The sequence below is a fragment of the Pelagibacterium sp. genome (genome assembly GCF_035555455.1).
Taxonomy (GTDB): domain Bacteria; phylum Pseudomonadota; class Alphaproteobacteria; order Rhizobiales; family Devosiaceae; genus Pelagibacterium.
Genome location: NZ_DATMGM010000061.1, coordinates 1 through 54,997, shown reverse-complemented (window position 1 = coordinate 54,997; position 54,997 = coordinate 1). Strand labels below are relative to the sequence as shown.

Here is a 54,997-nt window from a genome sequence, read left to right as displayed (position 1 = left end):
ATTCCGCATGGGGCGGCTGGCTGCCCAGGCCGAGGAAGGAAAACCCGGCGATGGCGCCGATGGTGCCGCCCAGCCCGAGACTGGCGACGATGGCCAGCTGGATCGCGGCGGGGGGGATGATGTGCTGGATGAGAATGCGGTGGAACGGCACGCCAGCGAGACGGGCGGCGGTGATATAGGGCTGACCGGCGGCGTTGAGCACATAGGAACGGGCCAGTCTTGCGTAATAGGCCCAATCGGCAATGATCAGCGCCAGGATGAGATTGTGAAAGCCGGGGCCGAGAATGCCGACAATGGCAAAGGCCAGCACCATGCCCGGAATGGTCATGAGCACATCGACAAGACGCATCAGTACCGTATCGACCACCCCGCCGCTGACCCCGGCGATAACGCCGACGACCAGCCCGATCCCATAGATGGAGACGAGCACCAGCATGGCGGCACCGAGGGAGCGATGCCCGGCATCGAGCAGGCGCGAGAGCACATCGCGTCCGGTGGCATCGGTCCCCAGCCAGTGCTCGGCACTGGGGCCAAGAAGGGTGCTGGCGTAATCGGGCCAGTTGGGCTCATGGGGCAGGATGGACGGGCCGAGGGCCGAGAGCACCGCGAGGATCAGGCACAGGATCAGCCCGATGCGGCCGCCGCGATGGGTCCATAGCCGCGCCAACAGCCCGCGCGGGAGCTTGCCGCGAGCGGGCAAAGCCCGGGGGCGATGGAGATTGAGGGCTGCTTCGATCCCGCTCATGGATGGGCCTCGCGCAGGCGCGGGTCGATCGCCATGGAGACCAGGTCGACCAGCATGGACGCCGTGACATAGCAGAGCGCCCCGAGCAACACGAAGGCCTGGATCACGGGGAAGTCGCGGGCCTGAATGGAGAGCAGCATCAACCGGCCTAGACCGGGCCAGGTGAAGATTTCCTCGATGATGGGGGTGCCGCCGATCATCGCGCCGAGGCTGACACCGATGGCGGTGATGTAGGGCAGGAGGGAATTGGGCAGGGCGTGGCGCCACAGGGTGCGCCAGCGGGTGGCCCCGCGCGAGCGCGCCACCAGTACAGGGCCCGAGTGGATGTGTTCGAGCAGCGAAGCGCGGAGCAATTGCGTCCAGCCGCCGGCCCGGTCGATGGCAAGGGTAAGCGCAGGCAACAGGACCAGCCAGCCAAGGCCACGCGGCAGCACCTTTCCGATCCCGAGCCCCAGCACAACATATTGCAACACCAGCAGCGCGAAGATGAAGGTGGGGACCGAGGCGGTGATCTGGGTATAGGCTCGAATGATCCTATCGGGCCAGCGGTCGCGGAAATGGACGGCGATCAGGGCCAGTATGAGAGAAAAAAATACAGAGAACGCAAGCGCCGTACCCAGGAGGAGAGCCGTAGCGGGCAGGCGGCTTGCGATCTCTGTCAAAACCGGTTGCCCGGTCCTGTAGGATACGGACAGATCGCCCTGAACGACGCGTCCCAGCCATTCGATATATTGAACGGGCAGGGGGCGATCCAGGGCGAGTTCTGCCCGCAGTACGTCGATCTGCAGCTCGTTGGGTTCGTCGATGCCCTGGGCTGCGAGAATGCGCAGCACGGGATCGCCGGGGGCCAATGGGAGTATGAGCCACACGATCAGCGTGGCGGCAAGCGCTGCCGCCATGGCCTGTCCCACCCGCGAGAACACCCTGCGGACCAGCGGGCGCAGGCGCTGCCGGTCCGGGGAAATCAGGGTGCCTTCGGATTTGAGAGGGGCAGGGATCGGGATGTCCTTTCTCAGTCGGGCTGGGTCTGCCAGTCGAGGTTGAAGAAATAAAAGCCGGGGCGGTAGCTGGCGTAGCGATCATTGCTGACGACCCCCAGCCGACTGTCGACGAGGATGAGAAAGCCCACATCCTCTTCGATCATGATGGTCTGGATCCGTTCGAGCAGCTGGTGGCGTTCAGCCTCGCCGGTGGTGGTGCTGAGCCGATTGGCCAACTCGGTGATTTCAGGGTTGTCATAGCCACCATAGTTGCGGTCGCCATCGGGGGTGAAATGGCGGCGCAGGAAGAGCTCGGGGACGCCATTGCCGCCGCTGCTCTGGTTGTGGACGCCGGCATTCCAGCCCGGTTCGCCATAGGCAGCATAGGTATCGGGCACGCCGCGCGGTTCGACCACAAAGCCATGGGGATGCAATTGCGCCTGAAGGCCGGTCGTAAGCGCGACCAGATCGGAGACGCCGGGATTGTAGAGAATCGACAGCCGCAGCGGCTGGCCGTCGCGGTAGCGGACGCCGTCCGGCCCCATCAGCCAGCCCGCTTCATCAAGGAGCTGTGCGGCGCGTTCGGTGTCGGTCGCCAGATTGTCCACGGCGAAGCGATAGAGCGAGGCGTAAAAGCTGGTGGCGGGCTGGAAGAGGCCGGAAAAGATATCCTTTGCGATGCTGTCGTAATCGATGGCCAGCGCGAAGGCGCGGCGCACGCGCGGATCGTCAAACGGCGGCTCGCGCAGGTTGAGGAAGGTTGAATAGCTGTTGGCGCTGGGCGTGTCGGCGCTGAAATGGAGGCCGGGGGTGGCCTCGATCACCGGCACCACCGCGATCGGCATGAACAGCGCGATGTCGATCTCGTCATTCTGGACGGCGAGAAGGCGGGCGTTGGTGTCGGAAATGAAGTGAACCGAAACCTCTTCAAGCGCGGGCATGCCCTGCCAATACTGATCGAACCGCGACAGGGTCAGGGTGTCGGCATCGAGGGTGTCGATCCGGTAGGGACCGGTATAGATGCCCGCCGCGGCGAGGGCCCCATCGTCGGAGCCGGAGGCGTCGACCGCAGCCACGTCATAGATGAGGAACACGGTTTCATCGGCGAGCAGCGCCGGCAGCGCGGGAAAAGGCGCGTCGGTCTCAAAGGTGAGCTCGTATTCGCCGGTGACGGTAAAGCGGGCGTCATCGGGGAATGAACCGCGCGCCCCCGCCGAATGATCGAGCTGGTGGGCGATGGCGGCGTGAACCGCCTCGGCATCGAGGCGGTTGCCGTTGTGGAAACGTATGCCCTCGCGCAGGGTCAGCACCCAGCGGGTTTCACCGTCAAGGCGCAGATCGGACAGCAGCCAGGGGTAAAAGCCCCCATCCTCGCGGAACTGCATGAGCATTTCACCGACGCCGAATTCCTGCATCCAGAAGCCGTCGCTGATCGGATCGAGGGATTCGACAGCAAAGGACGTCGCCATGCGCAGGTCCTGGCTGCTGGCCGCCGGGGCGGTCAGCAGCAGGGCGGCAGCGGCAATCGCGGGAAGCAAATGCCTGGCGGTCATTGCGCCGACCCGGACGGAGCGGTCTGCCAGGAGACGTGGTAGAGCGCGAAGCCTGGGGGGTAGTCCTGGTAGCGGTCGTTGACCACGACAGCGCCCTTGGAGATGACGAAGGAGAACACGTATGGGTCCTCGTCGTGCAGAATCTCCTGAATCTCGCGCAGGGCCGCATTGCGGCGTTCAGTATCGACAGTGATGGCCAGTTCGGCGATCAGGGCGTCGATCCGGTCATTGGCATAGCCGGCGTAATTGCGCCCGCCGGAGCTGGCGACATAGCGATTGAGGAACCCTTCGGTGATGCCCCAGCTGACGGTGCCTTCGCTGGAGATCGCGATGTCCCAGTCGACGGTGCCCTCGCCCATGCCGGCATAGATATCGTCCACGGACTGGACGGTGACGGCGATTCCAAGGGCATTGAACTGGGCTTGCAGGTCGTTGCTCAGCGGTACCAGGTCGGGCTGCTGGGGATAGATCAGGACGGTGAGGTCGAGGGGGGTGCCATCCTTGCTGCGGCGACCGTTGCTGCCAAGGGTCCAGCCCGCTTCGTCGAGCAGCCGGGCGGCTTCAGTTTGGTCGGTGGCGTAGTTCTCGACGGCCCAGGCGAAATCGGCATTGTAAAGGCCGGTGGCGGTGGCGCGCAGGCCTTTGAAGACGGTTTCGGCGATGTGCTCGTAATCGATCGCGTGCAGCACGGCCCGGCGGGCGAGAGCATCGTCAAACGGGGCATGGGCGGTGTTGAAAAAGCCCATGAACCCGCCGGTGCCCGGGGTGCCTGCCACAAAGTGCAGGCCGGGGGTGGCTTCGATCACCGGGAAAGCAGCGGTGGGCGGGTAGAGCGCGATATCGGCTTCGTCGTTCTGCACCGCCAGGATGCGGGCATTGGGATCGGTGACGAAGGCGACCGACAGACCGGGGAGGGCCGGGACACCCTGCCAGTAGTCATCGAACCGTTCGGCGACCATTTCGTTGGCATCGAGAAGGGTGACGGCATACGGGCCGGTATAGATGCCCGCGCCGACAAGGCTGGACCAGTCATCGCCGACCGCTTCGACCGCTTCGGCGTCAAAGATCAGAAAGACGCTTTCATTGGCCAGCGTTCCCGGGAGCGAGGGCCAGGGCTGGTCGGTGGTGACCGTGATCTCGAACTCGCCGGTCATGGAGAACTCGGCGCTTTCGGGAACGGAGCCCCGGGCGGAGGGGGAGTTTTCCAACTGCAGATCGATGGCGGCAAGCACCGCTTCGGCATTGACGGGCCTGCCGTTCTGGAAGGTGATGTTCTCGCGCAGCGTCAGCACCCAGGTCTGATCGTCCGCCGCTTCGAGATCGGACAACAGCCAGGGATGGTGCTGGCCGTCATTTTCGAACTTCATGAGCAGTTCGGCGACGCCGAATTCCTGCATCCAGAACCCTTCGGAGTAGGGGTCCATGCTTTCGATGGCAAACGAGGTCACGATGCGCAGGGGAGGATGATCCTCGGCGAGGGCCGGGGATGCGGCGATGGTGAGGGTCATGGCGAGGGCGATGAGCGGCCCGTGGTTCAGCATGATGCAGGCTCCAGAATGGGTTCGGCTGCGCGGACGGCGCGCGCCGTGTGGATTAAAAGGTCGGGAAGGGACTGGCCGTCGCGCAGGACAGAGAAAACAAAGCGCTGGACGTCGGCGCGTGTATCGAGCCGATACCATTCGCCCCGTGGATAGACGGCCACCATCGGCCCCTGATTACAGGGGAACATGCAGCCGGTGCGAGTGGTCAGGCACTGGCGCGACAGGCCCGCCGCGGCGATCGTATCCTTGAGCTCGATGAGCAGCGAGGCGGAGTCGCGATATTGGCAGCGCGGCCCGGTGCACACCAGCAGGTGATGGGTGAAGTCGGGCGGGTCCTGCCAGCCGGGCTTGCCCAGTTTGGTGTTTCCTGCGTCGACGGTGATGGCGTCGGGCAAACCCTCAAGGCTGGCGGTGACGGCGCGATCGAGAATGTCGGAGATGTCGCACATATCCTTGCCCAGCCGGAGCGTGAACCGATCCGGCGTCTGTGCGGCCAGCCAATTGCCCAGCGCGCCGGGCAGCCAGGTGACCAGGCCTTCCGGAAAGGGCAGGCCGAGCGGCTGGATGAGGATCGAGCGATGGCCGTCAGCGGCGACCGCGTCGAGAATGTCGGGCAAGGCCGCGCCCGGCCCTTCGAGCCGGATCAGCCGCACGGGAACAGGTGCGTTGGCGGCCAGGGCCGCCTCCATGCGCCGCAAGCGGCCCCCGCTCAGATTGTATTGGGAAAGAACAAAAACAATTGTGTCAGGTCGCACGCAAACCACCCCCCAACAGGGGCGGGCAAGCATGGACGGGCCACAAACAATGGTAGCGCTTCACGTAACTGCTCCCCGCCAGGACACCTCGCCCAGCGTTTCAGGTTCGACAGTAACGGCAGGTCTCCTGGCTCCCGGCTCTGACGCATTCCGCCGCCTTCCCGGACCGGATCGGCCAGTGGCGTTGTGACGAAATGCTTGCCGGTTACAGTTGCGAGGGCAGCCTTGGGTTTGGCCCCGATTGGGTCATCCGCACCAAGTTCCCTTTTAATCCGCACGCATATGCGGAACCGTAACGCGAACATCATCCCTATTTTCTGTCCCCTGACAAGGGACATTCCTCCTTGACCTTTCCGGGCCGTGGACGGCGTGTTCCGGGAAGGTCCTCCTCAAAGGCCGGGGTTTGCTGCGCTTTTTGGCTGTGCTTTTCCCTGCCGGGATCAAATCTGGCAAAGGGCGGACAAGGGCGCCTGCACGTTTCCGGCGCATTCTTGCATAAAACCTGCTTTTCAATTCCAGTATTGGAAATATGGCGGGCGTTAAGGCTCGTCGGCCTCAAGAAGTTCGACCCCGAGGGCGGCCTTGAGGGTGGCGGGGCTGTGGGCCAGATCGGCGATGGTGTATTCGCCAAGCACGTCCATGAAGGCGGCGAGGGCGCGTTCGAGAGCGCGAGTATAGGCGCAGCGGTCGCGAAACGGGCAGGTTTCGCGGTCCTCTGCCATGCATTCGGACAGGGCAAAACCATCCTCGGTGATGGCGAGCACATCGACCAGGCGGATCTGGTTGGCGGGGCGGGCCAGCCGCATGCCCCCGCGCCGTCCGCGCACGGTTTCCAAAAACCCGTTGCGGGTGATGGGAATGATGATCTTGAACAGGAACATGTCGGAAATCCCGAAGGCCTTGGCTACCTGCGGCACCCGGCTGAGTTCAGGATGATTGAGGGCGCAATAGATCAGCGTGCGCACCGCATAATTGGTCTGTTTGGAAAGACGCACGTTTCCCGATCCTAAAGCAGCGGGAAAAGCGCCGCTGCTCCCGACTGGGCCAGAACCGTGAGGCCGACACCGGCGACAATGCCACCGACGACGCGGGCGTTGGCATAAAGCCGGTCACCGGCCCACAGCATATAGACAGCCATCATCGCCCCGGTGGCGACCACGGACTGGATGATGGCAAAGCCGATCAAATAGCCGTTCAGCGACGCATGGGCGGTGCCGATGATTGCATCGGCATAGACGCCGCCGTGGAAAATTCCGGCGAGTGCGAAGGCGGCGATGTCGAGCACCCGCAGGTGGCGATGGCCGAAGGCGAGGGCCGCGCCCAGAATCAGCAGGGCCAGATGGGCAAGCCAGCCCGCAAACGGCAGCGTGATGCCATTGGCGGCCAGAGCGCAGCCCACAATGGTGCCGCCCACGAACCAGACAGGCAGAAATTTCGAGGCCTGCCCCACAGCGGTCAAAACCCCGACGGCAACCACGAAGGCGAAATGGTCGAAATTGATCACCGGATGGGCGAGGCCGGACAGGAATCCCTGGCCGAAATCGGCGGGAAGTGCGCCGCCCAGAGCGTGGTGCGCCCGTGCAGGTGTCGTCAGCGCCAGTGCCAAAGCGACCCCGCAGAGTGCCCGTACCAACCGAACCATGGGCCCCTCCGAAAGCTCCATTTCCTTGCGCTCGACTGTTTCAGACTGAACACAGATTGCAATATCGCCAAACCCGGTCTGTGCCGAAAGCGCGTCGGTTTCATGCAGGACTGGAGACAAAGTTCTGCATGCACTGGTAAGAGACAAGGGACCCGAGAGGACGGAGAGCCGCACCCCCGATGATTTTGAGACTGCTGTCAGCGCTGGGAGCCGGGGCGATCGGGCTGGGTTTGAGCCCGGTTCAGGCGCATCCGTCCTATGCCATGTTCGACCTGACGGTCGAGATGGTGATGACTGTGGTGGTCGAGCGGTTCGATTTTACCATCCCCCATTCCTGGCTGCATGTGACCGTTATCGAGCCAGATGGCGAGGCGCGGCAGATCGCGCTGGAAATGGAAGGGGTGCCGGAGCTGTACCGGCAGGGGATCAGAGGCGATTTCGTCGCGCCGGGAGAAACCCTCACCATCCGGGCCAATCCCATGCGCGGCAACAGGCCCGGAGGGCTGTGGCGGGGCTCTGTCGATGCCGAGGGCAACCGATATGGCGAGGCGGAAGGGCTCGACCCGCCGGCGCAGTAAGATTTTGAGAGCCTGACCAGCCCTTGCGGCCGGTCAGGCAGTGCGGGGCGGCTATTCCGCTGCGGTGCGGGTGGCTTCGCCGGTATCCTGGGTGCCGAGCACGAGGCGGGTGCCGCTGGCGGGAAGATGCGCCATGTCGAAATCGAGCGCTTTTTCCGTCTTGCTGAACGAAAGCAGCCGGGCCGAATTGAGAATGAAGGCCAGTTCGGACCCCACGTGGATCATCACGGCGGCGACCGGGCCGACATAGCCCAGCATCACCGCGGCGATGCCCAGAATGTCGATGAGCACGGTGCCCGCAAAGTTGAAATAAATGATGCCCCGGGCGCGGCGGGCAATGGCGACGGTCTGCGCGAACCGCTCAAGATCATTGCCGAGCAGGACGATATCGGCGCTTTCGCGCGCCACTTCGGTGCCCGATCCCATGGCAACGCCGACATCGGCGGCGGCCAGAGCCAGCGTATCGTTGACGCCATCGCCAACCATGGCGACCGTGCTCTTGCCGCCGACCAGCTCGCGGATATGGGCGAGCTTGTGTTCGGGCAGCAATTGCGGGCGGATATCGTCGATGCCGAGCCGGGTGCCGACGGCCTTGGCCACCGAGGCGCTGTCGCCGGTGAGCAGGATGGTGCGAATGCCCATCTTCTTGAACGCGGCCATGGCGCGATGCGCTTCGGGGCGTTCGCGGTCGGCGATGCCGATGGCACCCAGCGCGCGGCCATCCAGAGCCACATGAACCCAGGTGATGGCGTCATCGCGGTCCGCCGCGTCGCCCGGGAGCGGGACGCCGTTATGGTCCATCCAGGCCGGGTTGCCGACAAGGATCGCGCCATCCTTGCCGGACGCCGAGATGCCCATGCCCGGCACATAGCTGAACTGGTCGGGCTCGGCGATGGCGATGCCCTTTTCGGCGGCGCGGGCCATGATGGCCTTGCCCAGGGGGTGCTCGGACCGGATTTCAGCGGTCGCAGCCACCGACAGCAACTGGCTTTCGGTGATCCCGTCCGCCGGTTCGATGGCCACCACGTCGGGCTTGCCGAAGGTGAGGGTGCCGGTCTTGTCGAGGACGATGGTATCGACCTTGCTCAGGGTTTCGAGGTGGATGCCGCCCTTGACGATGGCTCCCAACCGCGCCGAGCGCCCTATGGCGCCAAGGATGGCCAGCGGCGTGCCGGCGGCGACGCCACAGGCGCCGGCGACGATGATGACGGCGATGGTCGAGGACACGTTGCCGCCGGAGATGAAATATTCGATCACCGCAAAGAACAGGGCGACATAAACGATATAGGCAGCCAGCTTGTCGGCGTAGCGCTGGACCGGGGCGCGGGAGCGCTCGGCCTGCTCGATCGCGGCGATGATGCGGCCATAGCTGGTGTCGCGCCCGATGCGCTCGGAGCGGATTTCCAGCGCGCCCGACTGGTTGATCGAGCCCGCATAGACCCGCGTACCGGCCAGCTTTTCCACCGGCATGGATTCGCCGGTGATACGGGTTTCATCGACAAAGGAATTGCCGGAAACGACGGTGCCATCGACGGCGACCAGCGCGCCGGGCTCGACCAGCACCGTGTCCCCGACCACCAGATCGGCAGAGGCGATGGTGCTGACGGCACCGGACCGGCGCACGGAAACTTCGCGCGGCAGCAATTCGAGGAGATTGTGGATGGCCCGGCGACCGCGCTCCACGGTCATGCCTTCGAGCACCTCGGCGATGAGGACGAAGAAGGTGATGACGAGGGCGACGAAGAAATAGCCGGTATAGGTGGCGGCCAGAATGGCGATGACCATCGACAGTTCCATGGTCATCTGGCGGCGGCGGATCGATTCCCAGGCTTCGACGAACAGCGGCCAGCCGCCGAACAGCAACCCGACCAGCGCATACCAGGAGAACGGCAGGAAGATGTCCGAGCCGATCATCAGCAGGGGCGGATTGGCATCGGGCATGCGGAACTGAACCGCGATGGCGCAAAGACCCGCGACAGCGATCCGCGCGATCACCAGAGGGGTGAGTTCGTGATCGTGGTGATGATGGTGGCCGTGATGATCGTCGTGGTCATGATCATGATCGTGGTGGTGATGGTGATGATCATGATGGTGATCATGGTGATGGTGCCCGTGGCCGTGATGGTGACCGTGGTGGTGATGGTGGTGGTCGGTCATGGCAAAGGCTCCTCGTTCTGGTCGTGCGCTCTCCCCTTTCTGCCCTGGCGGCACGGCCTTTGCGCGGAATGTGCAGATTTCCAGCAAGGATGTGCAGGCGCCGTCCGGGCAGAGGGGTATTGGATGCGCGAACCTGACACACTAGTCGTCCTGAAACTGATCGCCTGCATGATCGATCTGGCAAAACTGCACAAATCGATCATCGGGCCTGCGGGCATAAGACGTGGTGTCGCGCCAACAGCGTGCTACGAGGAGATGCCTGCATGCATGACAATCCGGTTGAAGAGCTGGTGCTCGGGACGGGCAATGATCTGACCATCGTGCTGGTGCACGGGCGAACACAGGCGCCGCAGGACATGAAGCTGCATGCGGAACGGCTGGGGCTGGACAATGTCCGGTTCCTGTTCCCGTGCGCTACCGGGAACTCCTGGTATCCGGGCCTGTTCATGGCCCCGATTGCCGACAATGAACCGGCGCTGTCGGCGGCCCTTGCCCATTACGAAGCGATCGTTTCGGGACTGATCGACGAGGGGATGCCTGCCGAACGCATCGTCGTGGGCGGATTTTCGCAAGGGGCGTGCCTTACGTCCGAGTTTCTGGCCCGCCATCCGCGCCGCTATGGCGCGGCGATCTTGTGGACGGGAGGGCTGATCGGGCCCGCGGGCTCGGTATGGCCGCTGCGCCCGGTGCTCTCGCAGATGCCCGTTTATATCACCACGGCGGACAATGATCCGTGGGTGCCCGCGGACCGGGTGACCGAGACTTATGACTGGCTGCGTCAGAGCGGCGCCAAACCGCAGATCGAGATTTTCGAGGACCGCGAGCACGGGGTTCTCGACGTCGAAATCGCTGCCGTACGGGCGATGATCGACGCGGTGCGCGCGCCGGTGGCGGTTGCGGGAGCGCGATGAGCGTTTCGTGCAGAACAGGATAATCAGACTTTCGTATAGTTGGAATTTGTAAAAATAGCGATTTTTTGTGAAAACTTGTCGTTTTATAACGGGTTAGCACATAATTTCCCCAGCGATGATTCGGGAAATATTTCACATTGTGGGATATTGTCGCCGAAATTGATGGTGGTAATGTGCAGGATATGCAGCCGGGTCTGTGGTGCGATAGCGGGGAGAGCTATGGCGAAGGCCCGGCAGAAGGGCTGCATTTGGCCAATGGCCGTCCGCAAGCGGACGGGAGGAAAATCAGTCCTGCGCTGGCGCGTTGATACAGCCAGCTTATAGTTCAGGGGAGGGGAGAGGAATGCGTGTACACGCCCCGTTTCGCGTGGAGGAAACGCACGGCGTGCTGGTCCAGAAGCCCAACAGGGCATCGGCCAGCAGCGACAGCTATAATTGGAGCTCACTTTACGCCTCTTCGCAGAGCGAGTTTCCGTTCGAGGCGTTTTTCTCGGCGGTCGACGATCAGCTGCTGGTGCTGCACCGCAGCGGTCCGGTTGCTGTCGAGCGGCTGGAGGGCGACAAGACCAAGCGCAGGGTCGTCCCGGCCGGAGGCATCCACCTCGTGCCGGGCGGGATGAGCTTCGGGTTCCGGCTGTTTGAGCAGCTCGACACACTGCATGTGTATATCCGGCGCACCGTGATCGAGGAAATCGCCGCCGAAATGGCGGTGGGCGATCCGACCAATATCGATATCGATGGCAATTTCGTCGAATCCGACGTGCAGATGAAGAACCTGCTCAGTGCGGTGATGTTTGCCCTCGAAGACGGGGATTACGCCACGGCGCTCTATGTCGATTGCCTGTCGCGGGCGGTGGCCTCGCGGCTGGTGCGCAACTATTCCAACGCACGCCTGCGGCAGGCATCGCCCTTTTCCTCAAGCACTATCGGGGGTGTCATCGTCAAGGAAGCGATTGCCTATATGCAGGACAATCTCGACCGCTCGATCGGGCTCGACGACATCGCCGCCGTGATCAATCGCAGCCCCAGCCATTTTGCCCGCCAGTTCCGCAACGAAATGGGTGTGCCGCCGTATCAGTATCTGGTCAATTTGCGGCTGGACAAGGCGCAGACCCTGCTGCGCGAGACCCGCATTTCGGTGGCCGAGGTGGCGTTTGAATGCGGCTTCACCCACCAGGAACACCTCACGCGCCTGTTCCGGCGCCGGTTTCACACCACCCCTGCGGCCTACCGCAAATCCTGTCAGAATTAGGCTCAGCTTCGGCTGAAAAAAAGCGGGTTCCCGGATGGCGCGCACTGCGTGTCCGGGCCCGCTTTTGCCGTCTGACTGAGAGCGGAGCCGTCGCCATTTCCTCAAAGATCGTTTTGTGCAGCTTCCCCTGCGAGAACGTGCAGGAGAGGGGTATGCTCAGCCACTAGCTTTGAAACCAGCAAGGCGCGGGTGAGACGCGTCCGGAGGACTTGATGTATCCCTTTGTCTATCAACCGCTTTCCCAGCGTGTTGTTTTCGGTAGCGGCACGATCGGTCAGGTGGGGGATGAACTCTCGCGGATGAATCTTGGCCGGGCGCTGGTGCTGACCACTGCGCAGCAGGAGCAGAGCGGGCGCGAGCTGGTCGAGGCGCTTGGCGCGCGGGCCGTGGGCCTGTTTGCCGGTGCCGTCATGCACACGCCCGTGGATGTGACCGAAGCAGCGCTGCACCAGGTCGAGGCGCTGGGGGCCGACTGTGTCGTCTCCCTCGGTGGTGGTTCGACGGTGGGGCTGGGCAAGGCTATCGCGCTGCGCACCGATCTGCCCCAGATCGTCATTCCCACCAGTTATGCCGGGTCGGAGGCGACCCCGATCCTCGGGCAGACGGAAAACGGCATCAAGACCACCCAGCGCTCCCTGAAGGTGCTGCCGGAGGTAATCATCTATGACGTGGACCTCACGGTCTCGCTGCCGCCGAAAATGACGGTGACGTCCGGGCTCAATGCCATCGCCCATGCGGTCGAAGGGCTCTATACCCAGGATCGCAATCCCATCATCTCGATCATTGCGCGCGAAGGCATCGCAGCGCTGGCACGCGCATTACCGGCCATCATCAAGCGGGAAGATGATCTGGAAGCGCGAGCCGATGCGCTGTATGGGGCCTGGGCCTGTGGCACGGTGCTGGGCGCTGTGGGTATGGCGCTGCACCACAAGGTTTGTCACGTTCTGGGCGGAAGTTTTGATCTGCCCCACGCTGAAACCCACGCGGTCATCCTGCCCCATGCCGTCGCCTATAATGAGCGCGCCGTGGCCGAGGAGCTGGCCCCGGTCGCCGACATTTTTGCATCGCCAACCGCCGCCGCGGGGCTTTGGGAGTTCAGCAAGACGACCGGAGCGCCGCTGACACTGGCGGAACTGGGCATGGCGGAGGCCGATCTCGACCGCGCCGTCGAGATCATGCTCGCCAACCCCTATTGGAACCCGCAGCCGCTGGTTGGCGAGCAGTTGCGCGGCATGCTCGATGACGCGTTTTTCGGTCGCGCGCCGGGCACCAGCCTTCAAGGACAACCATCATGATGCCGGAGCCAGTCCGATGCTTCTCGAACTGAAGTCAGTCTCAAAGCGGTTCGGCGCGGTGGTCGCGGCGGATGGCGTCGATCTGGTGGTGAGCCAGGGCGAGGCGCTGGGCATTATCGGCGCCAACGGGGCCGGCAAAAGCTCGCTGTTCAATCTGATCACCGGCGTGCTGCGGCCCGATGCAGGCATCGTTGAGTTTCGCGGCAACGAGATCACCCGGTCGAGCGTCCGCGAGCGGTGCCGGGGCGGGATCGGGCGATCGTTCCAGATCCCCCAGCCCTTCGAGACTCTGACGGTGTTTGAAAACCTCATGGTGTCGGCGGAGTTCGGCGTTGCCGACAAGGCCGTGGGCGTCGAAGAGACCTTCGCCATTCTGGAAATGACCGATCTGGCCGACAAGGCCAATGTGGTTTCGGGCAAGCTGACCCTTTTGGATCGCAAGCGCCTTGAACTGGCGCGGGCGCTGGCCACCAACCCCGATCTGTTGCTGCTGGATGAAATCGCTGGCGGGCTGACCGAGGCGGAATGCCTGAAACTGGTCGAACTGATCCGGACGCTGCACCAGAGGGGCATCACCATCATCTGGATCGAGCATATCGTGCACGCGCTGCTCTCGGTCGTCTCGCGACTGATCGTTCTGGAGCGGGGCAAACTGATCGCCGAGGGAGAGCCGCAGGCGGTGATGGCCGATCCTGCGGTGCGGCGGTCCTATCTGGGCATTGAGGAGGCGGCGTCATGAGCGCTCTGCTCGAAACACACAACCTTGAAGTATTTTATGGTGACTTCCAGGCGCTGTTCGGCGTCGACGTGGTCATCAACGAAGGCGAGACAGTGGCGATCATCGGCTCGAACGGGGCCGGGAAATCGTCGTTTCTCAACGCCCTGTGCGGCCTCAACCCCTCGCAGCCCGACCAGATTCGGCTCGAAGGGGTCGCTGTGGGCGGCACCCCGGCATTCGACATGGTCCGCAAGGGGGTGGCGCTGGTGCCCGAAGGGCGCAGGCTGTTTCCCTCGCTTTCGGTCGAGGAAAACCTGCTGGTCGGCATTCACGGGATGAGCGAGGATCGCGGCTGGACGCTCGATGCCATCTACGATCTGTTTCCCATCCTCAAGGAACGGCGCAACCAGCCCTCGACCACCCTGTCGGGCGGCCAGCAGCAGATGGTGGCCATCGGCCGGGCGCTGATGAGCAACCCGAAAATCCTGTTGTGTGACGAGATCAGCCTCGGGCTGGCTCCGGGAGTCGTCAAGGACGTCTATGTCGCCGTGACCGAAATCAAGCGGCGCGGAACCACCGTGCTGATCGTGGAACAGGACCTCAACGCCGCGCTCGACGCTGCGGACCGGGTTTACTGTTTCATGGAAGGACGGGTCAGTCTCGAAGGCCGTCCGTCCGAGCTCACACGTGAGCAGATTCAAGAAGCATATTTTGGGATTTGAGCGGCCATGTCGTTAACCAATACGATCATCCAGGGCGTGCTTCTGGGCGGACTATACGCGCTGTACGCAGCCGGACTTTCCCTGATTTTCGGGGTCATGCGGCTGGTCAACCTCGCGCATGGCGATTTCATCGTTCTGGCAGCCTATGTCATTCTGGCGCTGGCTTCGGCCTTCGTCATTCCGCCGTTTTTTGCGATGCTGATTGCCCTGCCGTTTCTGTTCGCGCTGGGCTGGGCCATCCAAAGGGTGATCCTCAACCGCACGGTGGAGGAAAACCTTCTGGTGCCGCTGCTGGTGACCTTCGGGTTGCAAATCATCATTCAGAACGGGTTGTTGCAGGGGTTTACCGCCGATAGCCGCCGGCTGAGCCTCGGGGGTATCGAGACTGCTTCGATCTCGCTGGGCGGGATCAGTTTCGGGGTGATGCCGCTGCTCACCTTCGTTGCCGCCATCGCGGTGATCGGGGGGATGTCGGCGCTGTTCTACATGACGGCGATGGGGCGCATGCTGCGGGCGACATCGGACAACCGGACCTATGCGCAGATCGTCGGCATCAATCCGCACAAGGTGTTCGCCATTGCCATGGGGCTGGCCTTCATCGTGATCGCGGTCGCTGCCTTTTTCATGGGCGCGCGTTCCAACTTCGATCCATCCCAAGGCCCGGCACGCTTGCTGTTCGCCTTTGAGGCGGTGGTGATCGGCGGGCTGGGCAGCCTGTGGGGCACGCTGGCCGGAGGTATCATTCTGGGGGTGTCGCAGGCGGTCGGCGCGGCGATCCATCCGCAGTACCAGATCCTTGCCGGTCACATCGTCTTCTTGTTGATCATCCTGTTCAGGCCGCGTGGCCTGTTCCCCAAGCAATAGGGTGCGTGAACACGCCATGAGCTCACAGTCAAACACCTTGGCAACCAATACCAATGCAGCAGGCACCTCCGGAGTGGAGGCGGCCGCGCCAGCAAAGCGGCGGTATCGCGTGGTCGTCGATACCCCGGCCTCAAAGATTGCCATGGCGGTGATGGGGCTGGTGGTGCTGCTGCTGTTCGCAGCGCCGGCCTTTGTCGAGCGGGCTGTCTTGCAGGACCTGATCCTGATTCTGCTTTTGATCGGGCTGGCGCAGTGCTGGAACCTTCTGGCGGGCTATGCGGGCCTGATCTCGGTCGGACAGCAGGCCTTTGTCGGCATGGGGGCCTATGGGCTGTTCTATGTCGTCATCATGATGGGGGCCGATCCGCTGCTGTCGGTGCTGATTTCAGCGGTGTTTGTGGCGCTGTTGTCGATTCCCGTGGGCCTCGTGGTGTTCCGGCTGCAAGGGGCCTATTTCGCTGTGGTGACCTGGGTGGTGGCCGAGGTATTCCGACTGGTGGCAGCCATCTGGCCCGCGCTGGGCGGCGGCACCGGCACGGCGCTGCCCCGCAATGCAACCACGAACATGATCGGGCTCGATTTCGCGGCGGAAATGTTCGGCGTGCGCTCGGCTGCAGCACGCGAGATCGTCATCTATTGGGGCGCGCTGGCCGCGGTGGTGATGATCGTCATCGTTGCATATCTCATCTTGCGTTCGCGCCTCGGTCTTGCGCTGAGCGCCATCAAGGACGGCGAGGTCGCGGCGGAAAGTGTCGGCATCGATATCAACCGCATCAAGTTCATCGTTTATGTTTTCGCGGCGTTCGGTGCAGGTTTGATCGGCGCCCTGTATTTCCTGCAACAGGCCCGCATCTCGCCCGATGCCGCGTTTTCGGTGATCGACTGGACGGCCTATGTGATCTTCATCGTCGTTATCGGCGGGCTGGGCACAATCGAGGGGCCGATCATCGGCGCGATTGTTTTTGTGCTGCTCAGATCGGCGTTTTCCGCCTTTGGGCCGTGGTACCTGATGTTTCTGGGACTATTGGCGATCGGCATGATGCTGTTCGCCCCCAAGGGGCTGTGGGGCATGTTCTCATCGGCCACCAACATCCAGCTCTTCCCGACCCGCAAGCGGCTGGTCGCTGTCGACGAGGACTGACGGAAAGACAGTTGGCGTCATTATAAATCCGTTGTTTTTCAATAACTTAATGACTAATTCCGTCTCGATTGTTTCGTGCAGAACTTCGAGACGGAATATGCAGGTTTACCGGGGTCTCAGTCGCTAGGTTTTTCATGGAGACAAAAAGACCGCCCGTCTTTTTCGATCCAAACGAAAACGGGCCTTCCAATCGTTGGCGGAAGGTTTGGGAAGCGACAATTGCAGCGACGGCCCACAGCCGTCTGGCAGAGAAAAAGGTATAACATGCGCGACGAACATAAGCTCGTTAAGGGCATCCACCACGTCACATCCTGCGTGGGCGGTGCTCAGGAGGACATCGACTTTCTCACCCAGGTCGTGGGCCAGCGGATGATCAAGCAGACAGTGCTGTTTGACGGTAGCGTGCCGATCTATCACCTCTACTACGCCAATGCGGACGCCGAAATCGGCACCGTGATGACGACGTTCCCCTACCGCCAGGACGGCCGCAAAGGCCGCCGCGGCACCGGGCAGGTTGCGGTCACCGCATACAGCGTCGCCGAAGACAGCATGGATTTCTGGGCGCAGCACCTGGAGCGCCACGGCGTCAAGAATTCGGGCGTCAAGCGCCTGTTCGGCAAGGATCGCATCTACTTCGAAGATCCCGTTGGGCTTGGCTACGAAGTGGTCGGCGACAACCGCGACAATCGTCGGGGCTGGACGACGGATCAGATCTCCGAGGCCAATTCGGTCAAGGGTTTCAACAACGTCGTGATGTCGGTTCGCGAAATCCCGTCCATGGAATCCTATCTGGTCGACGCCCTCGGGTTTGAAAAGACCGGCCAGGAAGGCATCTACCACCAGTATGAGATCAATGGCGGCGGACCGGGCAAGACCGTGATCCTGCGTGAAGACGCCGATACGCCCCAGGGTAGCTGGACCTTCGGTGAAGGCACCGTGCACCACGTCGCGTTCCAGGTCGAAAACGACGATACGCAGAAGCAGCTCAAGGATTGGCTCGAAGGCCTGGGTTATACCGACTCGTCCGAGCAGAAGGACCGCAACTACTTCCATTCGGTCTATTGCCGTTCGCCCGGAGGTATCCTCACCGAATTCGCCACCTGCGACATCGGATTTGCGACCGACGAGCCGATGGAAACCCTCGGCGAAAAGCTGATGCTGCCGCCGTGGTTCGAAGACCGTCGCGCAGAGATCGTTGCGCCGCTTGAGCCGATCACGGTTCCTGCAAGCAATCGCGGCTAATAAAACCATCCTCCCCTGATGGTTGGGCAGTGGTCTTTTTGACTGCTGCCCTTTTTGCGTTTGGAGGGGCGCATATGCCTGTAACAGCGAGAGAAAACGCTATGGTTAGGAATTCTTAAACGCTTGATGGACACACTGGCGCCAAATTCTGACACGGGCGGGAGAGGCCGGCTATGGCGAAGGCGCAGGTTCAGTCGGTGGCATTGCCGCGGATCGTCGATCTCGATGCGCTCGACGACATTCGCGATACCCTGCTCGGCGCGCTCAATGCCGGTCCGGTCGAGGTGGATGCGCGTGACGTGGAGCGGGTTTCTACCAATGCCCTGTTCATGCTGCTCAGCGCCGCCGAGACAGCCCGCATTGCCCGGTTCGACTTTGCAATTTCCAGGGCGAGCACGGTTGTGACCGCCGCAATCGACAGGCTCGGGCTGGCCCCGGCCTTCGCACAAATTCTCAAGGATTAGACTGTTCATGCGCGTCCTGACCGTCGATGATTCACGAACCATCCTGGCCATGTTGCATCACACTCTCACCAATGCAGGCTTTGAGGTTCTGCAGGCCGAGAATGGCCAAGTCGGGCTCGATGTGCTGGGCCGCGAGGACGTGGACGTGGTGATCACCGATATCAACATGCCGGTGATGGACGGCATCGAGTTCATCCGCAGGGTGCGCGCGACGGGGCGGCACCAGAGCCTGCCTATTCTCATTCTCACCACCGAGACCAGCCAGGACAAGCGCGATCAGGGCCGGGCGGCGGGGGGGACGGGCTGGATCGTCAAGCCCTTCGATCCCGAAAAGCTTATTTCCGTCATCAACAAGGTCGTCCACTGACGATTTCGGCATACGCGCAATACGGGAGCGGCGGCTGGCACAATGAGTGACCTGGACGAATTCAAGGCCACATATTTCGACGAATGTTCCGAATTGCTGCTCGAACTGGAGGAGCAGTTCGCGGCCATCCAGGACGGAGACCGGGATGGCGACCGGCTCAACGCAGTGTTTCGGGCCATCCATTCGATCAAGGGCGGCGGGGGCGCCTTCGGGTTCGACGCGCTGGTCCGGTTTGCCCACAGTTTTGAAACGCTGCTCGACTATGTCCGCGACGGCAAGGTGGAACTGAGCGAGGATGTGGTGGTCCTGTGCATCCGGGCCATCGATATCGTTGCCGATTTCGTCGAAGCGGCGCGCCAGGAACAGCCGCTTGCTCCCGATTATGGCGCAGAGGAAAAGGCGCAGTTCGATGCCCTGTGCCGCGGCGAGGCATTGGCGGGCGCAGGTGCGCCCGATGCCGATGACGGGCTGATGGACGAGTTTGATCTCGATTTCACACCGGTGATGGTCAATCTTGAGGCGGATCAGTACGAGCACCCGACGACGGGTGCGAGTGAGCAGACCGTGTGGACCATCCGGTTTGCGCCGTTTGCAACGCTTTATGAACGGGCCAACGACCCGCTGCTGCTGCTGCGTGAACTGGCGCTTCTGGGCACCATGACGGTGACGGCAGAGCTGGCACCGATCCCGGCGCTGGCCGAATTCGAGCCGTTCGGGGTCTATTGCGCATGGATCATCGAATTGGCGTCGGAAACCGTCACCGAGGATGCGATCCGCGAAGTGTTCGAATTTGTCGACGGCGATTGCGCGATCACCATTGAGCGGAGCGCGGCGGTAGCGAGCACCCTGGAGCCGGATGAATTTCCCAGCTTTGCCTTGCTGGCCGAGGAAGCGCAGGCCGAGCGTACCTTTATCGCCAGTGGCGAACCCGACGAGATCATCGCTGAACCGGCGCTGGTTGCGCCAGTGGCCAGTAAGGATGTGACAGGGCCTTCTGCTGTCGCGCCCGCCGAAAGCGGCGGGGGGCGTGCGGTGGGCATGCAGTCGATCCGGGTCGATCTCGACAAGGTGGACCGCGTGGTCAACATGGTCGGCGAGTTGGTGATCACCCAGTCGATGCTCACCCAGCAGATGGATGATGCGATCCGCGACCGCTATCAGGAACTGGTGCGCGGCATCGAGGTTCTGGCGCAGACCACACGGGGATTGCAGGATGCGGTGATGGCGATCCGGGCGCAGCCGGTCAAATCGGTGTTTTCCCGCATGCCGCGCCTCGTGCGCGAACTGGCCACCCGGACCGGTAAGAAAATCCGGCTCGAAACGGTCGGGGAAAATACCGAGATCGACAAGACGGTAATCGAACAGCTGTCCGATCCGCTCACCCATATGGTGCGCAATTCCGCCGATCACGGCATCGAGGATGTGGCGGCGCGCATCGCCAGCGGCAAGCCCGAAACCGGCACCATCCGACTGTCGGCGGAGCAGGCGGGCGGCAATATCATCATCGTCGTTGAAGATGACGGGCAGGGGATCAATCGCGAACGGGTGCTGCAACTGGCGCGCGATCGCGGGGTGGTCGGGCCCGACCAGCAGCTGACCGACGAGCAGATCGACAATCTGATCTTTGCGCCGGGGTTTTCGACCGTCTCGGAAGTCTCGGATATTTCCGGGCGCGGCGTGGGCATGGACGTCGTGCTCTCCAACATCAAGAAGATCGGCGGTTCGGTGCATGTGCGCAGCCGGGCCGGTCGCGGCACGCGGATGACCCTGCGGCTGCCGCTGACGCTGGCGGTGCTCGATGTGATGCTGGTGAAGGTCGCGGGCGCGCCCTATGTGATTCCGCTGTCGTCCATCGTCGAAACCATCCAGAATTCGCGCGCCGATTTCGGGCATATGCCCTCGGGCGGCAAGGTGCTGCAGGTGCGCGGGGACTATGTGCAGGTGGTTGATCTGGCCCAGCGCTTCGCGATGGTGCCTGCGGAAACCGAGGACAACCGCTTCGTGGTGCTGTGCGAGGCGGAAGGGGACAGCAAGATCGCGCTGGTGGTCGATGACATCATCGGGCAGCAGCAGGTGGTGATCAAATCGCTTGAAGAGAATTTCGAGCGGATCGAGGGCATCGCCGGGGGGACCATCCTGGGCGACGGTAACGTTGCGTTGATTGTTGATGTGCAAAGCTTGCAGCCGGGAAATGCCCATCGCAATGCGGCATGAGCGCCGAAGTGCGGGCGCTTGCGCCGGGCTGATTTCGAGTGAGGTCACGAAATGGAAGCGTTTGGTATTCGCGACGACTATGCTGACGGGGCGGCAGGCAGCAGCCAGAACACGCTCCAGCTGATCGCGTTTTCAATCGACGAGCAGATTTACGGGGTGGAGATCACCACCGTGCGGGAAATCCGCGCCTGGAACGGGGCAACGCCGTTGCCCAACACCCGCGAATATGTGCGCGGGGTGATCAATCTGCGCGGCACCATCGTGCCGATCTTCGATCTGCGGGCGCGGTTCGGGGATGGCCAGACCAATCCCACCAAGAACCACGTTGTGGTGGTGATGAGCGTGGGGGAAAAGTGGATCGGCATCCTCGTCGATGCGGTCTCCGATATCCTCACCGTTTCGCGCGACGATATTCACGCGGTGCCCGAGGGCAATTCCAACGATACCGAGTTGCTCAACGGCATCGTCACCCATGACAGCCGCATGGTCGGGCTGATCGATTTGCAAGCGGTGGTCTCAGGGGCAAAAACCGACGCCTGAACGCGTTCGACACCCGCTTTCCGGCCCGCCCGCATCCGCTGGCGGGCTTTTGCGTCGGTAGCGGATGGACATCAGAAAAATTCGATTTCGCCCGAGCGGGCGCGGGCGGCAACGCCGGAAAGCTGATCGTCGCGCAGTTCATCGAGGGTGAGCGAAGACCATATTTCGTCGGCGGACCCGCTGGCGGCTTCGGGGTGGTCGGCCATCATCCGGGCGGCGCGGGCCATGTCGGCGCAGCGCTGCTCGATGCGGTCCTGCATTTGCAGCGCCATGACGATCTGGCGGATGGCGGTCGAGCGGGCCGAGTCGCAGTCGAGAGACTGGTCGCCCAGCGTTTGCAGGCTGGCGGTGATCCCTTCGACCATTTGTGCCGTCTGGCGTGCGGTTTCTTCCAGCTCTCTGGCCAGTTTGTGCAGGCCCATGCACGTTTCCCCCAACTCGATCCAGAGCAGCCACATGTTCTGGAACCGCTTCGGGGCCGATCTTAAGGGAAAAGGTATCAAAAGTTGTTTGCGCGCGCGCAGGTGCGGAGCACTTCTGCTGGAACGGTTAGCGAATGGCTAACGAATAGGGCGGTACGTCTGGATGTTGAACCAAGGCCGCAGGGCCAGCCCGCCAACGCGCCGAACCGGCTGGGCGCGGGATTTGCAGGAAATGGCCCATGCCCAGACAGGCAACAGCAATGGCTGAGCGATTCGCGGCTGGGGTGGTCACGCCGGTCCATCAGGGCGATTGCCTGGTGTCCGGGCGGCAGGACCTGATGTTTTCGACAGTGTTGGGCTCGTGCATTTCGGCGTGTATCCGCGATCGGCAGGCCCGGATCGGGGGCATGAACCATTTTCTTCTGGCCGGGCCGACCAGGTCAGCCGGAGGCCGGTTCGGACAGACGGCGCGCTATGGGGCCTTTGCCATGGAACAGCTGATCAACATGGTGCTGACCCAAGGCACGGGGCGCAGGGAAAATCTTGAATTCAAGGTGTTCGGCGGGGGCAACATCCATCCGGGAATGGATGATATCGGGCTTAAGAACATCGCGTTCGTGCTCGAATTCCTCAGCGACGAAGGGTACCCGGTATTCAGCCAGGACCTGGGCGGCACGTTCGCCCGCCGGCTGATGTTCCAACCCTATTCCGGACGAGCTTTCATCAAGCGCCTCGACAGCACCGGCAATGCCCGCCTGATGCGCGAAGAACTGGCGATCGCCAGCCGGCAGGTCAAGCCACCGGCGGCGGAAATCGAATTGTTCTAAGAGGAATCGGAGCGGCGCGTTTGTTACCTGGACCTTACCGTTGAGGGCCGGCGCTCACCAAGCGTTAACCATAGCCTCTTAGGGTGGGGCGACGCGAAATCCGTTTCAGGCAGTTCATTGTCCCGCATCCGCCTTGTTTCCGTATTGCTCGCATTGTGGTCGGCAACGGTTGCCGTCTGCATCTGGCTGGCTGCGAGCTTTTCGGCAGAAGGGTGGTGGCCGCTTGCGGTGGGGGGCGTGTGGATCGCAGCCATCGGGACCAGCATGGTGGTGGCGGGGCTGGGCGAGCGGGCCCAGCGCAAGGCGCTGTCGGCACTGGGAGAGGCGGTGGGGTGCGGGCCGATCGGCAAGAGCGGCGAAATCGAGCATATGCGGGCGATCACCGCCAATTTGTGCACCCGGCTCGGACGCACCATGAGTTTTGTGACGGCCTTCGAGGCGCTGGAGCGGCCCGCTTTGCTGGTCGATGGCGCGGGGGACATCGTCAAGATGAGCGCGGGGCTGACCCGGTTGGCGCCCGAATGTGCGGAGACCGATACGGCGGTGGCGCTGCTGGGCGTCGATGTGATCGGCGCGAGAGGACTTGCCGCTGGCGAGGCGCGCCAGGCAATTGTGCTGGGGGATCAGCGCCATCAGGCGGTGGTGTCCACGGTGGGCGAGGATCGTTGGCTGATCGAACTTGTCCGGCCCGGGGTCACGGTGCCGGAGCGGGTGCTGAGCGGGATTGCCGAGGCGCTGGCCGGGGGAGATACCGCCTATCGGATCGGGGCAGAGGATGTTGGCGACACGCCCGAGCTCGACGCGATCAATCTGGGCTTTGCCGGGCTCGATGCAGCGACCGCGCGGCTCGATGCCCTCGCCGATGGGCAGGCGTTGGACGCGGACGGGGGCAATGACCGGATTTCGGCCCGGGTCGATGCGCTGGCGCGGCAGTTGAGCGCGCTCGATCTGGAGCGGCAGGTGGTGAGCGAGCGGCACCGGCGCAGCCGGGAACGGCTCGAACAGGTGGGGGCGCTGGTCGAAAAGTGCCGGGGCGTCGCCCATTCGCTGACCGCGACGGCGGCGGCGGCGCGCAGCCGGATTGAAGCCGCGCAGGGCGGGATTGAAACGGGCCAGGCCCTGATTGGACGCACGGTTGGCCGCGCCGATGGGGTGCGCACCGGCATCGAGCAGGCAAAACTTTCAGCCGAGCAGGCCAAGACACGGGTGAGCGCGGTCAACCAGATGGTCGCGCGGATCGACGGTCTGGTCGCCGGTATCGAGGAAACGGCGTTCCGCACCAATCTTCTGGCGCTCAACGCTGCGGTCGAGGCGGCGCGGGCCGGGGACAGCGGGGCCGGATTCGCGGTGGTGGCAAGCGAGGTGCGCGAACTGGCGCAGGTGAGCGCGCGGACGTCAAAAGATATTCGCGCGCTGGTCAAGGCCGGGCTGGTGGACGCGGAAGGTGGGGCCTCGGAAGCGGCGGCGCTGGTGGAGGCGATCGGGGCGATGTCCGCCGATCTGCTCGATCTGAGCGCCGACAGTGCCCAGGCGCAAGCCAGTCTCACCGAGGGAGGGCAGGCGATGGCGGCGCTGGGCTCGGATGTGGAGACCATTGCGGCGCAGGCAGTGGAGCAGGCCGAGGCGCTGGCGACCGGCCTCGAAGACCGATCGGCACAAAAGGCAGGTGTCTATGCAGGATGAGAGTGTGCGGGACCATAGGGGGAGCAGCGAATTTGTGCTCACCGACCGCGACTTCGAGCGTATTCGTGAACGAGTTTATCGGATCGCGGGGATTTCGCTTTCCGATGCCAAGCGTACCCTAGTCGTCTCGCGGCTGACCAAGATCGTGCGGGCGCTGCGTCTCTCCGGGTTCAGCGCCTATATCGATCACCTCGAAGCCGGGGCCCGTGCGGAGGATGAACAGGACTTCGTCAACGCACTGACCACCAATCTCACGCGGTTCTTCCGCGAAGATCACCATTTCGATCATCTGGAGAGTTTCGTTGCGGGGCTGGTGGCGCGGCCGCTCCGGTATGGACGCGGCGGCAGGCCAAGGCTGCGCATCTGGTCGGCGGGGTGCTCGACCGGGCAGGAGCCCTATACCGTTGCGATGTCGCTTCTGGCCGCGTTTCCCGACCTCAGACGCTGGGATTTTCGCATCCTGGCCACCGATATCGACACCAATGTGCTGGCCAAGGCGCAGACGGGGATGTATCCGGCCAGCGAGGTCAGCGGGCTGTCGGCCCAGCGGGCGAAGCTGTTTGATCGCTCTGCGGTGGGGGAGGTGGTCGTTCCCGAAGCCGCGCGCGACCTGGTGGCGTTCCGGATGCTCAACCTGATCGGGGAATGGCCGATGAAAGGGCCATTCGATGCCATCTTGTGCCGCAACGTTGCCATCTATTTCGACAAGCCGACCCAGGGCCGGCTGTTCGACCGGCTCGGCACCATGCTGGCCCCGGACGGGTTCCTCTATATCGGTCACTCGGAAAATCTTCAGGCGGTCAGCGAGGGGTATCGCCTCGTCGGCAAGACCATCTATCAGCTCAAGACCAACCCTGCCCAGAAGGATGCAGCATGAAGGCCATTACGGTTCTGGTTGTCGACGATTCCGCCCTGATCCGGGATGTGTTGAGCAAGATGCTGGTTCAGGATGGCGACATAACCGTTGTCGGCACCGCGCACGACCCGCTCGAAGCGCGCGAGAAGATCAAGGCGCTCAATCCCGATGTGGTCACCCTCGATATCGAGATGCCCAACATGAACGGGCTGGCCTTTTTGCAAAAGATCATGCGGCTGCGCCCGATGCCGGTGGTGATGGTTTCGACGCTGACCACCAAAGGCGCCTCGGAAACCATGCTGGCGCTGGAGCTGGGGGCGGTGGATTTCGTCGCCAAACCGGCTCATGACGCACCGGGCGGTCTGGACGGGTTTGGGGCGACGCTGCGCGAAAAGGTGCGGCTGGCGGCCCAGAGCGATGTGATGGCGCACGCCCATCGTGCGCCGCCGCCGGACCTGCCGCTCAAGACAGCGGCGGCTCCCGATGGCGCGCTGGTGGCGATCGGGGCCTCAACGGGGGGTGTTGAAGCGATACGGCAGGTGCTGGCGGCGATTCCCCCGGACTGCCCGCCGGTGGTGATCGCCCAGCATATGCCGAAGGGATTTACCACCCGGTTTGCCGCACGGTTGAACGATCTGGTGCCGCTCAAGGTCATCGAGGCCGAAGACCGGATGCCGCTTGAGCAAGGGACGGCCTATATCGCCCCGGGGGATTATCATTTGCGGGTGGAAAAAAGCTCCGGGCAGATGAAGTGTCGCGTCGCCCAGGACGAGGCAATTTCGGGGCACAGGCCCAGCGTCGATGCGCTGTTCGGGTCGGTGGCGCGGGTAGCGGGCCGGATGGGCGTCGGGGCAATTCTGACCGGGATGGGGCGCGACGGGGCGGTGGGGCTCAAGGCCATGCGGGACGCAGGCGCGTTTACCATCGGGCAGGCGCGCGGCTCGGCGCTGATCTATGGCATGCCAAGGGCGGCGTTCGAAATGGGCGCGGTGATGGAAGAGGCACCGGTGGAGCGCATCGCCGGACGCCTGATTGCTGCGCTGGGTAAGCTCAAGAGCGCGGCATGATCTTGAGGGAATGGTAACGGTTGGCCTCTAGGCTCAAGCGCAGTCATCCCCCCGCGTCCCGGTACTGGCGGACAGATCCGGCAGGACAGCCCGTCGGCGCGGATTCCCTCTTGCTTTCGGGCAGGCCGGACCATCGCCCGTAGACCCAATCTGTGAGTTCTTGACCCCATGCCAAAGGCCAGTGCCGTCAGCGTTCTGATCGTCGATGACCAGCAGTCCATGCGGGGCATCTGCAAATACATTCTGACCCAACTTGGGTTCAAGGACATCATCGAGGCGAAATCGGGCCGAGATGCGCTGACCAAGCTCGAAAAGACCAATGTTGATCTGATCATATCGGACTGGAACATGGACGATGTGGACGGGCTGACTCTGCTCAAGGTGATCCGCAAGCATCCGCGCACCCAGTCGATGCCGTTCATCATGGCCACGGGGCGCTCGGACAAGGAGCAGGTAAAAGAGGCCATCGAATGCGGCGTCAATAATTACATCATCAAACCCTATGATGCGGGCACCATGAAAAAGCGCATCGAGGCGGTGATCGGCACGCTGACCTGAACAGCGCGGCGGCTTGCGAGGATTTTTAAGGGGGGCGTCCGGCGGGCGTCCCTTTTGTTTTTGCAACAGCACGTGATTTTGCAACAGCGCTTGGCAAGCCGGAATTGCGCAGGCATGAAAGAGGTTTGACGAACGCACTCCATCACGGGCGGACCGCATGGCAAAAAAGACGATCGGGCTTGTGGCCCATGATGAAAAAAAAGACGAAATGGTCGCCTTCGCCCTGGCGCATAAGGAGCGGCTGGGCATGTTCGACCTGGTCGGCACCGGGACGACCGCTGGCCGGGTGGCCCAGCAGACCGGGCTGGCGGTCACCGCGCTGCGCAGCGGGCCGCTCGGCGGCGATGCGCAATTGGGGGCGATGATCGCCGAAGGCCGGCTCGATGCCCTGATTTTTTTTATCGACCCGATGTCCTCCATGCCCCATGATGTGGACGTCAAGGCGTTGACCCGGCTGGCAACGCTCTATGACATCTTGTTCGCGTGTAACAAGTCCACCGCCGATGCGGTTCTGGCCGTGCTGTGAGTTGACCCAAACCCGGGCATATGAACAGATGCGGCGGTTTGGGGGACGGTGGAGGTGGACCACCGGAATAATGAGGGGGTAGGGAGAAGCGTGGCGTTTGACGCGGTAATCGAGGTCCGCAACGTTAGCAAACGTTTTGGCGGGCTTTTGGCCGTCTCCAATTGCTCGCTCGAAGTCGAGCGGGGGTCGATCACAGGGCTGATTGGACCAAACGGGGCGGGCAAGACAACTCTGTTCAATATGGTCGCTGGAAATTTCGCGCCAAGCGGCGGGACCATCATCTTTGACGGACAGGATACGGCCGGGCTGCGGCCGCATGAACTGTTCGGGCGGGGGATGTTGCGGACCTTCCAGATCGCCCATGAATTTTCCAACATGACGGCGCTGGAAAACCTGATGATGGTGCCGGGTGATCAGCCGGGGGAAAGCCTCACGACGCTGTGGTTCCAGCCGGGCAAGGCGGCGGCGCGAGAGACCGAAGTGCGCCAGAAGGCGCTGGAGGTCATCGACTTCCTCAAGCTTGGGCACGTGAAGAACGAATTGGCGGGCAATCTGTCGGGGGGGCAGAAAAAGCTGCTCGAACTGGGCCGTACGATGATGGTCGACGCCAAGGTGGTTCTGCTCGATGAAGTGGCCGCCGGGGTCAACAAGACGCTGCTCAATGATCTGGCCGCCAATATCGAACGCATGAACAAGGAACTGGGCTACACCTTCTTTGTGATCGAACACGACATGGACCTGATCGCGCGCCTGTGCGACCCGGTGATCGTGATGGCGCAGGGCGAGGTGATCGCCAAGGGCACCATGGAAGAGTTGCGCGCCAATCCGATGATCGTCGAGGCCTATTTCGGTGGCCCGGTGGAGGCTGCCCAATGAGTCTGATCGAATTGCGGGACCTCCAGGCCGGATATGGCGGCGCGCCGATCCTCAATGGGGTCAATATCGCCATCGAGGCGAGCGATATCGGCGTGATCGTCGGCCCCAACGGGGCGGGGAAATCAACGACGCTCAAGGCGATCTTCGGGCTGCTCACGGTGACCGAGGGAACCGTGACCTTTGGCGGCCAGGACATCACCAATTTCGAGGCGGACCGGCTCGTGCCCATGGGGCTGAGCTTTGTGCCCCAGGAGCACAATGTCTTTACCTCGATGAGCGTGCACGAAAACCTGGAAATGGGCGCGTTCGTGCGGCGGGACGACATTTCGGATACGCTCGACGAAATCTATGAGATGTTTCCCGACCTCAAGGCCAAGCGGCGCCAGCCAGCGGGGGAGTTGTCGGGCGGCCAGCGCCAGATGGTGGCGATGGGGCGGGCGCTGATGAGCAAGCCCAAGCTGCTGATGCTCGACGAGCCTTCGGCGGGGCTGTCGCCACGCTATATGATGGAAATCTTCGAGCAGGTGGTCAGGATCAACGCCTCAGGCGTGGGCATCCTGATGGTCGAGCAGAATGCGCGTCAGGCGCTCGCCTTCGCAACGAAGGGGTTCGTTTTGACCAACGGACAGAACCGGTTCACCGGGACGGGGCAGGAATTGCTCGACGATCCGGATGTGGCCAAGAGCTTTCTTGGGGGATAGCGCGATGCAGCCGCAACGGGAGGACACCGGCTTTGCGGCGAGATCGTGCGATAAGGGAAAAGAGTCGCGATGAACGACCTCATCTTTTTTTTCAACCAGGCGATCATCGGCGGGGTGGTGCTGGGTTCGGTCTATGCCTTGGGCGCGGTGGGGGTGACGCTGATTTTCGGCATCCTGCGCTTCGCCCATTTCGCCCATGGCGATATGATGACCATGGGCGGGTTCATTGCCCTTGTGCTGGCCAGCCTTCTGGCCGCGGCGGGGATCGCCTTTCCGCTGCCCATGGGGTTTATCGTTTTGCCCTTTGCCATGGTGATCGCCGCCGGGTTCGCGCTCGGCATCGATCGGGCGTTTTATGCACCCTTGCGGGTGCGCGGGGCCAAGCCCGTGACCCTGCTGATCGCCTCGATCGGGGTCACCATGATGATCCAGGGGTTGATCCGGCTGTTTTTTGGCGTCGGCACCTATTCGTTCTTTGATTCCGAGCCAAAAAAACTGATCCGCATCGATGTGCCGATCGAAGGGGCGACCCGGCCTATCGCGTTTTCCGAACCGCAATTGCTGCTGGTCATCTCGACGGTGGTGGCGGTGATCGCGCTGCACTACTTCCTCACCCGTTCGCGGCTGGGCAAGGGGATGCGCGCCATGGCGGACAACCCCGATCTGGCCAAGGTTTCGGGCATCAACACGAGGCTGGTGGTGCGGGTGACCTGGATCATCGCCGGGGCGCTGGCCTGTCTTGCCGGCACCATGCTGGCGCTCGACGTGGCGCTGAAGCCCGATTTGGCGTTCAACATCGTGCTGCCGATTTTTGCCGCCGCCATTCTGGGCGGGCTGGGCCATGCCTATGGCGCCATCGCCGGCGGGTTCGTGCTCGGGTTTGCCGAAACGCTGGCTGTGTTCAACTGGTCGGTGGTGTTGCGCCCGTTCCGAGACGTGTTGTGGTTCGATATTCCCAATTCGCTCACCCTCGTGCAGTCGGAATACAAGCTGACCGTGGCGTTCCTCATTCTTGTCGTGGTGCTGCTGGTGCGGCCGACAGGTATCTTCAAGGGAGCCTCGACATGACCATGCGCTATATCGCGGTGTTTGCGGCGCTGATCGCGCTCATAGTCGGGGTTGGGGTGATGATGGGCACACCGTTCACGGTGCGCCTCCTGGTCGAAGCCTTTGCCTTTGCGCTGATCGCCATGGGCCTCAATATCCAATGGGGCTTTGGCGGGCTGTTCAATTTCGGCATTCTGGGCATGCTGATGGTGGGGGGCTTTGCCGTCACCTTCATTTCCTATCCGGTCAATATGGGGTTCTGGACCTCGGAAGGCCCGCTTTACCTGGGGCGTACGCTTCTGGCCGCGGCCATCGGGGGCGTGTTGATCTTTTTCGCGCACCGGGTGCAGCGCTTCGGGATCACCGGCAAGGCGCGCGGGACGGTGATCGTTGTCGCGTGGTTCATTGCCTATGTGATCTTTCGCAGCCAGATGGACCCGGCTGCCAATTATATCACCTCGACGGCGGGCTGGGTTGGCGGGCTGGGGCTCCCGGTGCTGCTGGGCTGGGCCTTCGGGGGTGTGCTGGCCGGGCTGGTGGGCTATCTGGTGGGCAAGGTGAGCCTGGGGCTGCGGGCCGACTATCTGGCCATCGCTACCATCGGGATTGCCGAAATTTTGCGGGCGCTGATCAAGAACGTCGAATGGCTGACGCGGGGGACGTTGACGGTGTCGCCCATTCCCTGGCCGGTGCCCAACCCGCAGGCCTTCCAGGCGGGCGGGGCCAGCCCTTCGGCCAGCTTTGTCCTGGCGCGGGGAGGCTATCTGGCGCTGGTGGTGATCGTGGTGCTGGTCGCGTTGTTTTTGATCCACCGCGCCTATCGCGGGCCGTGGGGCCGCATGATGCGGGCCATCCGCGACAATTACATCGCCGCCGGATCGATGGGCAAGGACGTGACCGGGCGCCAGCTCGAAATCTTTGTGTTCGGTTCAGTGCTGATGGGGATCGGCGGGGCGATCCTGGTGTCGTTCGTCGGCATCTTCGACCCGTCGAGCTACCAGCCAATCAACCACACCTTCATCATCTGGGTGATGCTGATCGTGGGCGGCTCAGGCAACAATTTCGGCGCGCTGTTCGGGGGTATTTTTATTTATTTCGTGTGGGTGCTGTCCGAGCCGCTGGCGCAGGCCCTGTTCCTCAACCTGTCGGCATTTTCCTCCGATATGGGCTGGGGCGCCATTCCCGATATCGAGAGCCGCGCGGTGCAGATGCGGGTGTTCGTGATGGGGCTGATCGTCACCATCGCGCTGCGGTTCGCGCCCAAGGGGCTGCTGCCCGAATTCATCGGGCGCAAGGACTGAACGGTTGCCGGTGGCGCAAGGTGCGCCGGGCCGTGCCATTCGTTTGCACAGACAAGAAAAAGCCCGGGATCGCTCCCGGGCTTTGTGTTTGGATCAGTGGTTTCTGCGATTATTCGATGACGCCGACTTCGATGTACTGGCCGCCTTCGATGCGCAATTCGACGATGACGCCATCGATGTCGCCGGCAGCGTCAAAGTCGAGGGTGCCGCCAGCGCCTTCGTAGTTGATGTCCTGGCCAGCCGCGATCAGTTCGCGGGCCTTCTCCCACTCGCCGGGCAGGATGATCTCACCCGGAGCGGTCGAGATTTCGCGCAGGGCGGCCGAGAGGCCTTCGCGCTCATTGTTGCCGTTCTTTTCGATGGCCAGGGCCAAAAGGAACGCGGCGTCATAGGCCTGGGGCGCATAAATCGCATCAGGCTCAACGCCGGCGGCGGTGGCCAGATCAGCAAACACACTGGCCGATTCGCCTTCGAAGGCTCCGGCGCGGGTGACGATCATGCCATCAAGCGCGGAGGCGTCGATGCCCGCGAACAGGCTGTCACCGACCATGCCGTCGCCGCCCGCATAGGTAAGGAAGTTGCCCGATTCGAGCGCCTGACGGATGATGGTCTGGCCCGAAGAGGAGGCATAGGCGAGAACGACAAGCGTTTCGCTGCCCGAGGAGGCGAGGTTGCCCAGTTCGGCGCGGTAGTCGGCCTTGAGGTCCTCATGGGCGAGATTGGCGGTGATGGTGCCGCCGCCGGCTTCATAGGCCGTGGCAAACGCATCGGCAAAGCCAACGCCATAGTCGTTGTTCACATAGGTCAGCGCCACATCGTCGATGCCCTTGGACAGCATCAACTCGGCAAGCTTGACGCCCTGGAACGCGTCGGACGGGGTGGTGCGGAACACCAGGTCATTATCGTCCAGCGTGGTGAGCGAGGGGGCGGTGGAGGCTGGTGAGATCATCACCACATTGCCGGGAATGCCCGCGGACTGGGCGGCGCCGATGGTTTCGCCGGTGCACAGCCCGCCCACGATGGCGGTGACGTTTTCGGTGTTGACGAGCCGGTCGCCGGCGTTGGCGCCGCCAGTGGCGTCGCACGCGGAGTCAACGGTGATCATTCTGATCGAGCCGCCATCGAGGATGCCGCCCTGCTCGTTGACCTGATCGAGAGCGAGTTGGGCACCGGCCACAATGCCGGGGGCCATGGCTTCGATCGGTCCGGTCAACCCGCCGAGAAAACCGATGGTGACGTCCTGCGACAGAGCAGGGGAGGCGGCGGTCAGAACGCCTGCCGCGACCGCTAGGGTCAAAGATTTTTTGATGTGACGCATGATATCCCTCTGTTGTTTCCGTGCCAGGTCCTTCCCTGCCGCGCCTGCGGTCTTTTCGGTCCGGACAGCCCAACTGGATCCGGGCCACTCCTCTGACCCGGATGCGGGTACCATTGCATAAGAATGTTTGAGGAGTCATCAGCTTTCAGCGCCAATTCGGGCAGAGTGTCCGGTTGCTTAACGGGCGGGGTTTTGTCAGTTTGCCAGCTCCGGCCCAACAAGGTGAGCGACGCTGATGCGCAGGATGGCGGCATATGTGCTGGCGGGCACGCTGGCGATGGTCCCCGCCGGGGCACAGGCCCAGATCGAGGTGCTCGACCTCTCCGGCGGCGCGCGCCCGGAGGCGGTCGCAGAGGACGGGCCCGAACCGCCCGCCGACGGTATGGCGGAGCCCGTCATGGCCGCCGAAATCCCGGACGATCCGCTCCCGGTGTGCGGCATGTCGGAGATCGCCATCGCCGAGATGGGATGGCCTTCGGCGGCTATTCTCGCCCATATCCATGCGTTGCTGCTGCAAACGGAGTTTGAGTGTTCCGTCCGGCTGGTGCCAGGCGAGCCCGAATCGACGTTGTCGTCGATGGTCACCACCCAGCAGCCAGCGGTGGCGCCGGAATTGTGGGTTTCGCGCCAGGCCGATGTGTGGAACGGGGCCATGCAGGCAGGCAGCGCGCGGGCGGCCTCGCCCAGCTTTACCGGCGGGCCGCTGGAGGCCTGGTTTGTCCCGGCCTATGTGATCGCGAACAATCCGGGGCTGACGCGCGCCACGGACATCATGGACCATTGGCGGGTATTCGTGGCCGAGGGGGAGGAGCGGGCGCGGCTGCTCTCGTGTCCTTCCGAATGGGCGTGCGCGATCATCAACCGCAATATGGCGGCGGGGCTGGGGCTTGATGCGCGGTTCGAGATTGTCGAGCCTTTCGACCGGTTTACGATGGATGGATACCTGGCTGATGCGGTGGCGCGGCGCGCGCCGGTGCTGGGGTACTACTGGCAACCCAACGCGTTGATCGACCGGCTTGGCCTCGTGCCGCTCGATATGGGCCCGTTCGATCCGGGCAACGCCCAGTGCATGGCTATCCGCGATTGCGTGCCCTTCGGGGGATCGGGCTTTGCGCCCGATACGGTGGTGATCGCTGTGGCCGAATGGGTGTTTACCGAAGTGCCCGATATCGCCGATTATTTCGCGCGTGCCGCGATGCCGCTGGCGGAAATGAACCGGCTGCTCGCCTGGCAGGCCGAACATGAAGCGGGCCCTGAAGCGGTGGCGCAACATTTCCTGATCACCGGACGCGCTATCTGGCGCCCCTGGGCGGGCGAGACCGCGGTGCCTGCGGGGGACGAGGAAGAGCCGTAGGCAGTCGCTCCAATTGGCCGCGCAATAGTCATGTTGCGCGCAGGTGGGCTTCCCGCTTATAAGGGCGCCGGAATGAAAATGCCTCCACTGCGCACAGAGGCGATTTTCGGCTTGTCGCACAGCCCGCAATCGGGAGACCGGATTTGGATATCAAAAAGATCAATGACCGCGTGAGCGTTACCGGACAGATCGACCCGTCCGATATCGAAGCGATCAAGACGGCGGGGTTCGTTGCGATCATCAACAACCGGCCCGATGGCGAAGCCCCGGATCAGCCCGACAGCGCTGCAATCGGTGCGGCGGCGCGGGCGGCGGGCCTGGGCTATTATGAGATACCCATGGGCCGTGAAGGCGTGTCGCCCGAACTGGTGGCCGCCACCCGCAAGGCGCTGGACGAAAGTGCCGGGCCGGTGCTCGGCTTTTGCCGCTCGGGGACCCGCTCAACCACGTTGTGGGCGCTGAGCCAGGCCGGCGAGGCCGACGCGACGGCCATTATCGAAGCCGCCGGGCAGGCGGGCTACGATATCAGCCATCTGGCCGCGCATCTGGATAAACCGCTGGCGTGAACCGGGTAAGCCCGGTGACCGCCACGGCGGTCGTGCAGGTCGGGCGCTGTTCGCCGTCGATGATTCAAACGGCGCGACACAGCGGACTTTCCGATCCTTTCCGGGGTTTTCGAAAACCTCGAAATGATCTGATCTGAAGAGCGTCGCTACGCTCACACTACATTTCTCGCGCAGGGTGCTTGCGGCGGGCGGATACACCTTCCACCGCTGCCAGATCCGCGTTTCGGCAGGCAAGACCAGGGAGCGTCCACGTCCATGGCCATCAAGAAGATTCTCGTCGCCAACCGGTCGGAAATCGCGATCCGCGTGTTCCGGGCAGCAAACGAACTGGGCCTGAAAACGGTCGCGGTGTTCGCCGAGGAAGACAGGCTCGCGCTGCACCGGTTCAAGGCCGACGAGGCGTATCTGATCGGGCAGGGCAAGGGCCCGGTGGAAGCCTATCTCCAGATCGACGAATACATCCGCGTGGCGCGGATTTCGGGAGCGGATGCCATCCATCCCGGCTATGGCCTTCTGGCCGAAAGTCCCGAATTTGCAGAAGCCTGCGCGGAAGCGGGGATCATCTTCATTGGCCCCAGAGCAGAGACTATGCGCGATCTGGGCAACAAGATCGCGGCCCGCAATCTGGCGATCGAGGCCGGGGTGCCGGTGGTTCCAGCGACGGAGCCTTTGCCCGACGACCTCGACCAGGTGGAAAAGATGGCCGCCGAGATCGGCTATCCGCTGATGCTCAAGGCAAGCTGGGGCGGCGGCGGGCGCGGCATGCGGCGCATCACCGACCCCAAGCAGTTGCGGACCGAGGTGTCAGAAGGCCGGCGCGAGGCCAAAGCGGCGTTTGGCAAGGACGAGATGTATCTCGAAAAGCTGGTCGAAAAGGCGCGGCACGTGGAAGTGCAACTGATTGGTGACGATCACGGCAATCTTGTGCATCTTTACGAGCGCGACTGCTCGGTACAGCGGCGCAATCAGAAGGTGGTCGAGTGGGCCCCGGCTCCGTATATGGGCGAAGAGACACGGGCGGGGCTGACCCAGGCGGCGCTCAAGCTGGGCCGCGCCGCCAATTACCGCTGCGCGGGGACGGTGGAATTCCTGCTCGATGTCGCCACCGGGGAATTCTACTTCATCGAAGTCAATCCGCGCATTCAGGTCGAGCATACGGTCACCGAAGAGGTGACGGGCATCGATATCGTCAAGGCCCAGATCAGGGTGATGGACGGCGCGGTGATCGGCACCCCGGAATCGGGGGTGCCGGCGCAAAAGGACATCCGGCTCAATGGCCATGCGCTGCAATGCCGGGTCACCACCGAGGACCCGGAGGAAAACTTCATCCCCGACTATGGCCGGATCACTGCCTATCGCGGCGCGACCGGGTTCGGGGTGCGGCTCGATGGCGGCACCGCCTATTCGGGCGCTGTGATCACCCGCTATTATGATCCGTTGCTGGAAAAGGTGACGTGCTGGGCGCCGACGGCGGACGAGGCGATTGCGCGGATGGATCGCGCGCTGCGCGAGTTTCGTATTCGCGGGGTGTCGACCAATCTGGCGTTCCTTGAGAACGTCATCACCCACCCCAAATTCCGCGACAACTCCTATACGACGCGCTTTATCGACGAAACGCCCGAGCTGTTCGATATTCCCAAGCGCAAGGACCGCGCGACCAAGCTTTTGACCTATATCGCCGATGTGACCGTCAACGGGCATCCCGAAGTGCGCGACCGTCCGCGCCCGCCCGCCAATGCGGCGGCACCACAGGTGCCGGACTATCCCGAGGATGCGGCTATCGACGGCAGCCGGCAGGTGCTCGACCGTGAGGGCGCGGCGGGGCTGGCCAACTGGATGAAGGCGCAGACGCGGGTGCTGTTTACCGACACCACTATGCGTGACGGGCATCAGAGCCTGCTGGCAACGCGGATGCGCACATTCGAGATGGGCAAGATCGCGGCTGCCTACAGCCGGGGTCTGCCCAATCTGTTCTCGCTCGAATGCTGGGGCGGGGCGACGTTCGACGTGGCGATGCGGTTCCTCAACGAGGACCCGTGGGAGCGGCTGGCGAAAATCCGCGAGGGCGCGCCCAATATCCTCACCCAGATGCTGCTGCGCGGTGCGAACGGGGTCGGCTACACGTCCTATCCCGACAATGTGGTGCAGTTCTTCGTGGCCAAGGCAGCCGAAGGCGGCATCGATATCTTCCGCGTGTTCGACAGCCTCAACTGGGTCGAGAACATGCGGGTCGCCATGGATGCGGTCAACGAGGCAGGCAAGGTCTGCGAAGGCGCGATCTGTTATACCGGCGATATTCTCGATCCGGACCGGGCCAAGTATGACCTCAAATATTATGTGGCGCTGGCCCGCGAGCTCGAAGCGGCAGGCGCGCATGTGCTCGGGCTCAAGGACATGGCCGGGCTGCTCAAGCCCGCTGCGGCCAGGAAGCTGATTTCAACCCTTAAGGAAGAAGTCGGCCTGCCGATTCATTTTCACACTCACGATACGTCGGGAGTGGCGGCGGCCACGGTGCTGGCGGCGTGCGATGCCGGGGTCGATGCGGTGGATGCGGCGATGGATGCCCTTTCTGGCACGACCAGCCAGCCGACGCTGGGATCGCTGGTGGCGGCGCTGGCCGATGGCGAGCGGGCCTCGGGGCTCGATATGCGGGCAATCCGCGATATCTCCTTCTACTGGGAGACGGCGCGCAACCAGTACCGGGCGTTTGAGAGCGATCTTAAGGGCGGGGCTTCGGAAGTCTATCTGCATGAAATGCCGGGCGGCCAGTTCACCAACCTCAAGGAGCAGGCGCGCTCGATGGGGCTGGAAACGCGCTGGCACGAAGTTGCCCAGACCTACGCGGACGTCAACCAGATGTTCGGCGATATCGTCAAGGTGACGCCGAGTTCCAAGGTTGTGGGCGATATGGCGCTGGCCATGGTGTCCTCGGGGCTAACCCGTGCCGATGTGGAAAATCCCGAAAAGGAAATCGCCTTCCCCGATTCCGTGGTCGGGTTCTTTGCCGGCGATCTGGGCCAGCCATATGGAGGCTTCCCGCAGGCGTTGCAGCATAAGGTGCTCAAGGGGCGCAAGGCGATGACCGAGCGTCCGGGCGCCTCCCTGGCACCGGCTGATCTCGAAGCCGAGCGCAAGAAGGCCGAAGAGGTATGCGGGGCCGGGATCGACGATTATCGTCTCGCGTCGTACCTGATGTATCCCAAGGTGTTTGCGGAGTTCTGCAAGGCGCAGGATCTTTACGGGCCGACCGAGGTGCTGCCGACGCCGGTGTATTTCTACGGCCTGGCTCCGTCCGACGAGATCATGGTTGAGCTCGAAAAGGGCAAGACGCTGGTTGTGCAGTATCTGGGCCGTTCGGAGACCGACGAAAAAGGCCGGGTCAAGGTATTCTTCGATCTCAACGGCCAGCCGCGCACCATCTCGGTGCCCGATCGCCTGCGGGCCGGGGATATCGTCGTGCGGCCCAAGGCGGCCATTGACGATGCGAGGCAGGTCGGGGCGCCGATGCCGGGGGTGATCTCATCGCTGGCGGTGCAGACCGGCCAGATGGTGGCGGCGGGCGATGTGTTGCTGACCATCGAGGCGATGAAGATGGAGACCGCGCTGCATGCGGAGGCGGCGGGCGTCGTGGCCGAAGTGCTGGTGCGCCCAGGCGACCAGATCGACGCCAAGGACCTGCTGGTCCGGCTCGAATAAGCCAGCGGGCGGCAAGGCCGCCCGCAAATACGGATGTAATTATGCCGGTTCGCGAGTGTATTGCGGACCGGTTCGGCGTTCAGATGACCCGCATCAGCATCAGGATGATGATGATCACCAGAATGACGCCCAGAATCCCGGTCGGACCATAGCCCCAGGCTCGCGAATAGCCCCATGTGGGCAGCGCCCCGATGAGGAGCAGGATCAGGATAATAATCAGAATCGTCGAAAGGCCCATTTCAGAAATCCTTTATGCTGCTATGGCCGTAAAGGATTTTGGGCTGAAAAGGTTCCGGCTGGAGCTCCTGATCTGATTGTATCAGATCAGGTTTCTACCGGCGGCGGGCGGTGCCATCGATAATGGGGCCATCCTTGGGGGCGGCCGCTGGCGCAGGCACCGGCAGCCGCGAGACAATCCAGCTCACGATGAGGGGGATGAGGATGATATCGTCCACCAGCCCCAGAAACGGGATGATGTCGGGCAGAAGATCCATCGGCCAGATGAGATAGAACGCGGCCAGAAGGGTCGCGGCCTTGAGATAGAGCGGGGTGCTCGGCGCCCAGAAGGCTTTCCAAAGCAGGAGCGCCTCCTTGCGAAACCGCAGGAAGCGAGGCAGCAGGAGGGAAGCGAAGCTTTTCATCATGGCAGATAAATAGGAAGGCGCGGGCGCGGTTCAAGGCCACAAGGTCACACCGGTGCAACATTGCGCTGATCAGGTGCTGGGCTTATGTGTGGGGGCAGAAGCGGCCAGATGCGCCACAGCGCGCCCTCGATCCGCAAACAAGGCTGAAAAAGGTTCCGTGATGGCAGGTCCCGCGCAACGCAACAGAACTGTCGGTGTCGATGTCGGCGGGGTGATAGTGGGCGGCGGCGCGCCGGTCGTTGTCCAGTCCATGACCAATACCGATACCGCCGATATCAATGCGACGGTGCGGCAGGTGATGGCGCTGGCCCGGGCCGGATCGGAGATCGTGCGCATCACCGTCGATCGCGATGAGGCCGCCGCAGCGGTGCCCATCATTCGTGACCGGCTGGCGGTTCTGGGGGTCGATGTGCCGCTGGTGGGCGATTTCCACTATATCGGCCACAAGCTGCTGTCGGACCATCCGGCCTGTGCCGAGGCGCTGGCCAAATACCGGATCAATCCGGGCAATGTCGGGTTCAAGGACAAGCGCGACAAGCAGTTTTCCCAGATGATCGACATCGCCAATCAGCATGGCAAGCCGGTCAGGATCGGGGTGAACTGGGGGTCGCTCGACCAGGAGTTGCTGACGGCGCTCATGGACGAGAACGCGGCGCGCGAGGCACCGTGGAGCGCGGCGCATGTCCAGCGCGAAGCGATCATCCGCTCCGCGCTGCTCTCGGCGGAGCGGGCCGAGGAATTGGGGATGGGGCGCGATCGGATCATCCTCTCCACCAAGGTGTCCGACGTGCAGCAGTTGATTGCGGTGTATCAGGACCTGGCGGCGCGGTGCGACTATGCCCTGCACCTGGGCCTGACCGAGGCGGGCATGGGCTCAAAGGGGATCGTGGCCTCGTCGGCGGCGATGGGCATTTTATTGCAGCAGGGCATCGGCGATACGATCCGCATTTCCCTGACCCCGGAACCGGGTGGAGACCGGACGCTGGAGGTCAAGGTCGCGCAGGAATTGTTGCAGACCATGGGGTTCCGGCAATTCGTGCCGGTGGTTGCCGCGTGTCCGGGATGCGGCCGCACGACATCGACGACGTTCCAGACCCTTGCCAAGGACATTCAGGACCATTTGTCGTCCTCGATGCCCGAGTGGCGCGAGAAATACCCCGGCGTGGAGGGGCTGTCGGTGGCGGTGATGGGGTGCATCGTCAACGGACCCGGCGAATCCAAGCACGCCGATATCGGCATATCGCTGCCCGGCACCGGTGAGGCTCCGGCAGCGCCGGTGTTCATCGAGGGCAAGAAGGTGACGACGCTGCGGGGCGAAGACGTTGCCGACCAGTTCAAGCAAATGGTTGCGGACTATATCGAAGGCCGGTTCGGGGCCGGGCTGACACGGCCAGCCGCGGAATAAAACCATCGGCTTGTGTTCAGGCCTTGCGCATGTCCTCAAGCAGAGCCTCGGCCAGCGGGCGGGCATCGCTTGCCTCGCTGGTCGGGACCGAAATGGCAAGGCCCTTGCCGGTGAGGCCGGAATTGATCCCCGGCAAGCCGCCATCGGTGATTTCACGCGGCGAAAACCCATGGGCCCGCAAGGCGGCGACCATCAGGCGCGCCACCGATTCCCGTTCCACATAGACGATGGGCTCATAATCGCTCATGGCGCTGCTCCGACAAAAAGGGGTGCGCGCATCATAGCACGCACCCCTTAAACGTCCGAAGCGTTTCCTTGTTGCAGGAGCGCTTGCGGGTCAGGCCGCCTTGCGCTCCACCATCATCTTCTTGATTTCGGCGATCGCCTTGGCCGGGTTCAAACCTTTGGGGCACACCTTGGTGCAGTTCATGATGGTGTGGCAGCGATAGAGCTTGAACGGATCTTCGAGATTATCGAGACGTTCGCTGGTGGCCTCATCGCGGCTGTCGATCAGCCAGCGATAAGCCTGCAACAGCACCGCTGGACCCAGATATTTTTCGCCGTTCCACCAATAGGATGGGCACGAGGTCGAGCAGCAGGCGCACAGGATGCACTCATAGAGGCCATCGAGCTTGGCGCGGTCTTCGCGGCTTTGCAGCCATTCGGTGTCGGGGGTCGGAGACTTGGTCTCCAACCAGGGCTGGATCGACTTGTGCTGCTCGTAAAAGGTCGAGAGGTCGGGGACCAGGTCCTTGACCACCGGCATGTGCGGCAGGGGATAGACCTTGACCGGACCTGAGGACACCTCGTCCATGCCGCGCGTACAGGCGAGCGTATTGGCGCCGTCGATATTCATCGAGCACGAGCCGCAAATGCCCTCGCGGCACGACCGGCGCAAGGTCAGCGTGGGGTCGATGTTGTTCTTGATCCACAACAGGGCGTCGAGCACCATCGGGCCGCAATCGTCGAGATCGACGAAATAGGTGTCGATGCGCGGGTTCTCTTGGGTGTCGGGATCGTAGCGATAGACGTGGTATTCGCGCAGGCGCGTCGCCCCTTCGGGCTTCGGCCATACCTTGCCCTTTTTGGGACGGGAGCGCTTGTCGAGGATCAGTTCAGCCATGTTCCCGCCTCTCCTTAGTAAACGCGCGCCTTGGGCGCGATCTTGTCCAGATCGATGCCGTCGGTCAGCGGTTCAGTGTGCACGGGGCGATAGTCGAGGGTGACAGTGCCTGCCTCGTCGACCCGGCTCAGGGTGTGTTTGCGCCAGTTGACGTCGTCGCGCTCGGTGAAATCCTCGCGAGCGTGTGCGCCACGGCTTTCCTTGCGGTTTTCCGCCGAATAGACCGTGGTGATGGCGTTGACCATCAGGTTTTCCAATTCCAGCGTCTCGACCAGATCGGAATTCCAGATCAACGAGCGGTCGGTGACCTTGAGGTCCGCCATCTCGCCCCACAGGGCGCTGATCCGGCGACAGCCTTCTTCAAGGGTGTCCTGGGTGCGGAACACGGCGGCGTCTTCCTGCATGGCGCGTTGCATCTTGTCCCGCAGTTTCGCCGTCGGGATAGCGCCATTGGCGTTCCGCAGCCGGTCGAACCGGGCCATGATCTTGTCTTCGGCGGCCTTGTTGACCTCCGGGATCGGGGCGTTGCGGTCGATGACTTCGCCAGCCCGAATGGCTGCGGCGCGGCCAAAAACCACGAGGTCGATCAGCGAGTTGGACCCGAGCCGGTTGGCTCCGTGGACCGACGCACAGCCCGCTTCGCCCACAGCCATCAGACCGGGGATCGTCGCGTCCGGTCCGCCATTGCGCGGGTCGATGGCTTCGCCGTGATAATTGGTGGGGATGCCGCCCATATTGTAGTGGACGGTAGGGATCACCGGAATCGGGTCGCGGGTGAGATCGACACCAGCGAAAATCTTGGCCGATTCCGAAATACCCGGCAGACGCTCATGCAGGACCGCCGGATCGAGGTGGTCGAGATGGAGGAAGATGTGGTCCTTCTTGGGACCCACGCCGCGGCCTTCCCGGATTTCGAGGGTCATGCAGCGGCTGACCACGTCGCGACTGGCAAGGTCCTTGGCGTTGGGTGCGTAACGCTCCATGAAGCGCTCACCCTCGGAGTTGACCAGATAGCCGCCTTCGCCGCGCGCGCCTTCGGTGATCAGGCAGCCCGAGCCGTAGATGCCGGTGGGGTGGAACTGGACGAATTCCATGTCCTGGAGCGGCAGGCCGGCGCGGGCGGCCATGCCATTGCCGTCGCCGGTGCAGGTGTGGGCGCTGGTGGCCGAGAAATAGGTGCGGCCATAACCGCCGGTTGCCAGAACCACCATCTTGGCGCGGAACCGGTGGATGGTGCCGTCATCGAGCTTCCAGGCGATCACGCCCTGGCACACGCCGTCATCGCTCATCAGCAGATCGAGGGCGAAATACTCGATGAAGAATTCAGCATTGTGGCGCAGCGACTGGCCATAGAGCGTGTGCAGGATGGCGTGGCCGGTGCGGTCGGCGGCGGCGCAGGTGCGTTGCACCGGGGGGCCATCGCCATAATTCTGCATGTGCCCGCCAAACGGGCGCTGATAAATCTTGCCCTCTTCGGTGCGCGAGAACGGTACGCCGTAATGTTCGAGTTCATAGACGGCCTGGGGCGCTTCGCGGGCCAGGTATTCCATGGCGTCGTTATCGCCCAGCCAGTCCGACCCCTTGACGGTGTCGTACATGTGCCACTGCCAGCTATCGGGGCCCATGTTGGACAGCGAAGCGGCAATTCCGCCCTGTGCGGCGACCGTATGGGAGCGGGTGGGGAACACCTTGGTGACGCAAGCGGTGGAAAACCCCTGCTCGGCCATGCCGAGCGCCGCGCGCAGCCCCGCGCCGCCGGCGCCGACCACCACGACATCATAGGCGTGGTCGATGATTTGGTAAGCCGAAGCCATGAGCCAACTAACCTCCGAAGGCGAGGACAAGTACCGAGATGGCGGCAATGATGCCGATCACCACGGTGAAAACCGTATTGAGCAGGGTCGAGAGTGCGAGCAACCGGGGCTCGTGCACATAGTCGAGAATGATCTCGTGCATGCCGATGCGCATATGCACCAGGGCCGCGCCGATCAGCACAAGCGCCGGAATCCAGACCAGCGGATGGGAAAAGGTCGCCACCATCTGGGCCCGGTCGGCACCGGCAAGGCTGACCACCAGCCAGATCAGGAAACCAACGAGGACGATATTGATGACCCCGGTGACACGCTGGCGGATGAAGGTGCCCGTACCCTTGTTACCCGTGTGAGTTGCCATGATGCCCGCCTCCCTCAGAACCAAACGAACAGCGCCCAGACCAGCAGCGTGGCGAGGACGGAAAAGACAAGGGTGGCCCAGGTGATCGCTTCGCGGCCGGTCCGCTCGAACCCGGCTCCGACATCCCAGATGAAGTGCTTGATGCCGCCTGCCATGTGGTGGAACAGCGTCCATGTATAAAGGAACAGGCCGATCTGGATGATCGGGTGGCCGAAAAAGCCCTGTACGGCGGCCAACTGGCTCTGTCCCAGAGCTGCCGCGCCCAGCCAGAGCACGAACAGTACCGTGCCCAGATAGAGGCCGACACCGAGAATGCGGTGCAGGATCGACAGGGACATGGTGAGGGTGAAGCGCCAGATGGAAAGATGCGGAGAGGTCGGTCGAAACTGTTGCGCCATGAATTGCCTCGATATGGCCCGCGTGAGGACGTCGGGCGCGACGGGGCCGGTTGCTCCGGCCATAGAACTCGCCAAACTTCTAATCGTGCTTTCCCCATTCGTCAAAGGGCAGCGGTTACATCTTTGGTCTGAAAGCCGTCAAAAACGGGTCCTGTACGGGCGGAAACGGCTGATTTCTCCATTAAAATTGCACAATGTTCATTGCTAACTTGCGAAAATTGCTCGGAAAATCCCTCTACTTGACCTAATGGGAAGGACCAGAGTGGCTGCGCGTGATATTCAAGCGCCGGGATTGAGGGCGATCTGTTTTGGCCGCAGCTTGATGACGGTCAGCACCAGTCCCAGAAACACCAGCGCCCCGCCGATCACATCGACAAGGAAAATGGGCTCGCCAAGGATCAGCACACCAGAGGAAATTCCGGCGACCGGCACCAAAAGGGTGAACGGGGCGACGGTCGCCGCCGAATGGCGAGACAGCAGCCAGCTCCAGGCGGCAAACCCGAACAGGGTTGCCGGGTAGGCAAGAAAAAAGATCAGCCCGACAACGTTCCAGCTGGGCGGCGCGAGCAGCATCAGCATGCCTGGTCCGCCCTCGAACGCGAAAGAGAGGGCAAACAACGCGATTGCGGCACACAGATTGCCCCACACGGTGAAGGGCAGCATGGGGATCGGGCCAGCCAGCTTCGATACAATATTGGCGATGCCCCAGCTCAATGCCCCAAGCATCAGGATGGCGAGCGAGAGGCCTTGCCCGTCCACGCCATGGCCCAGCGCAATGACGCCGATGCCGGAAAACGCGACGACAGCGCCCAGAATCTGCAGGCGGCGCGGCACCTCGCGAAATACGAAAAATGCCAGCCCGATGGTGAACATCGCCTGCACCTGCAAGGCCAGCGAGGCAAGGGAGGCCGACAGTCCCATCGCAAGGGTGAGATTGAGGAGCGCATAGAGCGCGCAGCCCATGAACAGCCCATAGGCAATGACCAGCCGCCAGGGCGCTGCGGGTCTGGGGATGAACAAGATCACCGGAACCGCCGCGAAAAAGAAGCGCAACGCGGCGACCAGCAGGGGCGGCAAAGCGACCAGGCTGAGCTTGATGACGGTGAAATTGACGCCCCAGATGGTGACGACGACAAGGGCGATGAGCACGTCGCGCAAGGGCATGGCAATGGACTTTCAATGGCCGCTAAGCCTGATCCATATCTATGGGCGGGTCAGGCCGGAGGGTGCCGGAGCATTCCATCGATCAGAACGACGATGGAATGCTCCACAATTGGTGGCATCGGGGATGCCAGGTCGGCGAACCGGCGCTAGCGCGTGCCGATTGCCATGTCTTCGAACCCCGGCGCGGTGCCCCAGGCATAAAGCTGAGTGGTGGCCCGCAAGCCGTGGATCTGGAACGGGTCCTCGGCGATGATCTTTTCGACCTCGGCGCGGCTGTCGGCCTCAAAGATCCACAGCCCGCCGACCGGATTTGCCTCGGCATCGGGACGGACCGCGCCCGCGAGCACGATCTGTCCCTTGTACTTGCGCAAATAGGCCTGATGCGCCGCTGTATGGGCGGCGCGGATCTCGGCTCCGTCGCTCCGGTCGGTGAAAAAGGCCGCCCAGCGCATCATGCTGCCTTTTTCATCAGGCCGCGTTCAATCAGCGTTTCGGCGATCTGGATGGTGTTGAGGGCAGCGCCCTTGCGCAGATTGTCCGAGACCACCCACATGGCCAGTCCGTTTTCCACCGTGACGTCTTCACGGATACGGCTGACATAGGTGGCGTCTTCGCCCTTGGCATCGACGGGGGTGATGTAGCCACCGGCTTCGCGCTTGTCGACAACAACGATCCCCGGCGCTTCGCGCAGGGCCTCGCGGGCCTGGTCGGGCGTGATGGGATTGGCAAATTCCATATTGACCGCTTCGGAGTGACCCACAAAGACCGGGACGCGCACAGCGGTGCAGGTCACCTTGATCCGCGAATCGAGTATCTTTTTGGTTTCGGCCAGAACCTTCCACTCTTCCTTGGTGTAGCCGTCCTCCATGAAGTCATCGATATGGGGGATGACGTTGAAGGCGATCTGCTTAGAGAACTTGGCAGCGGTTGGTTGGTCGTTGACGAAGATGCCCTTGGTCTGGGTCCACAGCTCGTCCATGCCTTCCTTACCGGCACCGGACACCGACTGGTAGGTGGAGACCACCACGCGGGTCAGGGTCGCCAGATCGTGCAGCGGCTTGAGTGCCACCACCAACTGGGCGGTCGAGCAATTGGGATTGGCAATGATGTTCTTGCGATTGGAGCGCGCCATATAGGCGTCGAGCACATCGCCGTTGACCTCGGGGACGACCAGCGGCACGTCCTCATGGTAGCGCCAGGCCGACGAGTTATCGATGACGATCGCGCCGGTTGCGCCGATCTTGGGGGCCCATTGGCGCGAAATGTCGCCACCGGCGCTCATCATCACGAAATCGGTGCCCGCGAAATCATAGTCGTCGAGATTGCGGCACTTGACGGTCTTGTCGCCGAAGCTGACTTCGCGTCCGACCGAGCGCGAGGAGGCCAGCGGCACGATCTCGGAAACCGGGAAATTGCGCTCGGCCATGATGTCGAGGATTTCGCGGCCCACATTGCCTGTGGCGCCGACGATAGCGACCTTGTAACCCATCTTGGTTTTTGTCCTTTCACCCACCTCCCCGCATCGCGGGATTGCCCGCTCGGCCGTCAAGGGCTTTGTCGCCCTCCCCGCGGGGAGGTTCGGCCCGGGGAGTGCGTCAAGCGGTTTTGGTGGTGGTTTTGACTGTGAACGGCATAGCCCCGGCGGAAACGCCGGGCGCAAAGAGCAGCATTGTCATGGTCGTTGCGGCCATGGTTGCGGTTCCTGCCGTTGGGGTTCCGTCTCATACGCCGTTAACGGGCTTTTGCCAAGTGGTCGCCGACAGGGGCAGCGGCGGGCGCTCCGATCAGAATTTGAAGCCGATCATCAGACCCAGATTGGAAAGCCCGTCATTGGGCTGGCAGATTTCCAGATTGGACATGTGCTCATAGCGCAAGGTCAGGGTGACGTTGTCGCTCACATGCGCCCCAATGCCAGCGGCTTCGTAGAAATTGAAGGAACAGCCGAAATTGCGGGCCGGACGGGTTGCGCCGGTCAGCGCGCCATCGGTCACGGCGGCGCCAAAGCCGAGTTCGAGATAAAGCGGGGTGTCGAACACCGGAATTTGCCAGTTGAGATTGGCGTGGACGAGATTTTCGCGGCCTGCCAGCGACAGCGTCGCACCGATTTCCGCGCGCGGCGAGCCGATCCATTCAAACGCCGCGATATCGGGCGAGGCAAACAGCGCGGCGAATTTGACGTCCTCCAGACGGGTCAGATCCCAATTGGGTCCGGTGGGCAGAAAGCCGCCATAGGCCGAATGGTAGAAAACGCCGGCCCGCAGTTCTTCCAGTCCGAAATCCTGCGCCTGCGCCGGTGCGGTCAGCGCTCCTGCGAAGAGGGCCGCAGCCATCAAAGGTTTACTCAACACCGCGTACGCCATGATATTCCGCTACCCCTTGAGGCCCGCAACTGCGATCGGACCGAACCGCAAAACCCTTAGCATCATGATGGCGCTTTCGCCACCGGGGATGTGCATTTGGCGTGGCTGCAAATAAATCGTAAGTTAACGATGGAAGCTGTCTTGAACCGGTCGGCGGCTTCTCCCATGTTGGCCGGATGACTTTACCCCCGCTTTCCGTTCAGGACCTTGCGTCCATCTCCGAGGGCCATTCAAGCACCCAGGCGCTAGCCCGCACCCTCGACCTTGCCCGGCTTGCCGAAGAGTTGGGCTTTGCCCGTCTCTGGTATGCCGAACACCACGGGATGGCGTCGATCGCGTCGTCTTCCCCGGAAGTTCTCATCGCCAACGCGGCGGCTCACACTTCCCGCATCCGTGTCGGCGCGGGCGGGGTGATGCTGCCCAACCACGTGCCGCTGCGGGTTGTCGAAACCTACAGGACCCTGAACGGGCTGTATCCCGATCGTATCGATCTGGGCATCGGGCGGGCCGGGGGCTCGGACGGGCTGACCTTACGCGCGCTGCGGTCGACGGGCGGCGAGGATTTCCCCCATGAGTTCGCCGAGATGCTCGCCTTCGAGCAGAATGGGTTTCCTGATGACCACCCGTTCCGCAAGGTCAAGGTCGCTCCTGCTGATATCGCGTTGCCGCCGATCTGGATGCTGGGTTCGTCGGGCGCATCGGCGCAGATGGCCGGGCAGTATGGCATTGGCTATGCGTTCGCCTCCCATTTCTCGCCAACCCCGGCGGGTCCGGCTTTCCGGGCGTATCGCACTGCCTTCCGGCCGTCCGCACGGTTCGAAAAGCCCCATGCTATCCTGTGCGTGGCGGTGATCTGCGCGCCGACAGACGAGGAAGCGCACTATCTGTCGAAATCAATGGAGCTGATGTGGCTGCGGCTGCGGTCGGGCGACCCGCAAAAAATCGCGTCGCCCGAAGCGGCTGACGCTCATCCCTGGACCGAAGGCGAGCGCGCCTTTGTCGAGAGCCAATCCAATCTGTGGATCGTGGGCAGTCCGGAGACGGTGAAGGCAAAAATCGTGGAAAAGGTGAACGAGACCGTCGCCGACGAGGTGATGGTTTCAACCACCATCTTTGATTACGATAAACGGCTGGAGAGCTATCGGCTGCTCAAGGAGATTTGGGATGCCTGAGGGGGGAGGGGCAGGTCGCCCCTCATCCGACCCGGCTTCGCCGGCCCACCTTCTCCCTCAAGGGGAGAGGGGAAGTAGAACACAAACGTGCGTCAAGAGCCCCCTCTCCCCTTGAGGGAGAGGGGCGTGCTGAGTTGGCCGGATCAGCCCAGTTTGGCGATGATGGCGTCGCCCATTTCGGAGGTCGTTACCTTGCGGCAACCGGTCTGCATGATGTCGCCGGTGCGCAGACCATCTTCGAGCACATCGGAAATCGCCGTTTCGAGCTGCGTGGCCAGATCGACCATGCCGAAGGAATAACGCAGCGCCATGGCGAAGCTGGCGATCATGGCGATGGGGTTGGCCAGGCTCTGGCCGGCAATGTCGGGCGCGGAACCGTGCACTGGCTCATAGAGCGCCTTGCGCTTGCCGGTCTGCGGGTCGGGCGCGCCCAGCGAAGCCGACGGCAGCATGCCCAGCGATCCGGTGAGCATGGCGGCGGCGTCGGAAAGGATATCGCCGAACAAATTGTCGGTGACCATCACGTCGAATTGCTTGGGATTGCGCACCAGTTGCATCGCCGCGTTATCGGCGAGGATGTGCTGCAATTCGATCTCAGGGTAATCGGCTGCGGCCTGCTTGACCACTTCGTCCCAGAGCACACCGGACTTCATGACATTCTTCTTGTCGGCAGAATGCACCTTCTTGCCGCGCGTCATGGCGAGGTCGAAGGCGACCCGGGCGATGCGGTCGATCTCGTAGCTCTCATAGACCTGGGTATCAACGGCGCGCTTCTGGCCATTGCCCAGATCGGTGATTTCCTTGGGCTCGCCAAAATAGACGCCGCCGGTCAACTCGCGCACGATCAGGATATCGAGGCCTTCGACCAGTTCCTTTTTCAGGGATGACGCATCAGCCAGCGCCGAATAGCAGATGGCCGGGCGCAAATTGGCAAACAGGCCCAGATCCTTGCGCAGACGCAGCAATCCGGCTTCGGGGCGGACTTCATAGGGGACATCGTCCCATTTCGGGCCGCCGACCGCGCCGAAAATCACCGCATCGGTAGCCAGTGCCTTTTCCATGTCGCCTTCGGAAATCGCCACGCCATGCGCATCATAGGCGCAGCCGCCAACAAGGCCCTTGTCGTAGGTGAAATCCGTGAGGCCCTTGGCGTTGAGATGGGCAATGAGCTTTTCGACCTCGGCCATGATTTCGGTGCCGATGCCGTCGCCGGGCAGAAGGAAAAGGGTGCTGGAAGCCATGAGTGTTCGTTCTCGAAACTGGGTTTTGCGATCGCGCGGAGGAAGTCGGGGTCAGACCCAGGGGCGGTTGTCGGCCATCTGGCCTTCGAACCCCGAGATGGTCGCATCTTTCTTGAGGGTCATGGCGATGTCGTCGAGACCTTCGAGCAGGACCTGCTTGCGGCCCGGATCGATATCGAAATGGATGGTGCCACCATCCGGGCCGGAAATGGTCTGGGCTTCGAGATCGACGGTGAGGGTGGCGTTGGAGCCGCGATTGGCGTCATCGAGCAGCAATTCGAGCTGTTCAGGCGTGACGACGATGGGCAGGATGCCGTTCTTGAAGCAGTTGTTGTAGAAGATGTCGGCGAAGCTGGTGGAGATCACGCAGCGCACGCCAAAATCGAGCAGTGCCCACGGCGCGTGTTCGCGCGAGGAACCACAGCCGAAATTGTCACCGGCGATGATGATTCTTGCGTCGCGATAGCCCGGCTTGTTGAGGACGAAGTCGGGCTTTTCGGTGCCGTCTTCATTATAGCGCATCTCGGAAAACAGCGCGGAGCCGAGCCCGGTGCGCTTGATAGTCTTGAGATACTGCTTGGGGATGATCATGTCGGTATCGATGTTGATGATCGGCATGGGGGCGGCAACGCCCGTCAGTGTCGTGAACTTATCCATCCTGGCAAAATATCCCCGATAGCGGCCGGCAGCGGCGCGTGAGTGCTCGCCGTACCCGGCGGTACGTTTTCTGTCGCTTGTATCTAATGCAATCGCCGGGCCTTGCCAAGCATGTGCGGCGCGACAACTGCGCCGCGCGGTGCATTGCCTTGGGCGATGCGGACGACGTAAGCTGCACGCATCTTTTGACCAAAGGATAAAAAATGACGCCGCATAATAACGCGAAGGCCGGAGATTACGCTCAGGCGGTGCTGCTTCCGGGTGATCCGCTGCGCGCCAAATGGATCGCCGAGACGTTTCTGTCCAATGCACGCCAGGTCAATTCCGTCCGCAATTGTCTTGGCTATACGGGTATGTGGAACGGCAAGCCCGTTTCGGTGCAGGCGACCGGCATGGGGCAGCCATCGACGGCGATTTATGTCCATGAGTTGCTGGAGACCTATGGGGTGCGCAAGCTGGTGCGCGTGGGCACCTGTGGCGGGCTCAACACCGCAGTGAAGGTCCGCGACGTGGTGATCGGGGCGGCGGCCTCGACCGATTCGACCATCGTGAAATCGGCCTTCGGCAACTATAACTTCGCGCCCGCCGCCGATTTCGCGCTGCTGCGCGCCGCCGATGATGCCGCGCGGTCGCGGGGCAAGCGGGTGCATGTGGGCGGGATCGTCTCGTCGGATATCTTTTATCATCCCAACGGGCTCGAAGCCTATGGCAGGCTGATCGATCACGGGGTGCTGGGTGTCGAGATGGAAGCGGCGACCATCTATATGCTTGCGGCGCGCTTCAAGGCGCAGGCGCTGGCCATCTGCACCATGACCGATTGCCTGATCACCGGCGAAGAGATCGACGCGGACGCCCGGCAGAACTCACTCGAAGACATGGTGGAAATCGCGCTGGAGGTGGCGACGGGCGGGTAGGGACGATGAGGGAGGATTCCCTCATCATCCTAGTCACTGGTCACTGGCGGGCCTTCCCTGGAAGAGAAGGCCCATGGATCGTTCAGTGCCGGAAGTGCCGCATGCCGGTGAACACCATGGCGAGGCCGGCTGCGTCGGCGGCGGCGATCACTTCCTCGTCGCGCACCGAACCGCCCGGCTGGATCACTGCCGTGGCACCGGCTTCGACCAGCGCTTCGAGGCCGTCCGCGAAGGGAAAGAAGGCGTCTGAGGCGACGACGGACCCTTGGGTCAGCGCGCCGGTCTGCCCGGCTGCGATGGCAGCATCCTGGGACTTGCGGTGGGCGGTGCGGGCGGAATCGACCCGGCTCATCTGGCCCGCGCCGATCCCGACGGTCGCGCCGTCCTTCACATAGACAATGGCGTTGGATTTCACGTGCTTGGCGACCTTGGCGGCGATCAGCAGGTCGGCCATCTCCCCTTCGGTCGGCGCGCGTTTGGTCACGACCTTGAGGTCGCAATCTTCGGCATTGGCGTTGTCGCGGGTCTGCACCAAAAGGCCTCCCGCCACCGAGCGCACGGTGAGCCCCTCGGACTTTGCATCGGGCAGGGTGTCGGTCAGCAACAGGCGCAGGTTCTTTTTCGCCGCAATGATGTCGATGGCCTCGTCGCTGGCGCCTGGGGCGATGATCACCTCGGTGAAGAGCTTGACGATTTCGGTTGCCGCCGTCGCGTCGAGCGGACGGTTGAGGGCGACGATGCCGCCAAAAGCGGAAACCGGATCGCAGCGCCGGGCCGCCTCATAGGCTTCGAGCAGGGTTGCGCCCTGCCCAACGCCGCAGGGGTTGGCGTGCTTGATGATAGCGACGGCGGCTGTCTTAGCGGGATCGAATTCGGCAACAAGCTCGAAGGCAGCGTCGGTGTCGTTGATGTTGTTGAACGACAATTGCTTGCCCTGCACCTGGGTGGCGGTGGCGACGCCGGGGCGGTTGGAGCCATCGGTATAGAACGCCGCCCATTGGTGCGGGTTTTCGCCATAGCGCATGGTCTCGCGCAGACCGCCGGCAAACGAGCGCCAGGCGAGATCCGGCTTATCGAGGGTTTTGGCGAACCAGTTGGAGACCCCGGCATCATAGGCGGCGGTGCGCGAGAAGGCCTTGGCGGCGTAGAGCTGGCGCGCAGGCAGCGGCACCTCGCCGTGCTCCTTGAGGGCGGCAAGCACGTCGGCATAGTCGGACGGATCGACGATGATCGTCACGTCCTTGTGGTTCTTGGCCGCCGCGCGGATCATGGCAGGGCCGCCAATGTCGATGTTCTGGATCACTTCGTCATAATCGGCGCCCTTGGCGACGGTCTCGGCGAAGGGGTAGAGGTTGACGACCACGAGATCGATGGCAGTAATGTCGTGGATGCGCATGGCGCTGCGATGCGTCTCGTTGGAGCGGATACCCAGCAGCGCGCCATGGACCTTGGGGTGAAGGGTCTTGACCCGCCCATCCATGATTTCGGGAAAGCCGGTAACTTCGGAAATATCGATGACCGGCAGGCCCGCATCGGCCAGCGCCTTGCGTGTGCCCCCGGTCGAGATGATCTCCACGCCCAGCGCGACCAGCGCCGTGGCCAGATCAACGATGCCTGTCTTGTCGGATACCGAAAGCAGAGCCCGTTTGATCTTTGTTGCGCCCGATTGCACCATGGGATTGTTCCTTGCCGTATCTATCGAGGGGGAGCGATGCGCGCCGCCCTAACATGGTTTGGGCGTCGTGCAAACCCGGCCAAGCGCCGCGGCGGGGCAGATCACGATTGTTGCGTGAAGACCCAGGCGATTTCGGCATTGGGCCGGGCGGGACCCGAGAGCACGATCTGACGCGTACGGTGCAGCCCGAAATGGGCGGAATGGCGCACGCTGTCGTCAATATCGGCCTCGGCTCCTTCCCATAGAAAGGCCCAGACCTCGCCATTGCGGTGCAGCAGCCGAATCATGTCGCCGTCATCGGTGCGCTCGACCTCGCAGCCGGGGGCGAGATGGAAGCGGATCGAAAATCGTCCCTGCTCTCTGGCGGCAGCGTCGGTGGCAACGAACCGGTCCTGCCCCACAAGGGTGCGTCCATCGCCCATGAGGGTCAGCCGGCGCTCGATATCGAGCCCATAGCGCTTGCGGTAAGCGCTGGTGGCAAGTTCGAGGGAGTTTTCCGCTTCGTGCAGCGCAAGGCGGGGGGGCGGGCCGCTAAAGGGACGCAAGGCTTCCCCTGCCAGTCCGCCTGTGCCGATGCGGGCGCTGGAATGATCCTCGATCGTGGGCGCGCTATGGGCGGAGCTATGGCGGAACAGCGCGCGGCTCTCCGCCAAGGCGCCGGGAGCCGGACCGCAATTGCCCACCACAAGGGTCGAGCCACAGGCATATTCGAAGCTGAGCGCCCCGGCATGGGCGTCGCGGGCAAAGGCGAGGGGCGGCACAAGCCCTGAATCGGCAACCAGCTTGCCGGGACCATCGACCAGGATGCCATAGCCCCCGCAGAGGCCCGACCCACTGGCCCGGACGCCCGATTGGGCCGCGACCGCGAGAACGATTTCGACCGGTAGCTGGCCGCTGCCGTTGGCAAACACCGGTTCGCGGGTGCCCAGCACCAATTTCTCCAGCGCCCGGTGCATGGTTTCGATGCGCCGACCCAAGCCCGCCGAAAGGGAACCGTGACGCTGGCCAAGGGCGTGATTGACCGGAATGAGTTCGGTCAGCAGCTGGATCTGGGAGAAGGGATTGCGATTGCGCACCAGCCCGTCGGCATCGAGCGCTGCCCCGAGCAGGGCTTCGAGCTTGCGCACATGGCTGGCCAAGTCACGGCTGTCTTCAGCCTCGCTGAGGGCCGCGCCGGTGAGCGCCGTCTCCACCATCAGCCGCACGATGGGATCGTGGGCAAGGGGAGAGCGCACCTTGAGCGACTGGATTTGCACCGACAGGGTGCGGGCGATGGCGCGGGTCTGGTCCGGCGTCGCACCCTCTTCGAGCAGGGCGAGCGATTTCAGCCAGTTGAGCACCCGGCGTGCGGTGATGAAGGGTTCCCAGGCGTCGTGGTCGAACTGGCCATAGCGCCCGATCCAGTCGAGCACCAGGGTGCGGGCAAAAGAGCGCTGGCCGGGATCGGTCAGGGCGGAAAAATGCCGCAGCCAGCCGAAACTGTGCAGATCGGCAAACCACGCATCGGCGTCGGTATCCACGCCGAAGGGGGAGGCACCGCCGGTTTCGACCATGCGCGAGGCCAGCAGATACTGGCCGTCCATCATTTCGAGA

General features: G+C 62.9%; 56 protein-coding genes and 1 riboswitch. Of the genes, 31 read left to right on the top strand and 25 right to left on the bottom strand.

What is annotated here, in order from left to right; translation table 11 throughout:
- The 7 genes from VNS12_RS11615 to VNS12_RS11585 all read right to left on the bottom strand — a co-directional run.
- Positions 1–745: ABC transporter permease (locus VNS12_RS11615; protein WP_325488003.1), on the bottom strand; the 745-nt coding region annotated here is incomplete at its 3' end.
- Entirely contained in the window at positions 742–1,668 is a 927-nt protein-coding gene (locus VNS12_RS11610; RefSeq protein WP_325488002.1) for an ABC transporter permease, read from the bottom strand. The genes VNS12_RS11610 and VNS12_RS11615, both read right to left, overlap by 4 nt.
- A gap of 89 nt (positions 1,669–1,757) precedes the next feature.
- Positions 1,758–3,278: an ABC transporter substrate-binding protein gene (locus tag VNS12_RS11605; RefSeq protein ID WP_325488001.1), complete on the bottom strand. Its 1,521-nt coding sequence runs from the start codon at positions 3,276–3,278 to the stop codon at positions 1,758–1,760.
- A complete protein-coding gene (locus VNS12_RS11600; RefSeq protein WP_325488000.1) occupies positions 3,275–4,819 on the bottom strand; it encodes an ABC transporter substrate-binding protein in 1,545 nt (514 codons plus the stop codon). Before VNS12_RS11600 ends, VNS12_RS11605 begins: the two co-directional genes overlap by 4 nt.
- The gene (locus VNS12_RS11595) at positions 4,813–5,574 is read right to left on the bottom strand and encodes a (2Fe-2S) ferredoxin domain-containing protein (protein WP_325487999.1); all 762 of its coding nucleotides are present in this window, start codon (positions 5,572–5,574) and stop codon (positions 4,813–4,815) included. The genes VNS12_RS11600 and VNS12_RS11595 overlap by 7 nt, the downstream gene beginning before the upstream one ends.
- Positions 5,575–5,674: 100 nt before the next feature.
- A riboswitch (cobalamin riboswitch) is annotated at positions 5,675–5,884 on the bottom strand.
- A gap of 229 nt (positions 5,885–6,113) precedes the next feature.
- Complete coding sequence (locus tag VNS12_RS11590) at positions 6,114–6,569, bottom strand: Rrf2 family transcriptional regulator (RefSeq protein WP_325487998.1); 456 nt, start codon at positions 6,567–6,569, stop codon at positions 6,114–6,116.
- A gap of 11 nt (positions 6,570–6,580) precedes the next feature.
- Entirely contained in the window at positions 6,581–7,216 is a 636-nt protein-coding gene (locus VNS12_RS11585; RefSeq protein ID WP_325487997.1) for a HupE/UreJ family protein, read from the bottom strand.
- Positions 7,217–7,395: 179 nt separating this feature from the next.
- Between VNS12_RS11585 and VNS12_RS11580 the strand changes: the two genes are divergently transcribed.
- Entirely contained in the window at positions 7,396–7,794 is a 399-nt protein-coding gene (locus VNS12_RS11580; RefSeq protein WP_325487996.1) for a DUF6152 family protein, read from the top strand.
- Positions 7,795–7,845: 51 nt separating this feature from the next.
- Here VNS12_RS11580 and VNS12_RS11575 read toward each other — a convergent pair whose 3' ends face one another.
- Positions 7,846–9,789, bottom strand: coding sequence for a heavy metal translocating P-type ATPase (locus VNS12_RS11575; RefSeq protein ID WP_325487995.1), 1,944 nt, complete (start codon positions 9,787–9,789; stop codon positions 7,846–7,848).
- A 15-nt stretch (positions 9,790–9,804) separates the two neighbouring features.
- Between VNS12_RS11575 and VNS12_RS11570 the strand changes: the two genes are divergently transcribed.
- The 14 genes from VNS12_RS11570 (at position 9,805) to VNS12_RS11505 (ending at position 21,681) form a co-directional block, all read left to right on the top strand.
- Positions 9,805–10,266 (top strand): hypothetical protein, encoded by a 462-nt coding sequence (locus VNS12_RS11570; protein WP_325487994.1) that lies wholly within the window; start codon positions 9,805–9,807, stop codon positions 10,264–10,266.
- Positions 10,215–10,862 carry an alpha/beta hydrolase gene (locus tag VNS12_RS11565; protein ID WP_325487993.1) on the top strand — a complete coding sequence of 216 codons (648 nt, stop codon included), beginning with the start codon at positions 10,215–10,217 and terminating at the stop codon, positions 10,860–10,862. Before VNS12_RS11570 ends, VNS12_RS11565 begins: the two co-directional genes overlap by 52 nt.
- Positions 10,863–10,999: 137 nt before the next feature.
- Positions 11,000–11,170 carry a hypothetical protein gene (locus tag VNS12_RS11560; RefSeq protein ID WP_325487992.1) on the top strand — a complete coding sequence of 57 codons (171 nt, stop codon included), beginning with the start codon at positions 11,000–11,002 and terminating at the stop codon, positions 11,168–11,170.
- Between the two features lie 35 nt (positions 11,171–11,205).
- Positions 11,206–12,114, top strand: a complete 909-nt coding sequence (locus tag VNS12_RS11555; protein WP_325487991.1) for an AraC family transcriptional regulator — start codon at positions 11,206–11,208, stop codon at positions 12,112–12,114.
- A gap of 212 nt (positions 12,115–12,326) precedes the next feature.
- Complete coding sequence (locus VNS12_RS11550; protein WP_325487990.1) at positions 12,327–13,409, top strand: maleylacetate reductase; 1,083 nt, start codon at positions 12,327–12,329, stop codon at positions 13,407–13,409.
- A gap of 16 nt (positions 13,410–13,425) precedes the next feature.
- Positions 13,426–14,148 (top strand): ABC transporter ATP-binding protein, encoded by a 723-nt coding sequence (locus tag VNS12_RS11545; RefSeq protein WP_325487989.1) that lies wholly within the window; start codon positions 13,426–13,428, stop codon positions 14,146–14,148.
- Positions 14,145–14,849: an ABC transporter ATP-binding protein gene (locus tag VNS12_RS11540; protein ID WP_325487988.1), complete on the top strand. Its 705-nt coding sequence runs from the start codon at positions 14,145–14,147 to the stop codon at positions 14,847–14,849. Before VNS12_RS11545 ends, VNS12_RS11540 begins: the two co-directional genes overlap by 4 nt.
- A gap of 6 nt (positions 14,850–14,855) precedes the next feature.
- A complete protein-coding gene (locus VNS12_RS11535; protein ID WP_325487987.1) occupies positions 14,856–15,713 on the top strand; it encodes a branched-chain amino acid ABC transporter permease in 858 nt (285 codons plus the stop codon).
- Between the two features lie 142 nt (positions 15,714–15,855).
- Entirely contained in the window at positions 15,856–16,854 is a 999-nt protein-coding gene (locus tag VNS12_RS11530) for a branched-chain amino acid ABC transporter permease (protein WP_414693113.1), read from the top strand.
- A gap of 264 nt (positions 16,855–17,118) precedes the next feature.
- The gene (locus VNS12_RS11525) at positions 17,119–18,096 is read left to right on the top strand and encodes a ring-cleaving dioxygenase (protein WP_325487985.1); all 978 of its coding nucleotides are present in this window, start codon (positions 17,119–17,121) and stop codon (positions 18,094–18,096) included.
- A gap of 173 nt (positions 18,097–18,269) precedes the next feature.
- Entirely contained in the window at positions 18,270–18,560 is a 291-nt protein-coding gene (locus VNS12_RS11520; protein WP_325487984.1) for an STAS domain-containing protein, read from the top strand.
- Between the two features lie 7 nt (positions 18,561–18,567).
- The gene (locus VNS12_RS11515) at positions 18,568–18,927 is read left to right on the top strand and encodes a response regulator (protein WP_414693112.1); all 360 of its coding nucleotides are present in this window, start codon (positions 18,568–18,570) and stop codon (positions 18,925–18,927) included.
- Positions 18,928–18,969: 42 nt separating this feature from the next.
- Complete coding sequence (locus VNS12_RS11510; RefSeq protein ID WP_325487983.1) at positions 18,970–21,141, top strand: chemotaxis protein CheA; 2,172 nt, start codon at positions 18,970–18,972, stop codon at positions 21,139–21,141.
- A 51-nt stretch (positions 21,142–21,192) separates the two neighbouring features.
- Positions 21,193–21,681 carry a chemotaxis protein CheW gene (locus VNS12_RS11505; protein WP_325487982.1) on the top strand — a complete coding sequence of 163 codons (489 nt, stop codon included), beginning with the start codon at positions 21,193–21,195 and terminating at the stop codon, positions 21,679–21,681.
- Positions 21,682–21,752: 71 nt separating this feature from the next.
- Here the strand turns inward: VNS12_RS11505 and VNS12_RS11500 are convergent, their stop codons facing one another.
- A complete protein-coding gene (locus VNS12_RS11500; protein ID WP_325487981.1) occupies positions 21,753–22,103 on the bottom strand; it encodes a hypothetical protein in 351 nt (116 codons plus the stop codon).
- Between the two features lie 260 nt (positions 22,104–22,363).
- Between VNS12_RS11500 and VNS12_RS11495 the strand changes: the two genes are divergently transcribed.
- The 10 genes from VNS12_RS11495 (at position 22,364) to VNS12_RS11450 (ending at position 31,545) form a co-directional block, all read left to right on the top strand.
- On the top strand, positions 22,364–22,930 hold the full coding sequence (locus VNS12_RS11495; protein WP_325487980.1) for a hypothetical protein: 567 nt from the start codon (positions 22,364–22,366) through the stop codon (positions 22,928–22,930).
- Positions 22,931–23,047: 117 nt separating this feature from the next.
- Positions 23,048–24,613, top strand: coding sequence for a methyl-accepting chemotaxis protein (locus VNS12_RS11490; RefSeq protein ID WP_325487979.1), 1,566 nt, complete (start codon positions 23,048–23,050; stop codon positions 24,611–24,613).
- A gap of 4 nt (positions 24,614–24,617) precedes the next feature.
- A complete protein-coding gene (locus tag VNS12_RS11485) occupies positions 24,618–25,490 on the top strand; it encodes a CheR family methyltransferase (RefSeq protein WP_325487978.1) in 873 nt (290 codons plus the stop codon).
- A complete protein-coding gene (locus VNS12_RS11480; RefSeq protein WP_325487977.1) occupies positions 25,487–26,536 on the top strand; it encodes a protein-glutamate methylesterase/protein-glutamine glutaminase in 1,050 nt (349 codons plus the stop codon). The genes VNS12_RS11485 and VNS12_RS11480 overlap by 4 nt, the downstream gene beginning before the upstream one ends.
- A 168-nt stretch (positions 26,537–26,704) precedes the next feature.
- Positions 26,705–27,094 carry a response regulator gene (locus VNS12_RS11475; RefSeq protein ID WP_325487976.1) on the top strand — a complete coding sequence of 130 codons (390 nt, stop codon included), beginning with the start codon at positions 26,705–26,707 and terminating at the stop codon, positions 27,092–27,094.
- Positions 27,095–27,251: 157 nt separating this feature from the next.
- Positions 27,252–27,620 (top strand): methylglyoxal synthase, encoded by a 369-nt coding sequence (locus tag VNS12_RS11470; protein WP_325487975.1) that lies wholly within the window; start codon positions 27,252–27,254, stop codon positions 27,618–27,620.
- Positions 27,621–27,710: 90 nt separating this feature from the next.
- A complete protein-coding gene (locus VNS12_RS11465; RefSeq protein ID WP_325487974.1) occupies positions 27,711–28,496 on the top strand; it encodes an ABC transporter ATP-binding protein in 786 nt (261 codons plus the stop codon).
- A complete protein-coding gene (locus VNS12_RS11460; RefSeq protein WP_325487973.1) occupies positions 28,493–29,197 on the top strand; it encodes an ABC transporter ATP-binding protein in 705 nt (234 codons plus the stop codon). Before VNS12_RS11465 ends, VNS12_RS11460 begins: the two co-directional genes overlap by 4 nt.
- A 69-nt stretch (positions 29,198–29,266) precedes the next feature.
- Positions 29,267–30,265: a branched-chain amino acid ABC transporter permease gene (locus VNS12_RS11455; protein ID WP_325487972.1), complete on the top strand. Its 999-nt coding sequence runs from the start codon at positions 29,267–29,269 to the stop codon at positions 30,263–30,265.
- The gene (locus tag VNS12_RS11450; protein ID WP_325487971.1) at positions 30,262–31,545 is read left to right on the top strand and encodes a branched-chain amino acid ABC transporter permease; all 1,284 of its coding nucleotides are present in this window, start codon (positions 30,262–30,264) and stop codon (positions 31,543–31,545) included. The genes VNS12_RS11455 and VNS12_RS11450 overlap by 4 nt, the downstream gene beginning before the upstream one ends.
- Positions 31,546–31,654: 109 nt before the next feature.
- On the opposite strand, the gene VNS12_RS11445 is transcribed toward VNS12_RS11450, so the two are convergent.
- Entirely contained in the window at positions 31,655–32,863 is a 1,209-nt protein-coding gene (locus VNS12_RS11445; protein ID WP_325487970.1) for an ABC transporter substrate-binding protein, read from the bottom strand.
- Positions 32,864–33,098: 235 nt separating this feature from the next.
- Here VNS12_RS11445 and VNS12_RS11440 point away from each other — a divergent pair, with 235 nt between their 5' ends.
- From VNS12_RS11440 to pyc, 3 genes are all read left to right on the top strand, one after another.
- A complete protein-coding gene (locus VNS12_RS11440) occupies positions 33,099–34,217 on the top strand; it encodes a glycine betaine ABC transporter substrate-binding protein (RefSeq protein WP_325487969.1) in 1,119 nt (372 codons plus the stop codon).
- Between the two features lie 143 nt (positions 34,218–34,360).
- The gene (locus VNS12_RS11435; RefSeq protein WP_325487968.1) at positions 34,361–34,783 is read left to right on the top strand and encodes a protein tyrosine phosphatase family protein; all 423 of its coding nucleotides are present in this window, start codon (positions 34,361–34,363) and stop codon (positions 34,781–34,783) included.
- Positions 34,784–35,038: 255 nt separating this feature from the next.
- On the top strand, positions 35,039–38,479 hold the full coding sequence (pyc, locus tag VNS12_RS11430) for a pyruvate carboxylase (RefSeq protein WP_325487967.1): 3,441 nt from the start codon (positions 35,039–35,041) through the stop codon (positions 38,477–38,479).
- A 79-nt stretch (positions 38,480–38,558) separates the two neighbouring features.
- Here pyc and VNS12_RS11425 read toward each other — a convergent pair whose 3' ends face one another.
- Together VNS12_RS11425 and VNS12_RS11420 are read right to left on the bottom strand one after the other, a co-directional pair.
- Entirely contained in the window at positions 38,559–38,717 is a 159-nt protein-coding gene (locus tag VNS12_RS11425; RefSeq protein WP_325487966.1) for a DUF3309 family protein, read from the bottom strand.
- 94 nt (positions 38,718–38,811) lie between these two features.
- Complete coding sequence (locus tag VNS12_RS11420) at positions 38,812–39,123, bottom strand: YkvA family protein (RefSeq protein WP_325487965.1); 312 nt, start codon at positions 39,121–39,123, stop codon at positions 38,812–38,814.
- A gap of 160 nt (positions 39,124–39,283) precedes the next feature.
- On the opposite strand from VNS12_RS11420, the gene ispG reads away from it, so the two are divergent.
- A complete protein-coding gene (ispG, locus tag VNS12_RS11415) occupies positions 39,284–40,528 on the top strand; it encodes a flavodoxin-dependent (E)-4-hydroxy-3-methylbut-2-enyl-diphosphate synthase (RefSeq protein ID WP_325487964.1) in 1,245 nt (414 codons plus the stop codon).
- Positions 40,529–40,544: 16 nt separating this feature from the next.
- Here ispG and VNS12_RS11410 read toward each other — a convergent pair whose 3' ends face one another.
- The 9 genes from VNS12_RS11410 to VNS12_RS11370 all read right to left on the bottom strand — a co-directional run bounded on the left by VNS12_RS11410 (position 40,545) and on the right by VNS12_RS11370 (position 47,715).
- Positions 40,545–40,775 carry a hypothetical protein gene (locus VNS12_RS11410; RefSeq protein WP_325487963.1) on the bottom strand — a complete coding sequence of 77 codons (231 nt, stop codon included), beginning with the start codon at positions 40,773–40,775 and terminating at the stop codon, positions 40,545–40,547.
- 90 nt (positions 40,776–40,865) lie between these two features.
- Positions 40,866–41,651: a succinate dehydrogenase iron-sulfur subunit gene (locus VNS12_RS11405; protein WP_325487962.1), complete on the bottom strand. Its 786-nt coding sequence runs from the start codon at positions 41,649–41,651 to the stop codon at positions 40,866–40,868.
- 14 nt (positions 41,652–41,665) lie between these two features.
- Positions 41,666–43,465 (bottom strand): succinate dehydrogenase flavoprotein subunit, encoded by a 1,800-nt coding sequence (gene sdhA, locus VNS12_RS11400; RefSeq protein ID WP_325487961.1) that lies wholly within the window; start codon positions 43,463–43,465, stop codon positions 41,666–41,668.
- Between the two features lie 7 nt (positions 43,466–43,472).
- Entirely contained in the window at positions 43,473–43,823 is a 351-nt protein-coding gene (sdhD, locus tag VNS12_RS11395; RefSeq protein ID WP_325487960.1) for a succinate dehydrogenase, hydrophobic membrane anchor protein, read from the bottom strand.
- 14 nt (positions 43,824–43,837) lie between these two features.
- Positions 43,838–44,221 (bottom strand): succinate dehydrogenase, cytochrome b556 subunit, encoded by a 384-nt coding sequence (sdhC, locus tag VNS12_RS11390; RefSeq protein ID WP_325487959.1) that lies wholly within the window; start codon positions 44,219–44,221, stop codon positions 43,838–43,840.
- Between the two features lie 279 nt (positions 44,222–44,500).
- Positions 44,501–45,385, bottom strand: a complete 885-nt coding sequence (locus VNS12_RS11385) for an EamA family transporter (protein ID WP_325487958.1) — start codon at positions 45,383–45,385, stop codon at positions 44,501–44,503.
- Positions 45,386–45,531: 146 nt separating this feature from the next.
- Positions 45,532–45,840 (bottom strand): YciI family protein, encoded by a 309-nt coding sequence (locus tag VNS12_RS11380; RefSeq protein WP_325487957.1) that lies wholly within the window; start codon positions 45,838–45,840, stop codon positions 45,532–45,534.
- Positions 45,837–46,874 (bottom strand): aspartate-semialdehyde dehydrogenase, encoded by a 1,038-nt coding sequence (locus VNS12_RS11375; protein ID WP_325487956.1) that lies wholly within the window; start codon positions 46,872–46,874, stop codon positions 45,837–45,839. The genes VNS12_RS11380 and VNS12_RS11375 overlap by 4 nt, the downstream gene beginning before the upstream one ends.
- A 295-nt stretch (positions 46,875–47,169) precedes the next feature.
- On the bottom strand, positions 47,170–47,715 hold the full coding sequence (locus tag VNS12_RS11370) for an acyloxyacyl hydrolase (protein ID WP_325487955.1): 546 nt from the start codon (positions 47,713–47,715) through the stop codon (positions 47,170–47,172).
- Positions 47,716–47,921: 206 nt separating this feature from the next.
- Between VNS12_RS11370 and VNS12_RS11365 the strand changes: the two genes are divergently transcribed.
- Positions 47,922–48,917: an LLM class flavin-dependent oxidoreductase gene (locus VNS12_RS11365; protein ID WP_325487954.1), complete on the top strand. Its 996-nt coding sequence runs from the start codon at positions 47,922–47,924 to the stop codon at positions 48,915–48,917.
- A 143-nt stretch (positions 48,918–49,060) separates the two neighbouring features.
- Here the strand turns inward: VNS12_RS11365 and leuB are convergent, their stop codons facing one another.
- Complete coding sequence (leuB, locus tag VNS12_RS11360; RefSeq protein ID WP_325487953.1) at positions 49,061–50,158, bottom strand: 3-isopropylmalate dehydrogenase; 1,098 nt, start codon at positions 50,156–50,158, stop codon at positions 49,061–49,063.
- 51 nt (positions 50,159–50,209) lie between these two features.
- The gene (leuD, locus tag VNS12_RS11355) at positions 50,210–50,815 is read right to left on the bottom strand and encodes a 3-isopropylmalate dehydratase small subunit (RefSeq protein ID WP_325487952.1); all 606 of its coding nucleotides are present in this window, start codon (positions 50,813–50,815) and stop codon (positions 50,210–50,212) included.
- Between the two features lie 203 nt (positions 50,816–51,018).
- Here leuD and deoD point away from each other — a divergent pair, with 203 nt between their 5' ends.
- The gene (deoD, locus tag VNS12_RS11350) at positions 51,019–51,729 is read left to right on the top strand and encodes a purine-nucleoside phosphorylase (RefSeq protein WP_325487951.1); all 711 of its coding nucleotides are present in this window, start codon (positions 51,019–51,021) and stop codon (positions 51,727–51,729) included.
- Positions 51,730–51,811: 82 nt separating this feature from the next.
- On the opposite strand, the gene purH is transcribed toward deoD, so the two are convergent.
- Entirely contained in the window at positions 51,812–53,404 is a 1,593-nt protein-coding gene (gene purH, locus VNS12_RS11345; RefSeq protein ID WP_325487950.1) for a bifunctional phosphoribosylaminoimidazolecarboxamide formyltransferase/IMP cyclohydrolase, read from the bottom strand.
- 101 nt (positions 53,405–53,505) lie between these two features.
- On the bottom strand, positions 53,506–54,997 hold a 1,492-nt coding region (locus VNS12_RS11340), incomplete at its 5' end, for a heparinase II/III family protein (protein ID WP_325487949.1).

What these genes read in the sequence shown, in the direction of transcription:
- leuD (WP_325487952.1), bottom strand. Translation starts at nt 50,815, where the DNA reads ATGGATAAGTTCACGACACTGACGGGCGTTGCCGCCCCCATGCCGATC.
- VNS12_RS11565 (WP_325487993.1), top strand. Translation starts at nt 10,215, where the DNA reads ATGCATGACAATCCGGTTGAAGAGCTGGTGCTCGGGACGGGCAATGAT.
- VNS12_RS11510 (WP_325487983.1), top strand. Translation starts at nt 18,970, where the DNA reads ATGAGTGACCTGGACGAATTCAAGGCCACATATTTCGACGAATGTTCC.
- purH (WP_325487950.1), bottom strand. Translation starts at nt 53,404, where the DNA reads ATGGTGCAATCGGGCGCAACAAAGATCAAACGGGCTCTGCTTTCGGTA.
- VNS12_RS11550 (WP_325487990.1), top strand. Translation starts at nt 12,327, where the DNA reads ATGTATCCCTTTGTCTATCAACCGCTTTCCCAGCGTGTTGTTTTCGGT.
- VNS12_RS11480 (WP_325487977.1), top strand. Translation starts at nt 25,487, where the DNA reads ATGAAGGCCATTACGGTTCTGGTTGTCGACGATTCCGCCCTGATCCGG.
- VNS12_RS11600 (WP_325488000.1), bottom strand. Translation starts at nt 4,819, where the DNA reads ATGCTGAACCACGGGCCGCTCATCGCCCTCGCCATGACCCTCACCATC.
- sdhA (WP_325487961.1), bottom strand. Translation starts at nt 43,465, where the DNA reads ATGGCTTCGGCTTACCAAATCATCGACCACGCCTATGATGTCGTGGTG.
- VNS12_RS11410 (WP_325487963.1), bottom strand. Translation starts at nt 40,775, where the DNA reads ATGAGCGATTATGAGCCCATCGTCTATGTGGAACGGGAATCGGTGGCG.
- VNS12_RS11505 (WP_325487982.1), top strand. Translation starts at nt 21,193, where the DNA reads ATGGAAGCGTTTGGTATTCGCGACGACTATGCTGACGGGGCGGCAGGC.
- VNS12_RS11475 (WP_325487976.1), top strand. Translation starts at nt 26,705, where the DNA reads ATGCCAAAGGCCAGTGCCGTCAGCGTTCTGATCGTCGATGACCAGCAG.
- VNS12_RS11500 (WP_325487981.1), bottom strand. Translation starts at nt 22,103, where the DNA reads ATGGGCCTGCACAAACTGGCCAGAGAGCTGGAAGAAACCGCACGCCAG.
- VNS12_RS11585 (WP_325487997.1), bottom strand. Translation starts at nt 7,216, where the DNA reads ATGGTTCGGTTGGTACGGGCACTCTGCGGGGTCGCTTTGGCACTGGCG.
- sdhD (WP_325487960.1), bottom strand. Translation starts at nt 43,823, where the DNA reads ATGGCAACTCACACGGGTAACAAGGGTACGGGCACCTTCATCCGCCAG.
- VNS12_RS11460 (WP_325487973.1), top strand. Translation starts at nt 28,493, where the DNA reads ATGAGTCTGATCGAATTGCGGGACCTCCAGGCCGGATATGGCGGCGCG.
- VNS12_RS11470 (WP_325487975.1), top strand. Translation starts at nt 27,252, where the DNA reads ATGGCAAAAAAGACGATCGGGCTTGTGGCCCATGATGAAAAAAAAGAC.
- VNS12_RS11370 (WP_325487955.1), bottom strand. Translation starts at nt 47,715, where the DNA reads ATGGCTGCGGCCCTCTTCGCAGGAGCGCTGACCGCACCGGCGCAGGCG.
- VNS12_RS11520 (WP_325487984.1), top strand. Translation starts at nt 18,270, where the DNA reads ATGGCGAAGGCGCAGGTTCAGTCGGTGGCATTGCCGCGGATCGTCGAT.
- VNS12_RS11365 (WP_325487954.1), top strand. Translation starts at nt 47,922, where the DNA reads ATGACTTTACCCCCGCTTTCCGTTCAGGACCTTGCGTCCATCTCCGAG.
- VNS12_RS11535 (WP_325487987.1), top strand. Translation starts at nt 14,856, where the DNA reads ATGTCGTTAACCAATACGATCATCCAGGGCGTGCTTCTGGGCGGACTA.
- VNS12_RS11605 (WP_325488001.1), bottom strand. Translation starts at nt 3,278, where the DNA reads ATGACCGCCAGGCATTTGCTTCCCGCGATTGCCGCTGCCGCCCTGCTG.
- VNS12_RS11455 (WP_325487972.1), top strand. Translation starts at nt 29,267, where the DNA reads ATGAACGACCTCATCTTTTTTTTCAACCAGGCGATCATCGGCGGGGTG.
- sdhC (WP_325487959.1), bottom strand. Translation starts at nt 44,221, where the DNA reads ATGGCGCAACAGTTTCGACCGACCTCTCCGCATCTTTCCATCTGGCGC.
- pyc (WP_325487967.1), top strand. Translation starts at nt 35,039, where the DNA reads ATGGCCATCAAGAAGATTCTCGTCGCCAACCGGTCGGAAATCGCGATC.
- VNS12_RS11495 (WP_325487980.1), top strand. Translation starts at nt 22,364, where the DNA reads ATGGCTGAGCGATTCGCGGCTGGGGTGGTCACGCCGGTCCATCAGGGC.
- VNS12_RS11525 (WP_325487985.1), top strand. Translation starts at nt 17,119, where the DNA reads ATGCGCGACGAACATAAGCTCGTTAAGGGCATCCACCACGTCACATCC.
- VNS12_RS11375 (WP_325487956.1), bottom strand. Translation starts at nt 46,874, where the DNA reads ATGGGTTACAAGGTCGCTATCGTCGGCGCCACAGGCAATGTGGGCCGC.
- VNS12_RS11440 (WP_325487969.1), top strand. Translation starts at nt 33,099, where the DNA reads ATGCGCAGGATGGCGGCATATGTGCTGGCGGGCACGCTGGCGATGGTC.
- VNS12_RS11405 (WP_325487962.1), bottom strand. Translation starts at nt 41,651, where the DNA reads ATGGCTGAACTGATCCTCGACAAGCGCTCCCGTCCCAAAAAGGGCAAG.
- VNS12_RS11445 (WP_325487970.1), bottom strand. Translation starts at nt 32,863, where the DNA reads ATGCGTCACATCAAAAAATCTTTGACCCTAGCGGTCGCGGCAGGCGTT.
- VNS12_RS11530 (WP_414693113.1), top strand. Translation starts at nt 15,856, where the DNA reads ATGGCGGTGATGGGGCTGGTGGTGCTGCTGCTGTTCGCAGCGCCGGCC.
- deoD (WP_325487951.1), top strand. Translation starts at nt 51,019, where the DNA reads ATGACGCCGCATAATAACGCGAAGGCCGGAGATTACGCTCAGGCGGTG.
- VNS12_RS11385 (WP_325487958.1), bottom strand. Translation starts at nt 45,385, where the DNA reads ATGCCCTTGCGCGACGTGCTCATCGCCCTTGTCGTCGTCACCATCTGG.
- VNS12_RS11515 (WP_414693112.1), top strand. Translation starts at nt 18,568, where the DNA reads ATGCGCGTCCTGACCGTCGATGATTCACGAACCATCCTGGCCATGTTG.
- VNS12_RS11420 (WP_325487965.1), bottom strand. Translation starts at nt 39,123, where the DNA reads ATGATGAAAAGCTTCGCTTCCCTCCTGCTGCCTCGCTTCCTGCGGTTT.
- VNS12_RS11555 (WP_325487991.1), top strand. Translation starts at nt 11,206, where the DNA reads ATGCGTGTACACGCCCCGTTTCGCGTGGAGGAAACGCACGGCGTGCTG.
- VNS12_RS11450 (WP_325487971.1), top strand. Translation starts at nt 30,262, where the DNA reads ATGACCATGCGCTATATCGCGGTGTTTGCGGCGCTGATCGCGCTCATA.
- ispG (WP_325487964.1), top strand. Translation starts at nt 39,284, where the DNA reads ATGGCAGGTCCCGCGCAACGCAACAGAACTGTCGGTGTCGATGTCGGC.
- VNS12_RS11540 (WP_325487988.1), top strand. Translation starts at nt 14,145, where the DNA reads ATGAGCGCTCTGCTCGAAACACACAACCTTGAAGTATTTTATGGTGAC.
- VNS12_RS11545 (WP_325487989.1), top strand. Translation starts at nt 13,426, where the DNA reads ATGCTTCTCGAACTGAAGTCAGTCTCAAAGCGGTTCGGCGCGGTGGTC.
- VNS12_RS11380 (WP_325487957.1), bottom strand. Translation starts at nt 45,840, where the DNA reads ATGATGCGCTGGGCGGCCTTTTTCACCGACCGGAGCGACGGAGCCGAG.
- leuB (WP_325487953.1), bottom strand. Translation starts at nt 50,158, where the DNA reads ATGGCTTCCAGCACCCTTTTCCTTCTGCCCGGCGACGGCATCGGCACC.
- VNS12_RS11580 (WP_325487996.1), top strand. Translation starts at nt 7,396, where the DNA reads ATGATTTTGAGACTGCTGTCAGCGCTGGGAGCCGGGGCGATCGGGCTG.
- VNS12_RS11425 (WP_325487966.1), bottom strand. Translation starts at nt 38,717, where the DNA reads ATGGGCCTTTCGACGATTCTGATTATTATCCTGATCCTGCTCCTCATC.